The 55159-nt window shown below is 71.8% G+C and carries 56 protein-coding genes and 2 tRNA genes (2 of these 58 running past the window's edge); 41 read left to right on the top strand and 17 right to left on the bottom strand.

Going from position 1 to position 55159, the window contains the following annotated elements; all coding sequences use genetic code 11:
• Together K318_RS20450 and K318_RS25550 are read right to left on the bottom strand one after the other, a co-directional pair.
• Positions 1–468, bottom strand: the 5' portion of a protein-coding gene (locus tag K318_RS20450) for an integrase catalytic domain-containing protein (protein WP_245579820.1). 447 nt of this gene lie to the left of the window's left edge; only the first 468 of its 915 coding nucleotides appear in the window; the start codon lies at positions 466–468; its stop codon lies beyond the left edge, outside the window.
• A gap of 42 nt (positions 469–510) precedes the next feature.
• Positions 511–747 (bottom strand): hypothetical protein, encoded by a 237-nt coding sequence (locus K318_RS25550; RefSeq protein ID WP_245579821.1) that lies wholly within the window; start codon positions 745–747, stop codon positions 511–513.
• 169 nt (positions 748–916) lie between these two features.
• On the opposite strand from K318_RS25550, the gene K318_RS0108665 reads away from it, so the two are divergent.
• The 9 genes from K318_RS0108665 to K318_RS0108705 all read left to right on the top strand — a co-directional run bounded on the left by K318_RS0108665 (position 917) and on the right by K318_RS0108705 (position 7867).
• A tRNA-Gly gene (locus K318_RS0108665) sits at positions 917–989 on the top strand.
• Positions 990–1053: 64 nt separating this feature from the next.
• Positions 1054–2763, top strand: coding sequence for a bifunctional 3'-5' exonuclease/DNA polymerase (locus K318_RS0108670; protein ID WP_169721453.1), 1710 nt, complete (start codon positions 1054–1056; stop codon positions 2761–2763).
• Between the two features lie 103 nt (positions 2764–2866).
• Positions 2867–2954: transfer RNA gene (locus K318_RS0108675), tRNA-Leu, on the top strand.
• An 84-nt stretch (positions 2955–3038) separates the two neighbouring features.
• Complete coding sequence (locus tag K318_RS0108680; RefSeq protein ID WP_029089208.1) at positions 3039–3578, top strand: helix-turn-helix domain-containing protein; 540 nt, start codon at positions 3039–3041, stop codon at positions 3576–3578.
• Positions 3575–3793 (top strand): PLD nuclease N-terminal domain-containing protein, encoded by a 219-nt coding sequence (locus K318_RS0108685; RefSeq protein WP_029089209.1) that lies wholly within the window; start codon positions 3575–3577, stop codon positions 3791–3793. Before K318_RS0108680 ends, K318_RS0108685 begins: the two co-directional genes overlap by 4 nt.
• Positions 3790–4725, top strand: coding sequence for an ABC transporter ATP-binding protein (locus K318_RS0108690; RefSeq protein WP_035281157.1), 936 nt, complete (start codon positions 3790–3792; stop codon positions 4723–4725). Before K318_RS0108685 ends, K318_RS0108690 begins: the two co-directional genes overlap by 4 nt.
• Positions 4722–5483 (top strand): hypothetical protein, encoded by a 762-nt coding sequence (locus tag K318_RS20455; protein ID WP_051297728.1) that lies wholly within the window; start codon positions 4722–4724, stop codon positions 5481–5483. The genes K318_RS0108690 and K318_RS20455 overlap by 4 nt, the downstream gene beginning before the upstream one ends.
• Positions 5484–5643: 160 nt before the next feature.
• A complete protein-coding gene (locus tag K318_RS0108700) occupies positions 5644–6462 on the top strand; it encodes a hypothetical protein (RefSeq protein WP_035281159.1) in 819 nt (272 codons plus the stop codon).
• A 151-nt stretch (positions 6463–6613) separates the two neighbouring features.
• A complete protein-coding gene (locus tag K318_RS0108705) occupies positions 6614–7867 on the top strand; it encodes an ATP-binding protein (protein ID WP_029089212.1) in 1254 nt (417 codons plus the stop codon).
• A gap of 21 nt (positions 7868–7888) precedes the next feature.
• Here K318_RS0108705 and K318_RS0108710 read toward each other — a convergent pair whose 3' ends face one another.
• A complete protein-coding gene (locus K318_RS0108710) occupies positions 7889–9076 on the bottom strand; it encodes a glycosyltransferase family 4 protein (RefSeq protein ID WP_029089213.1) in 1188 nt (395 codons plus the stop codon).
• Positions 9077–9080: 4 nt separating this feature from the next.
• On the bottom strand, positions 9081–10319 hold the full coding sequence (locus K318_RS0108715) for an NAD-dependent epimerase/dehydratase family protein (RefSeq protein WP_029089214.1): 1239 nt from the start codon (positions 10317–10319) through the stop codon (positions 9081–9083).
• A 178-nt stretch (positions 10320–10497) separates the two neighbouring features.
• Between K318_RS0108715 and K318_RS0108720 the strand changes: the two genes are divergently transcribed.
• Positions 10498–11823 carry a M20/M25/M40 family metallo-hydrolase gene (locus K318_RS0108720; RefSeq protein WP_029089215.1) on the top strand — a complete coding sequence of 442 codons (1326 nt, stop codon included), beginning with the start codon at positions 10498–10500 and terminating at the stop codon, positions 11821–11823.
• Here the strand turns inward: K318_RS0108720 and K318_RS0108725 are convergent.
• Positions 11798–12745: a DMT family transporter gene (locus K318_RS0108725; protein ID WP_245579822.1), complete on the bottom strand. Its 948-nt coding sequence runs from the start codon at positions 12743–12745 to the stop codon at positions 11798–11800. The two genes, K318_RS0108720 and K318_RS0108725, sit on opposite strands and share 26 nt — an antisense overlap.
• A gap of 54 nt (positions 12746–12799) precedes the next feature.
• Here K318_RS0108725 and K318_RS20460 point away from each other — a divergent pair, with 54 nt between their 5' ends.
• A complete protein-coding gene (locus K318_RS20460; RefSeq protein ID WP_051297730.1) occupies positions 12800–13477 on the top strand; it encodes a histidine phosphatase family protein in 678 nt (225 codons plus the stop codon).
• A 29-nt stretch (positions 13478–13506) separates the two neighbouring features.
• On the opposite strand, the gene K318_RS0108735 is transcribed toward K318_RS20460, so the two are convergent.
• Positions 13507–14349: an undecaprenyl-diphosphate phosphatase gene (locus K318_RS0108735; protein WP_029089217.1), complete on the bottom strand. Its 843-nt coding sequence runs from the start codon at positions 14347–14349 to the stop codon at positions 13507–13509.
• Between the two features lie 77 nt (positions 14350–14426).
• On the opposite strand from K318_RS0108735, the gene K318_RS0108740 reads away from it, so the two are divergent.
• Positions 14427–15341, top strand: coding sequence for an aldo/keto reductase (locus K318_RS0108740; RefSeq protein WP_029089218.1), 915 nt, complete (start codon positions 14427–14429; stop codon positions 15339–15341).
• A gap of 25 nt (positions 15342–15366) precedes the next feature.
• Here K318_RS0108740 and K318_RS0108745 read toward each other — a convergent pair whose 3' ends face one another.
• Entirely contained in the window at positions 15367–15678 is a 312-nt protein-coding gene (locus K318_RS0108745) for a hypothetical protein (protein WP_029089219.1), read from the bottom strand.
• Positions 15679–15714: 36 nt separating this feature from the next.
• Here K318_RS0108745 and K318_RS0108750 point away from each other — a divergent pair, with 36 nt between their 5' ends.
• Genes K318_RS0108750 through mshC form a run of 3 tightly spaced genes read left to right on the top strand, consistent with a single transcriptional unit; the run spans position 15715 to position 18418 of the window.
• Positions 15715–16281 (top strand): DUF3090 domain-containing protein, encoded by a 567-nt coding sequence (locus K318_RS0108750; protein ID WP_029089220.1) that lies wholly within the window; start codon positions 15715–15717, stop codon positions 16279–16281.
• Positions 16282–16286: 5 nt separating this feature from the next.
• Positions 16287–17126 carry an SCO1664 family protein gene (locus K318_RS0108755; RefSeq protein ID WP_051297731.1) on the top strand — a complete coding sequence of 280 codons (840 nt, stop codon included), beginning with the start codon at positions 16287–16289 and terminating at the stop codon, positions 17124–17126.
• A gap of 50 nt (positions 17127–17176) precedes the next feature.
• The gene (gene mshC / locus K318_RS0108760) at positions 17177–18418 is read left to right on the top strand and encodes a cysteine--1-D-myo-inosityl 2-amino-2-deoxy-alpha-D-glucopyranoside ligase (RefSeq protein ID WP_029089222.1); all 1242 of its coding nucleotides are present in this window, start codon (positions 17177–17179) and stop codon (positions 18416–18418) included.
• A 38-nt stretch (positions 18419–18456) separates the two neighbouring features.
• On the opposite strand, the gene K318_RS0108765 is transcribed toward mshC, so the two are convergent.
• Positions 18457–19284, bottom strand: coding sequence for a PAC2 family protein (locus K318_RS0108765; protein WP_029089223.1), 828 nt, complete (start codon positions 19282–19284; stop codon positions 18457–18459).
• A gap of 23 nt (positions 19285–19307) precedes the next feature.
• Here K318_RS0108765 and K318_RS20465 point away from each other — a divergent pair, with 23 nt between their 5' ends.
• Positions 19308–19988 (top strand): HAD family hydrolase, encoded by a 681-nt coding sequence (locus tag K318_RS20465; RefSeq protein WP_035281161.1) that lies wholly within the window; start codon positions 19308–19310, stop codon positions 19986–19988.
• Here K318_RS20465 and K318_RS0108775 read toward each other — a convergent pair.
• Complete coding sequence (locus tag K318_RS0108775) at positions 19966–20778, bottom strand: RecB family exonuclease (protein WP_029089224.1); 813 nt, start codon at positions 20776–20778, stop codon at positions 19966–19968. The two genes, K318_RS20465 and K318_RS0108775, sit on opposite strands and share 23 nt — an antisense overlap.
• A gap of 20 nt (positions 20779–20798) precedes the next feature.
• Here K318_RS0108775 and K318_RS20470 point away from each other — a divergent pair, with 20 nt between their 5' ends.
• The 3 genes from K318_RS20470 to arc are packed head-to-tail and all read left to right on the top strand — an operon-like array spanning position 20799 to position 24602.
• Entirely contained in the window at positions 20799–21974 is a 1176-nt protein-coding gene (locus tag K318_RS20470) for a site-2 protease family protein (RefSeq protein ID WP_051297732.1), read from the top strand.
• Between the two features lie 10 nt (positions 21975–21984).
• On the top strand, positions 21985–23031 hold the full coding sequence (locus K318_RS0108785) for a tRNA (adenine-N1)-methyltransferase (protein ID WP_029089226.1): 1047 nt from the start codon (positions 21985–21987) through the stop codon (positions 23029–23031).
• Positions 23028–24602, top strand: a complete 1575-nt coding sequence (gene arc, locus K318_RS20475) for a proteasome ATPase (protein WP_035281163.1) — start codon at positions 23028–23030, stop codon at positions 24600–24602. Before K318_RS0108785 ends, arc begins: the two co-directional genes overlap by 4 nt.
• Positions 24603–24632: 30 nt before the next feature.
• Here the strand turns inward: arc and K318_RS0108795 are convergent, their stop codons facing one another.
• Complete coding sequence (locus K318_RS0108795; RefSeq protein ID WP_029089227.1) at positions 24633–25028, bottom strand: DUF3054 domain-containing protein; 396 nt, start codon at positions 25026–25028, stop codon at positions 24633–24635.
• A 3-nt stretch (positions 25029–25031) separates the two neighbouring features.
• Between K318_RS0108795 and dop the strand changes: the two genes are divergently transcribed.
• The 7 genes from dop (at position 25032) to K318_RS0108830 (ending at position 31264) form a co-directional block, all read left to right on the top strand.
• A complete protein-coding gene (dop, locus tag K318_RS0108800; RefSeq protein WP_245579823.1) occupies positions 25032–26573 on the top strand; it encodes a depupylase/deamidase Dop in 1542 nt (513 codons plus the stop codon).
• A 72-nt stretch (positions 26574–26645) separates the two neighbouring features.
• The gene (locus K318_RS0108805; protein ID WP_029089229.1) at positions 26646–26843 is read left to right on the top strand and encodes a ubiquitin-like protein Pup; all 198 of its coding nucleotides are present in this window, start codon (positions 26646–26648) and stop codon (positions 26841–26843) included.
• Positions 26840–27685: a proteasome subunit beta gene (gene prcB / locus K318_RS0108810; RefSeq protein ID WP_029089230.1), complete on the top strand. Its 846-nt coding sequence runs from the start codon at positions 26840–26842 to the stop codon at positions 27683–27685. Before K318_RS0108805 ends, prcB begins: the two co-directional genes overlap by 4 nt.
• On the top strand, positions 27682–28365 hold the full coding sequence (gene prcA / locus K318_RS0108815) for a proteasome subunit alpha (protein ID WP_029089231.1): 684 nt from the start codon (positions 27682–27684) through the stop codon (positions 28363–28365). The genes prcB and prcA overlap by 4 nt, the downstream gene beginning before the upstream one ends.
• Complete coding sequence (gene pafA / locus K318_RS0108820; RefSeq protein WP_029089232.1) at positions 28362–29840, top strand: Pup--protein ligase; 1479 nt, start codon at positions 28362–28364, stop codon at positions 29838–29840. The genes prcA and pafA overlap by 4 nt, the downstream gene beginning before the upstream one ends.
• 50 nt (positions 29841–29890) lie before the next feature.
• Positions 29891–30841, top strand: coding sequence for an FKBP-type peptidyl-prolyl cis-trans isomerase (locus K318_RS0108825; protein WP_029089233.1), 951 nt, complete (start codon positions 29891–29893; stop codon positions 30839–30841).
• A gap of 48 nt (positions 30842–30889) precedes the next feature.
• Positions 30890–31264, top strand: a complete 375-nt coding sequence (locus K318_RS0108830; protein ID WP_029089234.1) for an FKBP-type peptidyl-prolyl cis-trans isomerase — start codon at positions 30890–30892, stop codon at positions 31262–31264.
• A gap of 30 nt (positions 31265–31294) precedes the next feature.
• On the opposite strand, the gene K318_RS0108835 is transcribed toward K318_RS0108830, so the two are convergent.
• A complete protein-coding gene (locus tag K318_RS0108835) occupies positions 31295–32458 on the bottom strand; it encodes a DUF3866 family protein (protein ID WP_029089235.1) in 1164 nt (387 codons plus the stop codon).
• Between the two features lie 19 nt (positions 32459–32477).
• On the opposite strand from K318_RS0108835, the gene K318_RS20480 reads away from it, so the two are divergent.
• The 5 genes from K318_RS20480 to K318_RS0108860 are packed head-to-tail and all read left to right on the top strand — an operon-like array spanning position 32478 to position 38305.
• The gene (locus tag K318_RS20480) at positions 32478–33512 is read left to right on the top strand and encodes a helix-turn-helix transcriptional regulator (RefSeq protein WP_051297733.1); all 1035 of its coding nucleotides are present in this window, start codon (positions 32478–32480) and stop codon (positions 33510–33512) included.
• Complete coding sequence (locus K318_RS20485) at positions 33505–34461, top strand: helix-turn-helix transcriptional regulator (RefSeq protein WP_035281165.1); 957 nt, start codon at positions 33505–33507, stop codon at positions 34459–34461. Before K318_RS20480 ends, K318_RS20485 begins: the two co-directional genes overlap by 8 nt.
• Before the next feature lie 34 nt (positions 34462–34495).
• Positions 34496–34783 carry a Sec-independent protein translocase subunit TatA gene (gene tatA, locus K318_RS20490; RefSeq protein WP_035281167.1) on the top strand — a complete coding sequence of 96 codons (288 nt, stop codon included), beginning with the start codon at positions 34496–34498 and terminating at the stop codon, positions 34781–34783.
• A 23-nt stretch (positions 34784–34806) separates the two neighbouring features.
• Positions 34807–35622: a twin-arginine translocase subunit TatC gene (gene tatC / locus K318_RS0108855; RefSeq protein ID WP_342664204.1), complete on the top strand. Its 816-nt coding sequence runs from the start codon at positions 34807–34809 to the stop codon at positions 35620–35622.
• Between the two features lie 4 nt (positions 35623–35626).
• Positions 35627–38305 carry a DEAD/DEAH box helicase gene (locus K318_RS0108860; protein ID WP_029089237.1) on the top strand — a complete coding sequence of 893 codons (2679 nt, stop codon included), beginning with the start codon at positions 35627–35629 and terminating at the stop codon, positions 38303–38305.
• A gap of 271 nt (positions 38306–38576) precedes the next feature.
• On the opposite strand, the gene K318_RS20495 is transcribed toward K318_RS0108860, so the two are convergent.
• From K318_RS20495 to K318_RS0108875, 3 genes are all read right to left on the bottom strand, one after another.
• On the bottom strand, positions 38577–39149 hold the full coding sequence (locus tag K318_RS20495) for an HNH endonuclease signature motif containing protein (protein WP_169721454.1): 573 nt from the start codon (positions 39147–39149) through the stop codon (positions 38577–38579).
• A complete protein-coding gene (locus K318_RS24970) occupies positions 39127–40617 on the bottom strand; it encodes a hypothetical protein (protein ID WP_029089238.1) in 1491 nt (496 codons plus the stop codon). The genes K318_RS20495 and K318_RS24970 overlap by 23 nt, the downstream gene beginning before the upstream one ends.
• A 182-nt stretch (positions 40618–40799) precedes the next feature.
• Positions 40800–41111 carry an ArsR/SmtB family transcription factor gene (locus tag K318_RS0108875; RefSeq protein ID WP_029089239.1) on the bottom strand — a complete coding sequence of 104 codons (312 nt, stop codon included), beginning with the start codon at positions 41109–41111 and terminating at the stop codon, positions 40800–40802.
• Positions 41112–41235: 124 nt separating this feature from the next.
• Here K318_RS0108875 and K318_RS0108880 point away from each other — a divergent pair, with 124 nt between their 5' ends.
• A complete protein-coding gene (locus K318_RS0108880; RefSeq protein ID WP_029089240.1) occupies positions 41236–41712 on the top strand; it encodes an SRPBCC domain-containing protein in 477 nt (158 codons plus the stop codon).
• A 4-nt stretch (positions 41713–41716) separates the two neighbouring features.
• Here the strand turns inward: K318_RS0108880 and secA2 are convergent, their stop codons facing one another.
• Positions 41717–44005, bottom strand: coding sequence for an accessory Sec system translocase SecA2 (secA2, locus tag K318_RS0108885; protein WP_029089241.1), 2289 nt, complete (start codon positions 44003–44005; stop codon positions 41717–41719).
• A 36-nt stretch (positions 44006–44041) separates the two neighbouring features.
• Positions 44042–45736, bottom strand: coding sequence for an exonuclease domain-containing protein (locus K318_RS25820; RefSeq protein ID WP_051297735.1), 1695 nt, complete (start codon positions 45734–45736; stop codon positions 44042–44044).
• 73 nt (positions 45737–45809) lie between these two features.
• On the opposite strand from K318_RS25820, the gene K318_RS20510 reads away from it, so the two are divergent.
• Entirely contained in the window at positions 45810–46865 is a 1056-nt protein-coding gene (locus tag K318_RS20510) for a hypothetical protein (RefSeq protein WP_051297736.1), read from the top strand.
• A gap of 174 nt (positions 46866–47039) precedes the next feature.
• Positions 47040–47795 (top strand): polyprenol monophosphomannose synthase, encoded by a 756-nt coding sequence (locus K318_RS0108900; RefSeq protein ID WP_029089242.1) that lies wholly within the window; start codon positions 47040–47042, stop codon positions 47793–47795.
• A 57-nt stretch (positions 47796–47852) separates the two neighbouring features.
• Here K318_RS0108900 and K318_RS0108905 read toward each other — a convergent pair whose 3' ends face one another.
• Positions 47853–48197 carry an RNA polymerase-binding protein RbpA gene (locus K318_RS0108905; protein WP_029089243.1) on the bottom strand — a complete coding sequence of 115 codons (345 nt, stop codon included), beginning with the start codon at positions 48195–48197 and terminating at the stop codon, positions 47853–47855.
• Positions 48198–48282: 85 nt separating this feature from the next.
• Between K318_RS0108905 and K318_RS0108910 the strand changes: the two genes are divergently transcribed.
• The 7 genes from K318_RS0108910 to K318_RS20520 all read left to right on the top strand — a co-directional run.
• On the top strand, positions 48283–48636 hold the full coding sequence (locus K318_RS0108910) for a hypothetical protein (RefSeq protein WP_029089244.1): 354 nt from the start codon (positions 48283–48285) through the stop codon (positions 48634–48636).
• A 9-nt stretch (positions 48637–48645) separates the two neighbouring features.
• Positions 48646–49794, top strand: coding sequence for a DNA glycosylase AlkZ-like family protein (locus K318_RS0108915; protein WP_051297737.1), 1149 nt, complete (start codon positions 48646–48648; stop codon positions 49792–49794).
• A 59-nt stretch (positions 49795–49853) separates the two neighbouring features.
• Entirely contained in the window at positions 49854–52220 is a 2367-nt protein-coding gene (locus K318_RS0108920) for an ATP-binding cassette domain-containing protein (protein WP_029089246.1), read from the top strand.
• A gap of 200 nt (positions 52221–52420) precedes the next feature.
• Positions 52421–52867, top strand: a complete 447-nt coding sequence (locus K318_RS20515) for a transglycosylase family protein (RefSeq protein ID WP_035281173.1) — start codon at positions 52421–52423, stop codon at positions 52865–52867.
• A 190-nt stretch (positions 52868–53057) separates the two neighbouring features.
• Complete coding sequence (locus tag K318_RS0108930) at positions 53058–53426, top strand: type II toxin-antitoxin system VapC family toxin (protein WP_029089247.1); 369 nt, start codon at positions 53058–53060, stop codon at positions 53424–53426.
• Between the two features lie 203 nt (positions 53427–53629).
• Entirely contained in the window at positions 53630–54679 is a 1050-nt protein-coding gene (locus K318_RS0108935) for an NAD(P)H-dependent flavin oxidoreductase (RefSeq protein WP_035281176.1), read from the top strand.
• On the top strand, positions 54676–55159 hold the start of the coding sequence (locus K318_RS20520) for a YbfB/YjiJ family MFS transporter (RefSeq protein WP_084499891.1). Its footprint extends 755 nt past the window's final position; 484 of the gene's 1239 nt are visible here — the first part of the coding sequence; it begins with the start codon at positions 54676–54678; its stop codon lies off the right edge, out of view. Before K318_RS0108935 ends, K318_RS20520 begins: the two co-directional genes overlap by 4 nt.

The raw sequence follows: 55159 nt of genomic DNA on the forward strand, positions 1-55159 counted from the left end.
CACCGACCAGTTGAGGAACTCGCTCCCGTTGTCGAAGTCCATCCCGGCGATGGGGATCGGGGATGCCCGCCGGATCCAGTCCATCCCAGCTCTGACGTTGACGTGGGCGTTGTTGCGGATCGCGCGGATCAGCGTCCACCCGCTCACCGGATCCGTCGCGGTGAGCGTGCGCAGGTACTCGCCCTTGGTGGTGTGACCGCAGTGCGCGACGGTGTCCAGCTCGTAGAACCCCGGCCCGGGCGGCAGGGGGTCCATCGCGGTGCGGACCGGGATCGAGGAGCGCAGGATATGCGACGGTTTCGTCGTGCCCAGCGCCTGCGGGTAGCGTGCGTCGCGGTGAGGTTTCAGATACCGGTCGATCGTCGCCGCGGACATCGACCGCAGCTCATCCAGTACCGTGTCGCTGACCCGGGCGGCGACCCGGCCGAGTTCGTTGAACCGCACCAGCCGGTCGAGGGTGTCGTCCATGACCGCGGCGAGGTACTTCCCCGACGGTTGGCCCGAGAGTGTCTAGACCTCCTGCAGTACCACGAGCGCGTCGTAGGAGTACTTCCTCGGACGGGGTTTGCGCTGCTGGTCACGGGCCGCGCCCTTGCGGGCGAGCGCCTTCCGGATCGCGCGACGTGCGTAGTCGCGATGCCAGCCCGTGGTCTCCACCAGCGCGTCAAGCAACCGCCCCTTCTCGGTCCTGTCGGCTTTCTGGTACTCGCGGGCGAACCTCTTCGTGATCTCACGGCGCGACGCCATCGATAACTCCCTGCTCACACAGCCAGGGAACACGAATCGCTACGCGGACCTTTTTACGTGAGGCAAGCGCTGCCGCTCCCGGACCTTTTAGCTGAGTCAAGCCGCGGTTTTGCATCGCGGAATCGCCTGCGCTAAGCTTTCTCAGGTCTTCGGGGGTGTCCCTGAGGGTGCGGATGTGGCGCAGCTGGTAGCGCATCACCTTGCCAAGGTGAGGGTCGCGAGTTCGAATCTCGTCATCCGCTCGGAACGAAGGGCCCGCGAGGCCCTTTTTTCGTATGCCCGGCACGGCTGCGGAGGGGAGGCCCCGTGAGCACACGCTGGTGCGTGGTGGGATACGCCGCCTCCGGATCGGTCGCACTCACCGATGTGGGCGCAGATGGCACAGTGGTTCGCACGACGGACTGCTCGCCGGAAGCACTGCCCGAGGCCGTCCGCAGGCGCGAGTCCCAGGGCGGGCCGCGCTGGGTCTGGAGCGACACCTCGGCGTGGTACCCGCAGCTGCTGGCCGCGGGGGTGAGGGTCGAGCGCTGCCACGACCTGCGGCTGGCCCATGCGATCCTCGCCCGCACCGCCGCCGTCCACGCCCATGCCCGGGTGGTGGAGGACGCCCGCTGGGAGGCGGGTCCGGCCTCGGCGGCATCCGCGCACTCGCCCGAGTCCGGCGGGACCCTCTTCGACTACATGGGGCATGGAGGCGCCTCCGGGGTCGTCCCGCACGACAGCGGCTCTGCCCTGGCTGAGTTCGCGCGCCATCGCGCAGCGCTGGAGGAGGCCGCGAGCCACGGCGGCCTCCCGGCGGGCCGGCTGCGGCTCCTGCTGGCGGCCGAGTCCGCCGGCGGCCTCATCGCCGAGGAGCTGCGCTGTGCGGGGATCCCCTGGGACGCCGCCGAGCACGACCGGATCCTCGAGGCCGACCTCGGTCCGAGGCCTCCGGCGGGAGCGCATCCGGCGCGGATGCACGCGGTCGCGGAGGAAGTGAGGGCCGCGCTCGGGGACCCCCGCGCCGATCTCGACTCGCCCGTGAAGCTGCTGCGCGCGCTCAGGCGGGCAGGCATCCCGGTGTCCTCGACCTCGCAGTGGGAGCTGCGCGAACACGACCACCCTGCCGTCGAGCCCCTCCTGCGCTACAAGAAGCTGGCCCGCCTGCTCACGGCCAACGGCTGGACCTGGATGGACGCCTGGGTCCGCGAGGGGCGGTACCGGCCGGTCTACGTGCCCGGGGGAGTGGTGACCGGGCGCTGGGCCTCGACCGGCGGCGGCGCCCTGCAGATCCCGCGGCAGCTGCGTCCCGCCCTGCGCGCGGATCCCGGATGGCGGCTCGTCTCCGCCGATGTCGCCCAGCTCGAGCCGCGCGTCCTCGCCGCGATGGCCGGGGACGCGGCGATGGCACGGGCCGCCTCCGGGGCCGATCTGTACGCGGGCATCGTCGCCGCCGGTGCCGTCGCCTCGCGCGAGGAGGCCAAGATCGCGGTCCTCGGCGCGATGTACGGCGGGACGACAGGCGCCAGCGGCAGACTCGTCCCGCGTCTGCGGCGCACCTTCCCGGATGCGATGGCGATGGTGGACCGCGCCGCGGCACTGGGGGAGCGCGGGGACCGCGTGTCCACGTGGCTGGGGCGCACCTCACCGTCGGGTCGCCTGCGGCTGGAGGATGCGGAGACGGAGCGCGAGCGGCGCGAGGCCCGCGAGCAGGGGCGGTTCACGCGCAATTTCATCGTCCAGGGAACCGCGGCGGAATGGGCGCTGGCCTGGATGGCGCTCCTGCGCAGCCGGCTCGCCGCCCTCCCCGAGACGGAGGAGGCCCCCGCGGAGGCCTCGGGCCCGGTCTTCTCCCGGCGTGCGCACCTCGCCTTCTTCCTCCACGACGAGGTGATCGTGCATGCGCCCGCGGATCAGGCCGAGGCCGCCGCCGAGGCAGTCCGGGCCTGCGCGGCGGAGGCGGGGCGACTGCTGTTCGGGTCCGCACCCGTCGACTTCCCGCTGGATCTGCGCGTCGCCGAGCGGTCGGAATCATGACCGGGTGTGCGGCGGTGCCGGCAGGCGCCGGAGTGTGAGCGAGGGCACGTCCCGCCGAGTTGTCCCGCTCCCCGCGATCTGTGTATGATCTTTCCTGTTGCCCGCGCGGGTGGCGGAATAGGTAGACGCGCTAGCTTGAGGTGCTAGTGTCCAAATTATCGGACGTGGGGGTTCAAGTCCCCCCTCGCGCACAGTGTGACAGAAGGCCCCGGAGAGATCCGGGGCCTTCTTCATGCTCCAACATTATCACTCTCAATAATGATATTATTGCGCTCATGAGCGATTCCTCGGCACTCCTGCACCCCGTCCGCCTCCGCATCGTCCAGACCCTCCTGGGCGAGGAGGGTCTCACCACCCGGCAGCTTCACACGCGCCTGCCCGATACGCCCATCGCCACCCTCTACAGGCATGTCTCCCACCTCCTCCGGCATGGGCTCATCGAGGTCGCCGCCGAGCAGCAGGTCGGCGGAGCCAGCGAGAAGGCCTATCGCCTCGATCCGGACCTCGCCAATCCCGGCCCCGAGGCGCTCGAGAAGCTCAGCGCCGAGGAGATGCTCACGGTCTTCACCGTGTTCGCCTCCGGGCTCATCAGCGATTTCGACCGGTACGTCCACACCGGCGAACCTGATCTGCACGCGGACCGGGTGAGCTTCGCCCAGGCCGATCTCTGGGCGAGCGATGAGGAGGTCGACGACTTCGCCGAGACGCTCATGGCTGAGCTCCAGCGCCTGCGCCGCAACGGGCCGGGCGAGGGACGGCGCAGGCGCCGCCTCACGACGGTGCTCGTCCCCCAGGTCGAGGAGGAGGGCGCATGAGCGCCGAGATGCTCGTGCCGCTCGTCCCCGTCCTCCTCCTCGCGGTCGCGCTCATCGGATGGTCGCTCGTCGACATCGCCCGCGGCCCCGTCCAGCACCTCCCCGCGTGGGCATGGGCGCTCATCGTGGTGCTCGCGATCCCGCTCGGAGCGGTCGTCTACCTCGTGCTCGGCCGCGCTCGAGGCCGGCAGCTCCGGGACGAGGACCTGCGATGACGGCAGACCTGACGACGGCCCTGACCGCCGAGGGCCTCACTCGCATGTATCCCGGGGGCGGGGGCATCCGCGACGTCTCCTTCACCGCCGCCGACCGCGCCGTCACCGCCGTCATCGGCCCCAACGGGGCGGGGAAGACCGTCCTCTTCAGCATCATCGCGGGCCTCGTGCACGCCGAGGCCGGCATCGTCGCACCGGCCTCGCCGCACGCGCGTGTGGCGTACTGCCCCGATGTGCCCCAGTTCGAGTCCTGGCTCACCGCCCGCGAGGTCGTGGAGACCTCGCTGGAGGTCTCGCGCGGGAGTGCGGAGCGGGGACAGCGCGCTCGCAGCGCAGACCTCGCCCGCGGAGCGCTCGAGGCCTGCGGCCTCGGTGCGGTGGGGGAGCGGCGCGTCGCGGACTTCTCCCGCGGCATGCTGCAGCGCCTCGGCATCGCCGCGGCCGTCGTCACCGATCCGGACGTCCTCATCCTCGACGAGCCGAACAGCGCGCTCGATCCCCTCGGCCGCGCCGATGTGCGGGACATCATCTCCGAGCAGAAGCGCCACCGCTGCATCCTCCTCTCCAGCCACATGCTCAGCGAGGTCGAACAGCTCGCCGATCACATCGTCGTCCTCGCCGAGGGGGAGGTCATCGCCCGGGGAACGACGGCCTCGATCTTCACCGACGGCCTCGCGCCCGTGTGGACGATCCGCCTCGGCGCACCGGCACGGATCGGCACCGCCGCGCTCGCCGCGGCTGTTCCCGAGGCGCACTTCGCGTTCGAGGCGGACACGCTGTGCACGGTCCGCTTCCCCAGCTTCGAGGCTGCCGCGAACCGGCTCGTGATCGTCCTGCACCTCCTCGACTCGCCCCTTGTCGAAGTCACCCTGCGCGAGCGCGATCTCGACGCCTCCTTCGCCCGCATCGTCCAGCACCAGGAGCGCCGATGAGCCTCATCCTCACCTCGGCCCGCGTCGAGACACTCCGCCTCACCCGTTCCGGCCTGCTGGCGGGACTGCTCGCCGTCTTCCCATTCTTCGGGCTCTCCGGCCCTGCCCTCGCGCTCTTCATGCCCGAGATCCTCGCGGCGGCGACGGGCACGGAGCAGCTCACCATCGAGGCCGCCGCCCCGCGGCCGGAGGACGGGATCGTGCTGTTCAACCAGAGCGCCATGCAGCTCGGGCTCATCCTGGCCGTCGCCGTCGCGATCACCGCGCTGAGCTGGGACGCCCGGCCGGGCTCCTCGATCTTCTACCGGACGCGGGTCAGGTGCCTCGCCCGGCTCACGGTGCCCCGTCTCGCCATCGGGTGGATCGCGGTGATCGCCAGCTATGCCGTGGGCCTGCTGCTCGCCGCCGGCCTCACCGCACTGTCCCTCGGGCCGGCCGAGCCCGGGCTGGTCGCGGCGGTCGGCCTCGCCTCCGCGGCCTACCTCGTCATGGCCATGAGCATCGGACACCTCATCATGGCCCTCACCCGGCGCACCGCCGCCGCGATCGCCGCCGCCACGGTGCTGATGCTCGTGCTGCCGCTGCTGGGCGGCATCGACGCCCTCGCCGTGTGGGCGCCGACGACGCTCCTCGCTGCAGCGGGACTCGCGCCTGCGGAGCTGATGCTGCCGGTGCTCTCCGCCATCGCGGTCTCGGCCGGATGCGTCCTCGCCGCCGGTCTCGCAACGGCCCGGCACAGCCTTCGCCGTGAGGCCTGAGCCCTGGCTACAGCGGCTCTGAGGAACCCGCCCGGCGCGGCACCGTGCCAGGCAGGCGGCGGGGCAGGGCGCTCCTGGTACTCTTCCGCCATGGCCGGTGCGCACTGCCGTCCGCGGGTTCCCCTGCGGCGCGCCCAGGGCCGTCGGCGGAGGCGGGAACATGGGAACGGACGGCACTTCTGCGGCCGGGCGGAAGCGGATGCTGGGCGTCATCGCCTCCCTCTCGCTCCTCGGGGCCGGCGCGCTCGGTGCGATCGCGATCCTCGTGGGCGGAGGGGACTCCGGCCGCGCGCTCATGACGGCGTTCCTCGTCTTCGTGCTCAACGGCGTGGTCTTCATCGCCTTCGTGCACCGGCACCGCAGCGCGCGCATCGCGACCTGGGCCGCCGCCGGGCTCGCCTGCGCCACCTCGCTCCTCTTCACCTGGGTGGATGATCCGGCCTACTCCGAGGAGCATCCCCACGGCTGCGCCGATCCGATCCCGCGGGACGGGGGCGCCTGGTACGAATGCCCGCGGACCGCCTACGACTGGGCCCGGGACTTCTCCTTCGGGTTCTGGTTCGTGGTGGGCTGCCTCGTCCTCCTCGCGCTCTTCTCCCTCGCCTGGCCCTTCGTCCGCGAGCACAGGCCCCTGCGCCTCGCCTACGTCTCCGCGACCCTCCTCGGCCTCCTCGCCGCGCTGGGCTTCTGGCTCGTCGCGGGGCTGGGCGGCGGAGGCAGCCCGGGGGAGGACATGCTCCTGCGCGCCTCCGCCTCGGCGGCGATCCTCGCACTCATGGGTGCGGCGGTCGTCATCATCACCGCGGTCACGGAGCGGACGCGACGGCGGCGCCTGCCCGGCGGCATGCCCGCCCCCGAGGGGATCGAACGGCTCGTGGACGCCCGGATCGAGGCGTTCGCGCAGAGCCCCGCCTTCCGCGACGCCGTCCGTCGCGCCGTGGCCGAGGCCCGGGACGAGAGGCCGGAATCCGAGCGCTGAAGGAGGGCGGGGCATCTCCCTGGTCACCTGCCGATCCGTTCCAGATGTAGCGTAGGAGCCGTTCCAGATGTAGCGTAGGAGCCGTTCCAGATGTAGCGTAGGAGCCGTTCCAGATGTAGCGTAGGACGTCATCGCAGAGAGGAGCGCCGCCATGCCCTACCTGCCCCGAACTCTCGACACGGTGCTGGACGACCTCATGGCCTATGAGGCCGCAGTGGCGATCGACGGCCCGAAGGGCGTGGGCAAGACCGCAACCGCAGCTCGCCGGGCCGCGAAGGCCTGGCGGCTGGACAACGCAGCCGAGCGGACTGCGCTCGAGGCCGATCCGGAATTCCTCGATGCGCCTGACGGCACGCTGCTCGTCGACGAATGGCAGCGGTACCCGGACATCTGGGACTCCGTCCGCCGGCAGGTCGATGACGGTGCGTCCCCGGGCAGGTTCCTGCTCACCGGCAGCGCCACTCCCCGGCAGGGCACGGACACCCACTCCGGTGCGGGCCGGATCGCCTCGGTGCGCATGCGGCCCATGGCGCTCTACGAGCGCGCGCACCTCGCGCCCGCCGTGAGCCTGTCCGGGCTGCTGGCCGGTGAGGAGGCGCGCCCCACCGGCAGCTCGCCGCTCACCGCCGCCGGGTACTACCGGGCGATCGCGGAGAGCGGCTTCCCCGACATCTTCGGCCTGCCCGAGCGGCAGGCGGCACGCCGGCTGGAGAACTACCTGCAGAGGGTCATCGACAGGGACATGGCAGAACAGGGGTACGCAGTCCGGAAGCCGGAGACGCTGCGCCGCTGGCTGTCCGCCTACGCCGCTGCGACCTCCACGACCACTGCCTACTCCACGATGCTCGATTCGACCACCGCCGGCGACGGCGGCCAGCCCGCCCGGAGCACGACGGTGGCCTACCGCGACCATCTCAGCCAGCTCTGGCTGCTCGACCCCGTTCCCGCCTGGCAGCCGCGCCTCGACAACCCCTTCCGCTGGCTCCAGGTCGCCCCCAAGCACCAGCTCGCAGACCCCGCACTCGCCGCTCGTCTCCTCGGTCTGAGCTCAGCCGCCCTCGGCTCGGCACGCGGAGCCGTGATGGCCGGCCCGCTGTTCGAAGCGCTTGCGACGCTGAGCGTCCGGGTCGCGGCCGAGGCGGCGGATGCGAGGGTCGGGCATCTGCGGACCAAGAGCGGTGACCGCGAGATCGACCTCGTGGTCGAGGGCTTCGACGGCGAAGTCCTCGGAATCGAGGTGAAGCTGTCGGCACACGTCGACGACCGGCACGTGAAGCATCTGCTGTGGCTGCGCGAGCAGCTGGGGGAGCGCGTCACGAACCTCGTAGTCCTGTACTCGGGCGCAGAGGCCTACCGCAGGCGGGACGGAGTCGCCGTCGTCCCGCTCGCCCTGCTCGGCCCCTGAGCAGGACCCGACACCCGGACCCTACTCCGCCCGGGGCATCGGCCGCCCCAGCACCTTCGCGAGGCGTCCCGGCGCGGGCCGGTCCTCCCAGTGGCGCTCGACCGCCTCCTCGTAGGCGCCCACGAGGGCCTCCGTGGCCGCCGCCCAGGAGCTCGCCTCGGCCTCGGCCCTGCCTCCCGCGGACAGCCGGGCCGCGAGCGCGGAGTCGTCGAGCACGCGCATGATCTTCGCGGCGAGGTCCGCGGCGTCCCCCGGTTCGTGCAGGAGCCCGCCCACGCCGTCGCGCACCGCGAACGGTATGCCCCCCGCCCGCGCGCCCACCACGGGCACGCCCGAGGCCATCGACTCCAGTGCGACGAGCCCGAGCGTCTCGGTGGTCGAGGGGAAGGCGAACAGGTCCGCACTCGCGTATGCCGAGGCGAGCTCCTCGCCGCTCATGTAGCCGGTGAACACCGTCCGCGTGCCCGCGAACTCCCGCTCCAGCTCCTCGCGGAACGGTCCCGAGCCCACGAACGCGAGGCGCACGTCCTCCGGCAGGCGCGCATACGCCTCCCGGAGCAGCAGCAGGTCCTTCTCCTTCGACAGCCGCCCCACGTAGACGAGCAGCCGGTCCTCCGGGTGCCCTGCCGTCAGGCGTGCGCGCATCGCCGCACTCGCCCGGGCGGGGGAGTAGGCCCGGGTGTCCACCGCCTTGGGCCACAGCCGGACATTGCCGATCCCGGCGCCGGCCGCCCGCTGGACCATCTGCTGGGAGGTGCAGAGGTTCACCTCGGCGAGATTGTGCATCCGGGTGATCCACCGGGAGGTCGTGTCCGTGATCCACTCGAGGCCGAGCCTGCGCGTGTACGAGGGCACATCCGTGTGAAAGCTCGCGACGAGCGGCAGATGCCGTCGTCTGGCCGAGAGCGTCCCGTAGGCGGCCAGCCACACCGGGTTGACCGCATGCACCACGTGCGGGTGGAAGCGCTCCATCGTCCGTGCGATCGAGGGCGTCGGCAGGCCCACCTGCAGCTCCGGATACCAGGGCTTGAACGGCACGGAGCGCACCGGGACCACGTCGAAGCCCGCGAAGGACGCAGGCGGCGTGCCGGGGGCGAACACCACCACCTCGTGGCCCAGCTCCGCGAGCTGCTCCAGCGACCGGGTCAGCCGTGTGACGACGCCGTCGATCTTGGGCAGGAAGACCTCGGTGAAGAGCGCGATCCGCACGGGCTCAGACGTTCCGGGCGGGCGCGGCCTCGGCGAGGCTCGCGGGCACGCCCGGCGCCGTCCTGTCGTTCCACAGGCTCGTGGCGGGGATCTTCGACAGGTCGGCGCGGTGCGCCCAGCGCCGGGCCGTCTCCTCGACCTCCTTGAGCAGGCCCGCGGACAGCGTGGTGGGCTCGAGCCCGAGGTCGAGGAAGGTCTCGTTCGCCGCATACAGGTCGTTCTCCGCCGATTCCTGCCGGGGATTGGGCACCGTCTCCACGCGCGCCCCGGAGATCTCCGCGAGCAGTTCCGCGAGATCGCGCACCCGGTGCGTCTCCGTGAGCTGATTGAAGATCTTCACCCGGTCCCCGGCCGCCGGCGGATTGTCCACCGCGAGCCGGATGCAGCGGACCATGTCCTGGATGTGGATGAATGCCCGCGTCTGCCCGCCCGTGCCGTGCACCGTGAGCGGATAGCCCACGGCGGCCTGCATGAGGAAGCGGTTGAGGACGGTGCCGTAGTCGCCGTCGTAGTCGAAGCGGTTGACGAGCCGCTCGTCGAGCTCGGTCTCCTCCGTGTGCGTGCCCCAGATGATGCCCTGGTGCAGGTCCGTGATCCGCAGCCGGTCGTTCTTCGCGTAGAAGGCGAACAGGTGCTGGTCGAGCACCTTCGTCATGTGGTAGATGCTGCCCGGGTTGGACGGGTAGAGGATGGTCTGGTCGATGAGCTCGCCGGTCCGGTTGCCCGCGGCGTCCTCGGCATGCGCCTTGACGTCCAGGTAGCCCTCCGGGATGCGCATCCCGGCGGTGCCGTAGCCGTACACGCCCATCGTGCCCAGGTGCACCACGTGGACGTCCAGCCCGGACTCCACGATCGCGGCGAGCACATTGTGCGTCGCGTTCACATTGTTGTCGACGGTGTAGCGCTTGTGGCCAGGGGACTTCATCGAGTACGGCGCCGCCCGCTGCTCCGCGAAGTGGATCAGGGTGTCGGGCCGGGTCTCGCGGAGCAGGCCGAGGAAGCCCTCGTAGTCCTCTGCGAGATCGAGCTCGCGGAAGCCGATCCGCCGCCCCGTGGCCTCGTGCCAGGCCGCGAGCCGCTCCGCGGGCGTGCGGATGGGGGTGAGGGACTCTGCGCCCAGCTCCTCATCGATGCGCCTGCGCGAGAGGTTGTCCACGATCTCCACATCGTGGCCCGCCTGGGAAAGATGCAGTGCGGCGGGCCAGCCGCAGAAGCCGTCACCGCCGAGGACGAGGATCCGCACGAGTTTCTCCTTGTGTTGCCGTCAGATCACCTCACACTACTCGGAGCGTAGACTCCCGGGTGAAGGCTGACCGATGTGCAGATGAACACCGTTTCCGGACAGCCTCCTGAGAACAGAACCGGGCCCGCGGCAGGTCCGGCCGAATCGGACCGGCCGCATCGAGACAGCAGAGGACACCATGACCGACCACACCCCCGGCGACCGCTTCGACGGCGCCGTCGCAGAGACGCTCGGCATCGCCCAGTCGCTCATCCGCTTCGACACCCAGAACTGGGGCGAGGGGAAGGCGAATCCCGAGCGCGAGGCGACGGAGTGGATCGCGGAGCAGCTGAGCGAGGTGGGCCTCGACTCCGTCATCCACGACTCGGAGCCCGGCCGGGCCAACCTCGTCGCCCGCATCCCCGGCACCGATCCGGAGGCCGGGGCGCTCGTGGTCCACGGCCACACGGACGTCGTCCCGGCCGATGCCTCGGAGTGGACCGTGGACCCGTTCGAAGGCGTCGTCCGCGACGGCCTGCTGTGGGGCCGCGGCGCGGTCGACATGAAGGACATGGACGCGATGATCATCGCGAGCGTCCGCGACATGCTCCGCCGCGGTCTGCGTCCGCGCCGCGACCTCATCATCGCGTTCTTCGCGGACGAGGAGGCCGGCAGCGTCTACGGCTCCCACTACATGGTCGACAACCACCCGGAGCTCTTCGCGGGCGCCACCGAGGCGATCAGCGAGGTGGGCGGCTACTCCACCGACATCCGCGGGCAGCGCGTCTACCTCATCCAGACCGCGGAGAAGGGCATCGCCTGGCTCCGCCTCATCGCCCACGGCACCGCCGGCCACGGTTCGATGGAGAACCGCGACAACCCGATCACCCGGCTCGCGGGCGCACTCGCCCGCATCGGCGCCCACGAATGGCCCGAGGCCATGCCCCAGTCCACCCGGGACCTGCTCGCGGGCGTCTCCGAGCTCACCGGCATCGAGTTCACCGCGGAGACGACGGGCGAGCTCATCGCCGAGCTCGGCTCGATCGCGAAGTTCGTGGGCCCGACCCTGCGCAACACCTCGAACCCCACCGTCATCCAGGGCGGGTACAAGCACAACGTCATCCCCTCGACGGCCCAGGCCCTCGTCGACTGCCGCGTGCTGCCCGGACAGTTCGAGGAGGTCATGCTCACGATCAAGGAGCTCGCGGGCGAGGGCATCGACGTCGAGACCGTCGTCACCGGCGACGCGCTCGAGGCCGAGTTCTCCGGCCGCCTCGTCGACACGATGCAGGCGTGCCTGCTCGGCGAGGACCCGAACGCGATCATCCTGCCGCACGCGATGAGCGGGGGCACGGACAACAAGGCGCTGTCGAAGCTGGACATCACCGGCTACGGCTTCGCCCCGCTGCGCCTCACCGGCGACCTCGACTTCGCCGCGATGTTCCACGGCCGCGACGAGCGCGTCCCGGTCGAGGCCCTCGAGTTCGGCACCCGCGTGCTCAGCCGCTTCCTGCTGGAGGCCTGAGGGAGGCCAGCACCACCCCGGCCAGCACGACGGCCATGCCGATGCCCGTGGCCGGCGTCACCGGCGGGCTGCCCGGGAACGTGAGGTCGAGGACGAGGGAGCCCGCGAGGTTTCCGAACAGCGAGGTGAGCGAGAGCAGCAGGACGCCCAGGCGCTGCACGGTCGTCGTGGTGACGCCGATGAACACCACCCCGATCGCCCCGCCCGCGAGCATCCACGCCTCCGCGGGCAGCTGCGGGAGGGCGGCCGGGGGAGCGCCGGCCGCCCAGGCGAGCCCCGAGCACACGAGGAGGAAGGCCCCGCCCACCGCGAAGTTCACGGTCGTCGCGGTCACCGCCGAGGCCGCTACCAGCTTCACGCGCCCGTTGAGCGCCTGCTGCACCGTGGTGAGCGCCCCCGAGGCGAAGGGCACGAAGGGCGCCCACACCGGGAAGGACTCCGCGCTCCCGCCCCAGCTCGCCGTGACGACCCCGGCCATCGCGATGAGGGTGCCGAGGACGCGGCCGGGCGTGGCCGGCGTCCGGCCGCCGGGCGGGAGCGCCGTCGAGTCCACGAGGAGGGCACCTGCCAGCTGCCCGCCCACGAAGGCCGTCGTGAAGACCGAGACCCCGATGAGCGGGACCGTGAATGCCTGCGCGATGACGACGCCCACCCCGCCCAGACCGCCGAGGAGCATCCACCAGCGGAGGCGGCCGCAGCGCAGCGCCGCGGCGAGCGAGCCGAACCCGCGCCGCGCGGCCGGGCCGAACGCGACGGCGACCGCCATGATGGCGAGTCCGCCCAGGAACGACAGGGTCGCCGCGTGGACGCCGGAGCCGACCACCCCGGCGAGCGTGCCGTTGGCCCGGGACTGGAAGGCCATGAGGAGGCCGGCCAGGGCCGTCGCGGCGGCGGCGAACAGGACGGTGGGATCAGTGCGCACCAGCGCAGGCTAGCACCGGCGCAGGTCGCCGACGCGTCCGGCTACAGTTGAGCGATGGAGATCATCCTCATCCGCCACGGCGAGTCCACCGCCAACACCGCCGGCGTCCTGGCCGGCCGCAGCGACGACGTGGCCCTCACGGAGCGGGGGCGGGAGCAGGTCGCCGAGGCCAGGGCGCTCGTCCCGGAGCTGCGCGAGCCGTCCGTGCCGGTCCTCACCTCGCCGATCGCCCGGTGCGTCTCCACCGCGCGGATCCTCGCCGATGACGACGGCCGGGCCGTGGTCCTCGAGGCGCTCGCCGAGGTCGACTACGGCGACTGGACCGGCCGCAGCATCGCGGACCTCCTGCGCGAGGAACTGTGGCGGACGGTCCGCAGCGTGCCCAGCCGCGCGCGGTTCCCGGGCGGGGAGTCCCTGTCCGAGGTGTACGTGCGCGCCCGCCTCGCGCTCGCGGCCGCACGTGTGCGAGCCGAGGAGGCCGGCGCCGGGGCCGTCGTGCTGGTCTCCCACGGCGATGTCATCAAACTCGCACTCGCCCATGCCCTCGGCGTCGAACTCGACCAGTTCCAGCGCATCGCGGTCGCGCCGGCCTCGGTCTCGCGGATCCTCCTCGCACCCGCACCCCGGGACGGGGGCGAGGCCGTCCACGGACCGCCCATGACCGTGACGATGCTGGGGGCCACGGCCGCCGGCCGCACCGCCCAGGGCTCGGTGCCCGGCGGCGGGCGGTAGGGGCTCCCGTCCGGGAGGCCCACCGCACCTCAGCCCGCGCTCAGCACCCCGGTGCCCAGGAGCACGTAGAGCACGAGGCCCAGGATCACGCGGTACCACACGAAGATCGCGAACGAGCGCGTTTGGACGTACTTGAGGAACGCGACGATGACGACGTAGCCGAGTGCGAAGCTCACGACGGTCGCGAGGATCGTCGGTCCCCAGCCGAGGACCATCTCCTCACCGGCGGCGACGTCCGTGAGGGACTTGTACACGCCGTACGCGCCCGAGGCCATGACCGCGGGGATCGCGAGCAGGAACGAGTACCGGGCGGCCTCGGGGCGGGTGAAGCCCATGAAGCGGCCGGCCATGATGGTGCCGCCGGAGCGCGAGACTCCGGGGATGAGCGCGAGCGCCTGCGCGAATCCGAAGCCCAGACCCTGTTTCCAGGTCATGCTCTCGAGCGTGAGCTCGCGCCGGCCCACACGGTCGGCGACGCCGATGACGAGGCCGAACACGATGAGCATCGTCGCCGTGATCCACAGGCTGCGCAGCACCGAGTCGATCTGGTCCTCGAACAGGAGGCCCAGCACGCCGATGGGGATCGAGCCGATGATGATGAGCCAGCCGAGGCGCACGTGCGGATTGCTCCGGTCCTCCCGGCCCACGAGCGAGCGGCACCATGCGCCGATCACCGTGACGATGTCGCGCCAGAAGTAGACGAGCACGGCGGCCTCGGTGCCGATCTGGATGATCGCGGTGAAGAACGCGCCCGGGTCCTGGCCCGGCAGCATGAGCTCCCCGGCGATGCGCACGTGCGCGGACGAGGAGATGGGCAGGAACTCGGTGAGCGCCTGGACGATGCCGAGCACGGCGGCGATGAGCCAGTCCATGGGAGGGCGGGATCCTTTCGCGGGAGGCGGGGGAGCGGGGTCAAGGGTACTACCCGCGTCCGGTAGCCTTCTGAAGCATGCGCCAGTATCAGATGGGCCGGACCGGTCTGCATGTGTCAGAACTCTCGCTCGGCACGTTCGAGTGGGGACGGAGGGTGGACGAGGCGACGGCGCAGGAGCTCCTCGACGCCTATGCCGCGGCCGGCGGCACCCTCGTCGAACTGCCCTCCTTCGATGCGCCCGCGGTCGACCTCCTCGGCCGGCTGCGGCTGCCCTCCGCGCTCGCGCTCGCGGCTCGGGTGGGCGTGGGCGCGCCGGACGGTCAGCCGCGCCGCTACCGCACGGGGAGGGTGGACCTCCTCGCGGACGTGCGCGCGCTCATGTCCCGCCTGGGGCGCGACCGCATCGAGGTGCTCGTCCTCGACGCCTTCGACCCCGGCGTCCCGCTCGAGGAGACGGCATCCGCGCTCGCGGTCCTCGCACAGCGCGGGGACGTGGGATACGTCATGGTCTCGCACCACACGGCGTGGCAGCTGGCCCTGCTCACGGCTTTCCCGGGCGTGCCGATCGCAGGCGCGGTCGCGGAGTACTCGCTGCTGCTCCGCGACGCCGAGGCCGATCTGCGCCCCGCGCTCGACCACATGGGACTGGGGCTCATCGCGGGCGCCGGTCTCGGCCGCGGAGTGCTCACGGGACAGTACCTTGCCCGGCTCCCGCGCGGGAGCCGGGCCGGCGGCGATCTCGCCGACTATGTGGGCGAGCTGCTCGACGACGACTCGACCGGGATCGTGCAGGGCGCCGTCAAGGCCGCGGCCGCCTTGGGCGTGAGCGCGGTCGACATCGCCCTGGCCTGGAACCGCGAAGCGGCGTGCGCGAGCACCCTGGTCTCCCCGCGGACGCGCGAGCAGCTCGACCAGCTCCTGGCCTCGGAGCTCACGCTCGCGCCGGAGATCCGGGACGTGCTCGCACAGATCTCCGATCCCCTGAGCTGAGGCTCAGCAGAGCCCTCGCCGAGGCTCAGTAGTCCTCGTCGGCGTCCTCGTCGTAGTCGTCATCATCGTCATCGGAGTCATCGTCCGAGTCGTCGTCCTCGGGCTCGTCGTCAGAGTCGTCCCGCTCGTCCTCGACATCGTCGAAGAGCTCGAAGGGGGTGACCTCCCCGTACTCGGTGTAGAGGGCGTCCTCGTACAGCTCGAAGGCGTCCGCGAGGGCCATGTAGGCGGCCTCGACGCGGGCATCGGCGTCCGAGGTGCGGTGGGCGGAGGCCGCGAAGTGCTCGCGGACGGCGGCGAGGAAGTCCTCGAGTGCGGTACTCGGATCGGTGCTCATGGCCCCAAGGATACTCGGTTCGTATAGCCTGTGTGCATGCCCGCTCACGTCTTCGATCACCAGGCTCCGGACCGCTTCGTCGCAGGCACCGTGGGCCTTCCCGGAGAGCGCACCTTCTTCCTCCAGGCGTCCTCGGCGGGGACCGTGCACAGCGTCATGCTGGAGAAGGAGCAGGTCGAGGTGCTGGCCGAGCGGATCGACGAGCTGCTCGACCTCGTGCGGGCACGGGCCGGGGCCGACCACGGCGTGCCCCCGCACCCGCTGCCGGAGCTCGAGGACAACGCGGGCCTCGTAACCCCGGTGGACCCCGAGTTCCGGGTGGGCACCATGAGCATGGGCTGGGACACGGAGCACCATCGCCTCCTGCTCGAGTGCTTCGAGCTCACGCGCGCGGACGCGGAGTCCGGCTCCAGCTCCGAACCCGGCGACGACGGCCAGGACCGCGCGGTGCTGCGCGTCATGCTGCCGGGCCCGCAGGCGCGCGAATTCGCCCGCCGCGCGCTGCAGGTGGTCTCCGCCGGCCGCGGCGAATGCCCCCTGTGCCACCAGCCCCTCGACGCCCAGGGCCACATCTGCCCCCGTCTCAACGGAGTGGCCCGCTGAGCAGCGTGGACCCGCCCGAGGCCACGGCCCTCGGACTGCTGCGCGCCGGCGCCGTGCGCGTCCTCGGCCGGATGCCCGGCGCGAGCAACGAGACCCTGCTGACGGTCGTCGAGGGAAGCAGCGCAGGCAGGCGCCTCGCCCTGCGGGCCGTGCTCAAGACCCGCTCCGGTGAGCGCGCGCTGCCCGACTTCCCGCCCGGCACGCTCTCGCACCGGGAGGTCGCGGCCTATGAGCTCTCCCGGCGGCTGGGCCTCGACGTCGTCCCGCCGACGGTCTGGCGGCCGGACCTCGACGGCTCGCTGCAGGCCTACGTCGAGACGGACCCCGAGTCCGATCCCGCCGTCGTGCTCTCCCCTCCCGGAGGGCTCCCGCGCACGCTCGCACCCGTGCTCCGGGCACAGCTGGAGAACGGCGCCGAGGTGGTGCTCGCGCACTCCCTGTCCCCGGCGGTGCGCCGGCTCGCCCTCTTCGACGTCCTCATCGACAACGCGGACCGCAAGGGCGGACACATCCTCACGGGGGCGTGGCTGTGCGGACCGGAGCTGCCCGCCGCGAGCCGCGTGTGGGGCATCGACAACGGGCTGTCCTTCAACACCGCGCCCACCCTGCGCACGGTTCTGTGGGGCTTCGCAGGCTCCGCCCTCACCGAGGAGGAGCGGGCGGCCGTCTCCGCTGCGGCGGCGCTCGCGGGAGGGGAGTCCGAGGCCGGGGGAGCTGAGCTCGCGGGGCACCTCTCGGCGCCGGAGCTCGCCTCGCTCCGCGCCCGTGCCGAGGCGCTCCTGCGGGCCGGGCACCTGCCCCTGCCGCCCGCGGACCGCCGCGCGGTGCCCTGGCCGCCTCTGTAGAGGCTGAGTCCGCTGTGACAATATCCGTGGAAGATGCCATGCTGGTCTGCGTGAAATCCTGGTCAGCCCCTGAGATCCCCAGCCTTCCCGCCCGCGGGAAGCGGCCCACCGTCTTCTGCTCCTCGCACCGCGGGCCGGCGGGAACGTGCAGCAAGAAGAAGGAAGCGCGCCTCTACGTCTGCGGGATCACCCCGTACGACGCCACCCATCTGGGGCATGCCGCCACCTATGTCGCATTCGACGTGCTGCAGCGGCTGTGGCTCGATGCCGGAATCGACGTCACATACGTCCAGAACATCACCGATGTCGACGATCCCCTCCTCGAGCGCGCCGCGGCCACGGGAGCGGACTGGCGCGAACTCGCGACGAGCCAGATCGACCTCTTCCGCTCGGACATGGAGCACCTCCGGGTCATCCCGCCGGCCAGCTACATCGGTGCGGTCGAGTCGATCCCGGAGATCGTCGAGGCCGTCACGGCCCTCGTCGACGCCGGTGCGACCTACACGCTCGAGAACGGCGACGTGTACTACCGCGTGCGGACCGCGGTGGAGCCGCCCTTCGGCTCCGTCTCCCACCTCACACGGGAGGAGATGCTCGAGCTCTTCGCCGAGCGCGGCGGCGATCCTAAGACCCCGGGGAAGGAAGACCCCCTCGACGCCCTGCTGTGGCGCGCGGCCCGCCCGGGAGAGCCTGAATGGGACGGCGGGCGGCTGGGCCCCGGGCGTCCCGGCTGGCACATCGAGTGCGCCGTCATCGCCCGGGCCCATGCCGGCCTGCCGCTCACGGTGCAGGGAGGCGGCTCGGACCTCGCCTTCCCCCACCACGAGATGGGCGCGGCGCATGCTGAGGCGCTCACCGGCGAGCCCTTCGCGGGCGCCTACATGCATGTGGGCATGGTGGGCTACGAGGGCGAGAAGATGTCGAAGTCGAAGGGCAATCTCGTCCTCGTCTCGCGGCTCGTCGCCGGGGGCGCCGATCCCATGGCCATCCGGGCCGTGATCCTCTCGCACCACTACCGCAGCGACTGGGAGTACGTCGACGGGCTGCTCGCCGATGCCACCGCCCGTCTCGAGTCATGGCGCGCGGCCGCGCGCGCGGGCACGGACAAGGACGAGGCCGAGGAGCTGGTCGCGGAACTCCGCGCCGTCCTCGCCGACGACATCGACACCCCGGCCGCACTCGACCTCCTCGACGACTGGGCCGATGAGGCCGATGACGGCGACTCCGATCCCGAGGGCACGGCCCTCGTCATCGACGCCGTGGACGCGCTCCTCGGCATCGACCTGCGCTGAGCCGACCTCCGCCGGGCCGGGACCGCGCTGAGCGGGAGCTACTGGTCCCGGCGGTGGAGGTAGCGCTCGAACTCCCGCGCGATCGCCTCGCCGCTGGCCTCGGGCAGGTCCGCGGCATCGGTCATCGACTCCAGCCGGCGGACGAAGTCGGCGAGGTCCTCATCGGCCTCGACGGCCGCCTCGGCCTCGGCCTCCCAGGCGCGTGCGCGCTCGACGAGATCGCCCTGTTCGAGCACGAGGCCCGTGAGCTCCTCGAACGCGGTCATGAGCGAGAGCTGCGCCTTGGGCGAGTGGCCGCCGGCGGCATAGCCGGGCACTGCCGCCCACAGCGACACCGCAGTCAGTCCGACCGCCGCGAGCTCGTGCTCGATGACCCCGAGGATGCCGGTCGGGCCCTCGTACTCGCTGCGGACGGCATCGGCGCCGGGCACCTCCTCGGGCCGCTCGCTCGTGACGGTGACCGGGATGGGCCGCGAGTGCACGGTGTCGGCCAGCAGCGCGCCCGCGAGCACGACGGCGTCCCCGGGCTCCGCGCGCTCGGCGACGAGGGCGGCGAAGCGCTGCCAGAGGAAGGCCGGCTCCTGCCCGATGATCACCTCGACGCGCAGGCCGGCGCCGGGCACCGTGCCTGTGCTGATCTCGGTGCGCGGCCAGTCGATCCGCGACTCACCGCCGGGCCCGCGCCTGAGCGAGGGGCGGTGCGTCTGGAAGTCGTAGAACTCCTCGCCGCCCAGCGTGCCGGTGAGGTCGAGGCCCATCTGGTCGATGATCGCCCGCACGAACGAGGAGGCGGCGTCCGCGGCGTCGTTCCATCCCTCGAAGGCGATGACGATGAGCTTCGATCCGGGCTGAGGCAGGTACTCCATGCCTCCCAGACTACGCTGGTGCCATGACTATGCTGCCCTTCCGGGGATCGCTGTGGGACATGGACGGGACCCTCGTGGACACCGAGCCCTACTGGATGCGTGCGGAGACGGAGCTCATGCGCGCGCACGGCCTTCACTGGGACGAGCAGCTCGGCGAGCTCATGGTGGGCAATCCGCTCCTCACGAGTGCGCAGATCCTCCGCGAGCACGGCCTCGACCTGCTGGCCGGGGAGATCGTCGACCGGCTGCTGGCCCGCGTCGTCGAGCAGGTGCGCGGCCACGTGCCCTTCCGGCCCGGGGCCCGCGAGCTGCTCGCCGAGCTGCGCGCGGCCGGGCTGCCCTGCGCGCTCGTGACGATGTCCTACCGCGTGCTCGCCGAGGCCGTGGTCGCGGCCTGCCCCGAGGGCACCTTCGCGGCCCTCGTCACGGGCGATGAGGTGGAGCACGGCAAGCCGCATCCCGAGCCCTACCTCGCGGGCGCGTCCGCCCTGGGCCTCGATCCCGCGGAGTGCCTCGCGTTCGAGGACTCGCTGCCCGGCCTCCGCTCGGCGCTCGCGGCCGGGACGCAGGCGGTCGCGATCCCGCACATCGTGGAGCTGCCGACGCTCCCCGGCGCGCGGTACCTGCCCTCCCTCGCCGGGGTGACGGTCGCCGAACTCGCCGCGCTCGGCGCGGACGCGCTCAGCGGCCCGCGATCGCGGTGATCTCCGGGGTCGGCGGGGGAGTGCCGCCCCAGGCGGGGCAGAGCGGCTTGAACTGGCACCACCCGCACAGGGGCGACTTCCGCGGCCGCCAGCGGTCGGTCTCCGCGGCACGCGCGATCTCCTCCCACAGCGCGAGGATCTCGTGCTCCGTCCGCTCCACGTCAGCGGCGGTGGGGCGCTTGGCGACCGTCGTGCGGCTGCCGAGGTAGAAGAGCTGGAGGGTGTGGACGAGCTCGCGCCGCGAGCGCCAGTGGACGAGGGCGTAGAAGCGCATCTGGAAGTCCGCCTCGCGCGCGTACTGCGGCTTGGGCTGCTTCCCGGTCTTGTAGTCGACCAGTCGCACCTGCCCGGCGGGCGCGATGTCGGTCCGGTCGACGAAGCCGCGCAGGCGCAGGCCGTCGTCGAGCTCGGCCTGCACGAACTGCTCGCGCGCGGCCGGCTCCACCTTCTCCGGCAGCTCGAGCGTGAAGTACCCCTCGAGCAGTCCGCGGGCCTGCTCCCGGAGGCGGTCCAGATCGGCCGCGGCGGGGAACAGCTCTGCGACGGTCTCCGGATCCTTCTCGCGGAGGGCCTCGAGCGCGGGGCCGATCCCGCTCACCGCCTGCTCGACGGTGCGCTCGGGCGCGGGCACGTCGAACAGGTGCTCGAGCACCGCGTGGACGAGCGTGCCCCGGAAGGCGGCCTCCGAGGGCGGCTCCGGCAGCCTGTCGATCGAGCGGAGGCGGAACTTCAGCGGGCACTGCACGAAGTCGTTGGCGCGGGAGGGGGAGAGGGCGAGCAGTTCGGCCATGCGCCAACCGTACCCGTAGGATGGCCTGCGTGCCCGAACAGACCAGCTCCACCCCAGCCCCTGCGGACGCCCCCGGCGCCTCGCGCGGCCTGCGTCTGGGCAGCGTCCTCGGTGCGCCCGTGCTGCTCGCCTGGTCGTGGTTCATCGCCGCCGGCGTCATCGCCGTCCTCATCAGCCCCTGGGTCGCGCGCGTGCGCCCGGACCTCGGCTGGATGTCCTGGGCGGTTGGGGTCCTCTTCTCCGTCGTCCTCTTCGGCTCCGTCTTCCTCCACGAGCTCGCCCACGGGGTGACCGGCCGCCTGTTCGGCTACCGCGTCGCGGCCATCGAGCTCAACGTGTGGGGCGGCTTCACCCGGTTCGAGCCGCGGACGGAGCCGGACTCCCCGCGCGCGGCCTGGGTGAGCTTCACGATCTCCGTCATCGGCCCCGTCGTGAATCTCGTCCTCGGCGGCCTGGGCTGGCTCGCGATGGACGCGGCCGTCCGGGGCTCGGTGCCGTGGCTGCTGCTGTTCGGCTTCACCTTCGCCAATCTCGTCCTCGGTGCGATCAACCTCCTCCCCGGCATCCCGCTCGACGGCGGCTGGGCGCTCCAGGCGGTGTTCTGGCGCGTGACCGGCAGTCCCTATGCAGGCACCATCGCCGCCGCTTGGTTCGGCCGGATCATCGCGGTGGGCTTCGTCGTGGGCAGCCTCCTCCTGCCGCTCGCGCAGGGACAGCGGCCGGACCTTATCACGGTGGGCTGGACGGCGGTCATCGCGACGATGGTGTGGTTCTCCGCCTCGGACGCGGCCAAGCACGCCACCCAGGCGCGCCGGGTCGAGACCTACGAGATGTCCCGGGTCATCCAGCCCGCCGTCGCGGCCTCCTGGGACGCCCCGCTCGCCACCGCGCTCGAGTACGCGGATCCGGGCACGGGGCGCAGGCCGCTCCTCGTCGTCCTCGACCGGCAGGGCCTGCCGTGCGGGCTCGTCGACCGCACGGCGGCCGGCCGGGCCACCGGCGCGGACCACCGGGTGCACGAGTTCATCCGCCCGCTGGGGCCGTGGATCGGCGCGCCCGCGGACATCACCGCACCCCATCTGCTCGAATCGCTCACCCATCGTCCCAAGGCCGCGTTCTGCCTCATCATGGAGGGCGAGACGCTCGTGGGCTTCATCGACCTCCAGGAGTTCTTCGACGAGCTGCTCGCCCACTAAGGTGGGGGGAATGAATGAGACTGCGATCGGCGCCGACCTGCGCCGCGGCGTGTTCCGGCCCGGCGACAAGGTGCAGCTGAGCGACCCGCGCGGCCGCCTGCACACCATCGTGCTGAGCCCCGGCGAGCAGTTCCACACGCACCGCGGCTGGATCGAGCACGATCACCTCCTGGGCTCGCCGGCCGGGGTGATCGTGGAGAGCACGAGCGGGGTCGAGTACCAGGCGATGCGCCCCAGCTACGAGGACTTCGTCCTGTCGATGCCGCGCGGCGCGGCCGTCGTCTACCCCAAGGACGCCGCCCTCATCACGACCCTCGGGGACGTGTTCCCCGGGGCCCGGGTGATCGAGGCCGGCGTGGGCTCGGGAGCCCTCACGATCGCGCTGCTGCGGGCCGTGGGCGACACCGGCTCCGTGCACTCCTTCGAGCGGCGCGAGGAGTTCGCGACGATCGCGGCCGGCAATGTCGCGGACTTCTTCGGCGGCGCGCATCCGGCCTGGGAGTGCACCGTCGGCGATCTCGTCGAGTCCCTGCCGCAGGCGGCCGCACCGGGCTCGGCGGACCGCGTGGTGCTCGACATGCTCGCGCCCTGGGAGTGCGTGCCCGCCGTCGCCGAGGCGCTGACCCCCGGCGGCACCCTCATCTGCTATGTCGCGACCGCCTCCCAGCTCTCGCGGACCGCCGAGGCCGTCCGCGCCTCGGGCCTGTTCGCCGAGCCGAGGGCGCTCGAGTCGATGGTGCGCGACTGGCATCTCGAGGGTCTCGCGGTGCGGCCCGAGCACCGGATGATCGGCCACACGGGCTTCCTCCTCTTCGCCCGCCGCATGGCGCCCGCCGTTCCGCCGCTCGAGCGCTCCCGCCGCCCGCAGGGCACCGCGCCCAGCGCGGAGGACCGGGAGGCGTGGTTCGGGCCGGAGATCACCGAGCACGCGATCGGCCAGCGCACGGCCACCCCCAAGAAGCTCCGCCGTCTCATACGGCAGACGGGAACGCGCGCGCGGATCGAGGCGGAGCAGTCTGGGGAGATCGCAGACCCCGCGGGAGGAGAGCAGGAATGACCCAGGAGACGGTCGACGAGGCGGCACGGCTGCGCCGCGAGAACTCGATGATGCGCCAGCAGCTCATGGCCGCCGGCAAGCGCAACGAGACGCTGACGAAGACCCTCCGTGGCGCCCGCGAGGAGCTCACCCGCATCAAGGCCGAGGTCGCCGCGCTCTCCGAGCCGCCCAACACCTTCGGCACCGTGCTCACGGCTGTCGCCGGCACCGGCGAGGCCCGGACGGTCGAGGTGCTGGCCTCCGGCCGGCGGATGCGGCTGGCGGTGGCCCCCGAGGTCTCCGACACCGCGCTCGTCCCGGGTGCCGAGGTGCGCCTCTCGGAGGGCCTCGTCGTCATCGCCGCCGCGGCCGGTCGCGGGGTGGGCGATGTCGCCCCGGTCCGCGAGCTCCTCCCCGACGGCGAGCGGGTGCTCGTGGGCGGACCCAACGACGAGGAGCTCGTCTACCGGCTGAGCGAGGGCCTGCGCGCGCACGGGGTCCGGGTGGGCGATGCCGTCCTCGTGGACCGCCGCACGCAGTTCGCCTCCGAGGTCGTGGACAAGCCCGAGGTCCAGACCCTCCTGCTCGAGGAGGTGCCCTCGATCTCCTATGCCGACATCGGCGGCCTGGCCCCGCAGATCGGGCAGATCAAGGACGCGGTGGAGATGCCCTTCGAGCATCCCGAGCTGTTCACCGAGCACGGCCTCAAGCCGCCCAAGGGGATCCTGCTCTACGGCCCCCCGGGGTGCGGCAAGACCCTCATCGCGAAGGCGGTTGCGCACTCGCTGTCCTCGCGGCGCAAGGACCCTCGCGCCAAGAGCTACTTCATCAACGTCAAGGGCCCCGAGCTGCTCGACAAGTACGTCGGCGAGACCGAGCGGCAGCTGCGCATCATCTTCTCGCGCGCCCGGGAGAAGGCGACCGCGGGCAGTCCCGTCGTCGTGTTCTTCGACGAGATGGAGTCGCTGTTCCGCACCCGCGGCACGGGCAAGTCCTCGGACGTGGAGACGACGATCGTGCCGCAGCTGCTCGCGGAGATCGACGGCGTGGAGAAGCTCGAGAACGTCATCGTCATCGGCGCCTCCAACCGGGAGGACCTCATCGACCCCGCGATCCTGCGGCCCGGCCGCCTCGATGTGAAGATCCGGATCGAGCGGCCGGACCCCGCGGGTGCCGTGGACATCTGCTCGAAGTACGTCACGGACGCCCTGCCGTTCCGCGCGGACCTGCGGGCCGAGGGGCTGCCGGCGCTCATCGCACGGATCGTGGACCGGATGTACGCGCGTACGGAGCGCAACGCCTTCGTGCGCGCCACGTACGCCGACGGCACGACCGAGACCCTCCACTTCGCCGATTTCGCCTCCGGCGCGATGATCAGCAACATCGTGGACCGGGCCAAGAAGCACGCGATCAAGGACTTCCTCGCGAGCGGCGTCAAGGGCCTGGCCTGGGAGCACTTCGATCTGGCCGTCGCGGAGGAGTTCGCCGAGCACGAGGACCTGCCGAACACCAGCAATCCGGACGAGTGGGCGCGCATCTCCGGGCGCAAGGGCGCCCGCATCGTCGAGCTCGAGACGCTGCAGGGGACCTGAGTCCGGCGAGGGCTCCGCCCTCCGCCCGGCTCAGCGCTTGGCGCGGCCGGACCGCGCGCGGCCCGCTGCGATGCTCGCGATGAGCCGCCAGCCCACGAGGGTGGCGAAGTTGAGTGCGGTGGCGACGACGAGGAACGGCTCGGCGACGCCGGAACCGGTGCAGAGGAAGCGGATGACCATGCCGAGGAGGACGGTGACCGCCCACACCCCGGTGCCGGTGGCGAGCGGGGACAGCGGCTGGTCCCAGACGCGGACGAGCAGCCAGGCCGCGACGAGGCTCAGCAGGAAGGGCCAGGCCGTCTGCAGCAGCCCGGCGGGGTCGAAGCTGCGATAGTGCTGGTAGTGGCCCACGACGACGAACGCCGCGACCAGCAGCGCGTCGACGACGAGGGCGAGGACGAGATGAGAGGGCTTAGTGGAGGTCACACGATGATTGTAGAGAGCACGCCCGTCACCGTACGCCGGGTCATGGGCACGGAATCGGAGTTCGGCATCAGCCAGCCGGGCCGGCCGCACGCCAATCCGATGCGCGATTCCGCGCGTGTCGTGGACGCCTATGCCGCACCGCTGGGGCTGAAGTCGGCCCAGGCCTTCTGGGACTTCGCCTCCGAGTCCCCGCTCGCGGATGCGCGCGGCTTCCTCATGAGCGAGGCGCACGCCGATCTCACCCAGCTCACGCACCTGCCCGAGATGCAGCCGGATGCGCAGTACCTCGCCAATGTCGTGCTGCCCAACGGCGCCCGCTACTACGTCGACCACGCGCACCCGGAGTACTCCTCGCCGGAGGTCATGACGCCGCGCGAGGCGATCGTGTGGGACCGCGCCGGCGACCGCATCGCGGAGGCGAGCGTGCGCGCGCTGTCAGGCACCCGCGAGCCGGTGAGCCTGTACAAGAACAACACGGATTCGAAGGGCGCCTCCTACGGCACGCACGAGAACTACATCGTCAGCCGTGAGACCGACTTCGACGACATCGCCGCGGGCCTGCTGCCGTTCTTCGCCACCCGCCAGGTGCTGTGCGGGGCCGGCCGGGTGGGGATCGGCCGCAGCGCGGAGGCCGCGGGCTATCAGATCTCCTCGCGCGCGGACTTCTTCGAGGAGCAGGTGGGCCTCGAGACGACGCTGCGCCGGCCCATCGTCAACACCCGCGATGAGCCGCACGCGGATGCGCACCGCTGGCGCCGGCTCCACGTCATCATCGGCGATGCGACGCTGGCCGAACCGGCCATGCTCGTGAAGATGGGCACGACCTCGCTCGTCCTCGGGCTCATCGAGTCCGGCCGCTGCCCCCGCCTCGAACTCGCCGACCCCGTCGCAGCGCTGCAGACCGTCAGCCACGACCTCACGCTCTCGGCGCGGCTGCCGCTGGCCGACGGCGGCAGCCTCACCGCGCTCGAGATCCAGCGTCTCTACCTCGACGCCGCGCGCGAGGCCGCGGGGGAGTCCCCGGACGCGGACACCGCCGAGGTGCTCGCTGAGTGGGAGCGCTTCCTCACGGGCCTCGAGACGGATCCCATGAGCCTCGCCGCCGACATCGACTGGGTCGCGAAGCTCGCCCTCCTCGAGGGCTTCCGCGCCCGGGGGCTCGACTGGGACGATCCGAAGCTGCACCTCATCGACGTCCAGTACTCGGATGTGCGGCGGGAGAAGGGGCTCTTCCACAAGCTCGAGTCCGCCGGCCGCATCCGCCGGCTCACGAGCGATGCGGAGGTCGACGCCGCCGTGGAGCGCGCCCCGGAGTCGACTCGCGCACATGTGCGCGGGGGCGCCGCCCGCCGCTTCCCCACGCAGGTCGCGGCGGCCTCGTGGGACTCGGTCGTGCTCGAGCGGGGCGACGGGCGCCTCGTGCGCATCCCCCTGCGCAGCCCGCACGTGCTCACGCGAGAGGCGGTGGGCGACATCGTGGACGCAGCCGCGACGGCGGACGAGTTCGCGGACCGCCTCGCGGAGCTGGCCGGGCGGGGCGACTAGACTTGAACAGCGCATGAGCCAGAACCGACCGGCGGCACGACCCGTCGGCGAGGACGAATCACGAGGTGGATGATGAGCGGCAGCGGACAGACCAGCAAGGACCGGAGCGAGCGCCCCGACCTGCCCGAGGACGAGGGGCCGCTCGCGCCGCAGGCGCAGACCCAGGTGGAGACGAGCGCGGTCGACTCGATCCTCGACGACATCGACGCCGTCCTCGAGTCCAATGCGGAGGAGTTCGTGCGCAACTTCGTCCAGAAGGGCGGACAGTGAGCGGATTCGAACCCGCTTTCCTCTCCGCGACCTCCTCCTCGTTCTTCGACCTGGTCTCCGGCCTCCGCCCGGACGCCCTGCCGACCCCGGGGCACGCGGGCGCCGGCGTGCCAGAGGGCACCACGGTGCTCGCACTCACGACCGCCGAGGGCGTGCTCATGGCCGGTGACCGGCGTGCGACCGCCGGGCATCAGATCGCCCACCGCCGCATCGAGAAGGTGCACCGGGCAGACGCGGAGTCGGTCATAGGGATCGCGGGCACGGCCGGGCTCTCGCTCGAACTCATCCGCCTGTTCCAGCTCGAGCTCGAGCACTACGAGAAGATCGAGGGCACTCCGCTCTCGCTCGAGGGCAAGGCCAACCGCCTCGCCGCGATGCTGAGGACCAATCTGGGCCTCGCGCTGCAGGGACTCGCCGTCGTGCCACTGTTCGCGGGGGCCGAGCTCGCCGGGGCGGACAGTCCGGGCGCGGAGCCCACGGCACGCGCCCCGCGGGGCAGGATCTTCAGCTTCGACGTCACCGGGGGCAAGTACGAGGAGGTCAGCTGGCACGCGATCGGCTCGGGCTCGGGTCCTGCGCGCTCGGCGCTCAAGCGCCTGTGGGCCCCCGCGCTGGAGACCGAGGCCGCCGCGATCGCCGCGCTCGAGGCCCTCGCCGATGCGGCCGAGGACGATGCCGGGACGGGAGGGGCCGATCTCGTGCACGGCATCGCCCCCGTGATCCGGACGGTGGGCCCCGAGGGGGAGCGGCGCCTCGACGAGGCGTACGTGCTCGACCTCGCCGCCGCCGTCGTCGAGCGCCGCAGGGCCGGTGCCGCGAACAGGGGGGAGGCCGCGCGATGACCGTCCCGTTCTACGTCTCGCCCGAGCAGCTCATGAAGGACCGCGCGGACTTCGCCCGCAAGGGCATCGCCCGCGGGCGCTCCGTCCTCGTGCTCGGCTGCGCGGACGGCATCCTGCTGCTCGCGGAGAACGCCTCCCCGAGCCTCAACAAGCTCGCGGAGATCTACGACCGGATCGGCTTCGCCGCGGTCGGCAAGTACAACGAGTTCGAGGGCCTGCGCCAGGCCGGAGTGCGGTATGCGGACCTGCGCGGATACTCCTATGAACGCTCGGACGTCACCGCCCGGGGGCTCGCGAACGCCTATGCGCAGACGCTCGCCGGCGTGTTCACGAATGCGCAGAAGCCCTATGAGGTCGAGCTCGTCGTCGCGGAGCTCGGCACGGCACCGGCGGCCGACCGCCTCTTCCGGGTCTCCTATGACGGCTCGATCGCCGACGAGCGCTCGCACGTGGCCCTCGGCGGCGGGGCCGAGGCGATCACCGCGCGCCTCGACGCGGGCCCCGGGGACCTCGCCGGCCTCGGCCTGCGCGAGGCGCTCGCGGCCGGACGGGAGGCGATGGGGCTCACGGCGGACTCCGCGCACCTCGAGGCCGCGCTGCTGGACCGCACCCGGCTGGGCGCGAGCGCCGCGCAGAGCCGCCGCACGTTCCGGAGACTCACGGAGGAGGAGCTCGCATGAAGAGGATCTTCGGACTCGAGACCGAGTACGGGATCGCCTACACCGCAGGCCGGGAGCGGCGCCTGGGGCCGGAGGAGGTGGCCCGGTACCTGTTCCGGCCGGTCGTGGAGTGGGGGCGCTCGTCCAATGTGTTCCTGCCCAACGGCTCCCGCCTCTACCTCGACGTGGGCTCGCATCCCGAGTACGCGACGGCCGAATGCGATGCGCTCCCGGACCTCATCGCGCAGGATGCGGCGGGCAACCGGATACTGGCCGACCTCCTCTCGCGCGCGCAGACCGCGCTCGAGGCCGACGGCCACGACGGCACCGCCCACCTCGTGAAGAACAACACCGATTCCGCGGGCAACTCCTACGGGAGCCACGAGAACTTCCTCATCCGCCGTTCGATGGACTTCTCCCGGCTCGCCACGACGCTCCTGCCCTTCCTCGTGACCCGGCAGCTCATCGCCGGCGCCGGCGCGCTCATCCCCGCCTCGCCCACGCTCACAGCGCCCTCCCCGAACGCCGCGCCCGGCACGCAGGCCTCGCAGCGCACGGCTCCGACCGGGCCGGGCGGGACGGTCTTCGGCCTCTCCGCGCGCTCCGATGTGATGTGGGAGGGCGTGTCCTCGGCGACCACCCGCTCGCGGCCCATCATCAATGCCCGGGACGAACCCCATGCGGACGCGGAGCAGTACCGCCGGCTGCACGTGATCGTGGGCGACTCCTCGATGCTGCAGCCCACCACGGAGCTCAAGGTGGGCACGGCAGGGCTCGTCCTCGACCTCATCGAGACCGGCGTGCCGGTCCGGGACCTCAGCCTGCGCCATCCCATCCGCGACATCCGCCTCATCGCCCGCGACCTCACGGGCTCCACGGAGCTCGAGGGCGCGGACGGGGGCGCCCGGACCGCGCTGCAGCTGCAGGGCGTCTACCTCGAGCACGCCGCGGCCCTCGTGCAGCGCGGCGACCACTCGCTCGGCGACGATGCGACGGCCGCCCGGGTGATCGACCGGTGGTCGCGCATGCTCGCAGCGCTCGAGAGCGGCGATCCCTCCGTCATGGCCGAGGAGATCGACTGGGTCGCGAAGAAGGCGCTCATGGACCGCTACCTCGAGCGCAGCGGGGCGGACTTCTCCGATCCCCGGCTGGCCCGCCTCGACGTCGCCTTCCACGACATCACCCCCGGCGCGGGCCTGCTGTCCTCGCTCGAGGCCGCGGGCCGGGTCCGGACGGTCGCAGGCCGGGACGCGATCGCCCGGGCGGAGGAGACGCCCCCGGAGAGCACCCGCGCCCGCCTGCGCGGGCGCTTCGTCGCCGCCGCGCACGCCGCGCGCCGCGATTTCACCGTCGACTGGGTCCACCTGCGGGTCAACGACCACGCCCACCGGGCAGTGGTGCTCAAGGACCCGTTCGCACCGGAGAACGAGCGCGCCGAGGCCCTCATCGCGGCACTCGCCGCTGAGGCCGATCCCCAGGCGGCTGTGAGACCCTGAGCACCGTGAGAAGCCAATTCCCATCGCACCACCGTCAGAAGGGACCATCTGTGAGAAAGACCGTGCTCAGCGCCGCTGTGACCGCGGTGCTCGTCCTCTCCGCGTGCAGCGCGGACGAGGCCGAGCCGGCCCAGTCGCCCGCGGCCGAGGAGGTCGAGGCGCAGTCCACGGCGCTCGACGACGTCACCGTGAGCGGTGAGGCCGGCAGCGAACCGGAGGTCGAGTTCGAGGCCCCGCTCGTCATCGAGGAGCCCGATTCCACCGTGGTCTCCGAGGGCGAGGGCGAGACCGTCGAGGAGGGGGTGCAGGTGACCGCCCATATGACGCTCGTCTCCGGCGCCTCGGGAGAGGTCATCGAGTCCTCGTACGAGAGCGAGGCCCCCTCGGGCTTCCCCACGGACACCGCGCAGATCAACCAGGGCCTGTTCGACGCCGTCGTGGGCCAGCGGGTGGGCTCGCGCGTGCTGCTCGCCCTCAACGGGCCCGCGCAGTCGGGCTCCCAACCGGAGACGCTGCTCTACGTCGTCGACATCGAGGGGGTCGAGGACATCCCCGAGCCGCTGGAGCGGGCCGAGGGCCAGGAGCAGGAGCTGCCGGAGGGCTTCCCCGCCGTCACCCGCGGCGAGAACGGCGCACCGGCACTCGAGCAGCCCAGCGGCGAACCGCCGGCCGAGCTCGAGACGGCCTACACGATCGAGGGCACGGGCCCCGAGGTCGAGGAGGGGCAGAACGTCACCGTCCACTACACGGGCTGGCTGTGGGACGACGCCTCCGAGCCCTTCGACTCCTCCTGGGAGCGCGGCGAGCCCTATCCCGTGCAGAACGTGGGGCAGGCGCCCGTCATCGACGCCTGGAACGAGGGCCTCGTGGGCCAGAAGGTGGGCTCGCAGATCGTCCTCGTCGTGCCCCCGGACAAGGGGTACGGGGCGCAGGGCCAGGGAGAGATCCCCGGCGACGCCACCCTCGTCTTCGTCATCGACATCCTCGCCGCCGTCGGCTGACGCCGCGGCGCAGCCCTGAGACGCACACACCCGAGACAAGGAGCAGATATGAGCAAGCAGAAGCCCGTCGTCGACTTCCCCGGCGAGTCCGCGCCCACCGAACTCGAGATCGTCGAGGAGACCGAGGGCACCGGCGAGGAGGCGAAGCCCGGTGACACCGTCGCCGTCCACTATGTGGGTGTGGCCTTCTCCACGGGCGAGGAGTTCGACGCCTCCTACAACCGCGGCGCGCCGCTGCAGTTCAAGCTCGGGGTGGGCATGGTCATCCCCGGCTGGGACCAGGGCGTGACCGGCATGAAGGTGGGCGGACGTCGCACGCTGCGCATTCCGCCCCACCTCGCCTACGGCCCCTCGGGCGTCCCCGGTGCGATCGCTCCGAACGAGAGCCTCATCTTCGTCTGCGATCTGGAGAAGATCGGCTGAGCTCTCCCTGAGCGGGATGCGCCGGAGCCCTCAGATCCTCGCCGCCGCGGCCCGGCCCGCGGCGGCGGCGGCGAGGAAGGCCGCGAGATCCCGGTCGAGGCCGCGCCCCATCGTCGACATGCGGACGGGTGCGGCCTCGAGCGCGTCGAGGAGACCGGCGAGTCCGATCTCCTCGCGCACGTGCCCTGCGGCGGTGAGCACTGCGAGCTGCTCCTCGAGTCGCGCCGGCAGCGCGGCGCCGTCATCGGCCCAGGCCTGCTCCTGCCCCCACGCACGGGCGCGGGCCGCCTCTGCGGGCGTGAGCGAGCCCAGCACGGGGGCGGGCACGAGAACTCCCGGCCGGGCGACCCGGCCCACCGCGGTGAGCGTGTGGTGCGAGACGCCGAGGTGGCGGTCCCGGGCATCGGCCTGGGACATGCGCAGGGCAGCGATCGCGGTGCCGCCGAGCAGGGCCGCGGCATTGAGGTGGTCGCCCACCACGAGACCGGAGAAGCCGTAGGGTGTGCCGGTGCCCAGATTGCCCGGACCCTGCGCGACGATGACGGCGTCGGCGTCCGCGATGTGCACGGCGCTCAGCAGGCCCGTGTGGACCGTCACGGCCTCGTGATCGCCCCCGTGAGCCTGGCCGACCGTGACCGTCGCGCTCAGGACGCCCGCTTCCCGGAGCGTGCTCACGGCGCGGGAGAACTGCAGGGGCAGGGCGGCGCCGTCGGTCATGACATACGCGATCCGCGCCTCGGGCCGGTCTGCGCGGATGCCCGCGGCGATGGCCGGCACGGCGGAATGCAGGTCTGCGACGACCACGGGGCGGCCTGCGAGCGAGTCCGCCGTGCGCAGCGTCTCGTGGTGCGGAGACTCCTGATCGTCGACCCCGAGCACCATCGTCTGCAGCGGGGAGTACCGGTCCTTGACGAGGTGCCCCGGGCCGGGCGGAGGATCGGCGGGCAGGCTCTCGGGCAGTGCGATCACGAGGGCGAAGCCGCCGGTGCCGAGCCCGCGCGCGAGCGCGGAGACGTTGAGGAGCACGGCGTCGCCGGGCTCGGGGGAGCCCACGAGGTCCGTGTAGGCCAGCGCGCGCACCTCCGCGGCGGAGTCGTCGCCGGGCAGGGGGGTGTCGAGCTGCGCGCTCACCTCCCGCGCTCCCGGCCGGTCGTGGAGGACTGTGCGGACTGTCGCGCGGCGCCAATGGATCATGGTGAGTACTGTAGGGGACGTGTCACGAGTACGTCGTCAGACCGAGCGGCTGCTGAACCTGCTCATCGCCCTCCGCGCGGCCCAGGGGTGGGTCGACCGCGAATTCCTGCGCCGCGCCATCCAGGACTACGCGGATCTCGACGATGCCGCCTTCGACCGCCAGTTCAGCCGCGACAAGCAGGCGCTTGCCGAGCTGGGCATCCGCATCAGCGTGAGCGACTGGGACGACCCGGTCACGGGCGGCACCGGCTACGGGTACCGCATCGAGGACTCCGACTACGCGCTCACCGAGATCGGCTTCACGCCGGAGGAGGCGGCACTCGTCTCCGTGAGCCGGACGCTCCTGGACGACACCGCATTCGCCGCCGGGGCCGGGACCGCGCTGAGCAAGCTCCGCGGTCTCGGCGACGGCTTCGACGCCGGCAGCGGGGACAGCACCGCCGCCGAGGTGTCCGCCCGGCTGCCGGGCTCGCTCGCAGGCACGGCCTTCGCGGATCTGCTGCATGCCCTCGAGGCCCGGCGCGCGGTCTCGTTCGACTACCGCAGGCCCGGTGGGGAATCGGCCACGCGGCGGCTCGAGCCCTATGCGCTGCTGACCAGGGGCGCGCGCTCCTATGTCATGGGCCGCGATCTCGACCGCGGTGCGGTGCGCTCCTTCCGCCTCAGCAGGATCTCCGGCCGCATCGCGAAGGTGCCGCGCCGCCGCGACGGCGACTATGCGATCCCGGAGGACTTCCGGGCCGCCGAGCAGTTCGCCCCCGAACCGGCCGCCGAGCCGGCGGAGATGCCGGTACGCTGCCTGCTGGCCCTGGCCCCGGGACGTGCGCTGCCGCTCAGGGAGGAGGGCGCGCCCGCAGTGCTGCCGGCGGAGGCGGCCGCGCCCGCGGGCTGGGAGGGCTGCGAGGTGCCGCTCGACGATCCCGCCCGGTTCGCCGAGCGCCTGCTGGAGTTCACCCCCTCCGTGGCCGTCGTCGCCCCGGCCTCGCTGCGCGGTCTGCACCGCGAGCTGCTCGCCGCCACCGCCCAGGCGCTGGAGGTCGCCGGCCGTGGCTGAGCGCGCGGCGGACCGGCTCGCCCGCCTGCTGGGCCTCGTGCCCTATCTCACCCGCAGGCCCGGGACCACCCTCGATGAGCTCGCGGCCCATTTCCAGGTCGATGCCGCGCAGATCGTCGACGATCTCGAGCTGCTCTTCGTCACGGGCCGGCCCGGCCATCTGCCCGATGACCTCATCGAGGCCGAATGGGAGGACGGCAGGGTCTACGTGGGCAATGCGGAGGAGGTCTCCGTGCCCGTGCGGCTGAGCCCCTACGAGGCGGCGGGCCTGCTGCTCGCCGTCGAGCATCTCGCGGCATCCGGGGCTGCTCCGGCCGAGACCGTGGCGGCGGTGCGCGAGAAGCTGGCGCGCACCGCCGGCGGCGCCGCAGGCGTGCTCGACGTGGCGCCTCCCACCATCGCCCCGGACCTCGCCGCACGGATCCGGAGTGCGCTGCGTGAGGACCGGGCGCTCCGCCTCGAGTACTACGTCCCGAGCCGTGACGAGCTCACCGTGAGAACCGTCACACCGCACCAGCTCCGCCTCGGCCGGACGTGGTATCTGGACGCGCACTGCCACACATCGGGCGGAGAGCGCAGCTTCGCCGTCGAGCGGATCCGCAGCGCCGTGGTGACGGACCGCCCCGCAGCGGATCCTCCGGACGCCGCGCCCGCGGAGACCGGGAGCACGGCCGGTTCGCGGCTGCGCCTCGTACTCGCACCGGAGGCGGCCTGGCTCGCCGATGAGCTCGCGGCTTCGGCCCCGGGATGCGAGCTCGTCCACGATGCGGCCGGACCGGGCACCGTCGCCGTAACCGTCCCGCGGGCGGGCCGCGACTGGGCCAGGCGGCTCCTGGCCGCGCACGGTCGGGGCGTGCTCGAGGTCGAGCCCGCCTCCCTGGCCCGGGAGGCGGCCGCACTCGTACGCGCCGGACTGGACCTGTGCGCAGACGCTCCCGCCCGCCACTAGACTTGACCCGAGTACTGCCGTCCAAGGAGCCCGAATGCGACCCCAGCCTGTTCACTTCATCATCCTCATCGTCGTCGTCCTGCTGATCTTCGGAGCTCCCAAGCTGCCGAGCATCGCCAGGAGCATCGGCAAGTCCATGAAGGTCTTCAAGTCCGAGGTCGAGGACCTCCGCGGCGACCGCAAGGACGAGTTCGACGAGGACGAGCGCCCCGCCAAGCGGATCGACCGCACGTCCTCGGCACCCACCGTCGACGACGTGACCGGTGCCTCGGAACGCGCTGCTGAGCCGCGCACCGAGGACGAGACTCGCAAGGACCGGTGAGCACGAGCGAAGTCTGACAGGTGGTGAAGAAGGACAGAACGGGCGGGCGACGCTCGAACCCGGAGAAGAGGATGTCCCTGGGCGGACATCTCATCGAGCTGCGCAACCGCGTTTTCGCCTCGGTGATCGTCGTCGCGCTCGCGGCGGTCGCGGGCTGGTTCCTCTACGATCCGGTGCTGCAGATCCTGCAGTCGCCCGTCGAGCAGATCGCGTCTCAGGAGGGGCGCATCGCGGAGCTCAACTACGCCGGCATCGCCTCGCCCTTCGACATGAAGATCAAGGTGTCGCTGTTCATCGGCATCATGCTCGCCGCCCCTTTCTGGCTCTACCAGGTGTGGGCCTTCGTCATGCCCGGCCTCACCAAGAAGGAGAAGTGGTACAGCCTGGGCTTCATGTCCACGGCGATCCCGCTCTTCATCGTGGGCGCCTCGCTGGCCTTCTTCGCCATGCCCAATGCCGTCAAGGCGCTGTCCTCCTTCACCCCCACCGGCGCCACCAACATCATCCCAGCCCAGGACTATCTCACATTCGTCATGATCATCACGGTGGTCTTCGGCTGTGCGTTCGTGCTGCCGGTCCTCATGGTGGGGCTCAACATGGTGGGCGTGCTGAGCGCCGGCCGCATCCGGAAGTCCTGGCGGATCGTGGTGCTCATCGTGTTCGTGTTCGCCGCGATCGCGACCCCCGCACCCGATGCCATGTCCATGTTCTTCCTCGCGGTCCCCATGCTCCTGCTGTTCTTCCTCGCCTGGGTCATCTGCCTCCTGGGCGACCGCCGGCGGAAGCGGAAGCTCATCGCGGAAGGGCTGTGGGTCGACGAGGACGACGAGGAGGAGTGAGACCATGACCGTCCTCAGGGACTTCCGGACTGCCCTGGGCTTCGAGCTCGATGCCTTCCAGGTGGAGGCGTGCGGCAGTCTCGAGGCGGGCCGCTCCGTCCTCGTGTGCGCGCCCACGGGGGCGGGGAAGACCGTTGTCGCACAGTTCGCGGTGGCGCTCGCGCGCGCCCGGGGGGTCAAGGTCTTCTACACCGCTCCCATCAAGGCGCTGAGCAACCAGAAGTACCAGGATCTCGCAGCCGAGTACGGCCCCGCGCAGGTGGGCCTGCTCACCGGGGACACGACCATCAACCGCGAGGCCCCGATCGTCGTCATGACGACCGAGGTCCTGCGCAACATGCTCTACTCCGGCGAGCCGCTCGCGGACCTCGGCTTCGTGGTGCTCGACGAGGTGCACTACCTGGGCGACCGCTTCCGCGGGCCCGTCTGGGAAGAGGTCATCATCCATCTGCCCGCGCACGTGCGGATCGTGGGCCTGTCCGCGACGGTGTCCAATGCCGAGGAGTTCGGCGCCTGGCTGCGCGAGGTCCGCGGGCATCTCGACGTCGTCGTCACCGAGCACCGTCCGGTGCCGCTGCACAGCCACGTCATGGTCGACGGGGACATCCACCGCCTGTTCCGGGCCGGGAACGGCTCCGCCGGGAGCGGCGGCGCGAACGGCAGCCTGGACCCGGACCTCGTGCGTGCGATCCGGCAGCTGGAGCGCGCTGCCGGAGGCGGGGGCCGCCGGGGCCGCGGGAGGGGCGGTGCACCCGGCCGCCTGCGCATGCGGCGAACCTCGCGGCTGGAGATCCTGCGTGAGCTCGGCTCGCAGTCGCTGCTGCCCGCCATCTTCTTCATCTTCTCGCGGAACGGCTGCGACGAAGCGGTCGAGCAGATGCTTGCCGCGGGAATCGACCTCACGAGCGAGGAGGAGAAGCGGCGGATCCACGCCCGGCTCGACGCGCTGCTCGACCAGATGCCGCGGGAGGACCTCGGCGTGCTGGGCTACGGCAGCTTCTCGACGGGTCTCCTGCACGGCTTCGCCGCGCATCACGCGGGGATGATCCCTCAGTTCAAGGAGGTCGTCGAGGACCTCTTCGCGGACGGCTGCCTGCGTGCGGTGTTCGCCACGGAGACGCTCGCGCTGGGGGTGAACATGCCCGCGCGCACCGTCGTGCTCGAGAAGCTCACGAAGTTCAACGGCGAGGCGCACGTGCAGGTCACGCCGGGGGAGTACACGCAGCTCACGGGCCGCGCCGGGCGCCGGGGGATCGACACGGAGGGCCATGCGCTCGTGGTGTGGCATCCCTCGATCGACGTCGCGGACATCGCCGCCCTGGCCTCGAAGCGCACCTACGCCCTGCGCAGCCGCTTCACGCCCACATACAACATGGCGGCCAACCTGCTCGCCCGGATGAGCCGCGAGGACGCCGGCCGGGTGCTGGAGACGTCGTTCGCGCAGTTCCAGGCGGATCAGGGGGTCGTCGGACTCGCCCGCAAGCTCAGGAAGAACGAGGGCGCCATCGCGGGCTATCGGGAGTCGATGCGATGCGAGCGCGGTGACTTCGCGGAGTACCACGGTCTGCGCCGGGCGGTGTCGGCGGAGGAGAAGAGGGCCCGGCGGACCCGAACCCGTGCGAAGCAGCGGGAGGTGATCGAATCGCTCGGCCTGCTGCGGGTCGGAGATGTGATCGTCCTGCCCTCCAAGCGGTCGCTGGGCGCCGGCGTCGTCATCTCTCCCATGCAGAACCGGGACGCGGAGACGCGCCTGCCGAGCATCCTCACCGAATCGGGCCGTGTGTGGCACCTGCGCCCGCACGAGGTGACGGAGGCTGCGGTGAAGCTGGGGCGCATCCGCTTCCCCAAGAAGTTCAATCACCGGGTGGTGCAGCAGCGGCGGCAGCTCGGGGACGCGCTCATCGAAGCGATCGAGGAGGGCCGGCTCGACGATCCGACGGAGGCGATGGCGAGGGCGCGGTCCGCGTCGAAGGGCCCGCGCCAGGACAGCGCCCGGGTCGACGAGCTGCAGGCCGCGATCCGTGCGCACCCCTGCCACAGCTGCCCGGACCGCGAGGACCACGCGCGGTGGGCCGAGCGCGCGGACAGGCTGGAGGCCGAGACCGCCGCGCTGCGAGCGAAGATCGAGGGCCGCACGGCGTCCATCGCGAAGGTCTTCGAGCGCGTGTGCGATGTGCTCACCTCGCTGGGCTTCCTCCCCGACAGCCGGGTGCTGCGCCGCATCTACGGCGAACGCGATCTCGTGACTGCGCTGGCCGTCCGCGGCGGGGTGATGGACGGGCTCACGGAGCCGGAGCTCGCAGCCCTGGCCTCCGGCCTCGTGTACACGGCACGTCAGGACGGCACCTTCGGCCTGCCGCGCATGCCCACTGCGGCCCTCGACGCCGCGGTGCTCGAAGTGCACGGGCTCTGGCGGACCGTGACGGAGCTCGAGACGCAGGCCAGGCTGGCCGAGACCCCGGAGCCGGACTTCGGCATCGCGCGCTGCGTCTTCGCATGGACGGAGGGGGCCTCGCTCGACACCGCGCTGCGCGGCTCGGGGATCGCCGCAGGCGATTTCGTGCGCTGGGCGAAGCAGACCCTTGACGTCCTCGGCCAGATCGCGGACGTCGCGAAGCCGGAGACCGCCGCCCGCGTCCGCCGTGCCGCCGCCGCGATCCGCCGCGGCGTCGTCGCTGACTGAGCCTGGGTTGACTGAACCGTCGCGGTTTGAGGCGGGGCGAGCGGGCTTGTGCTGACCTGGCTTGCGAGGAGCGGGGGAGAGCGGCTGTCCCCATCAGAGCGGGGGCGCCTCCGCCTGTGACCAGGCGCGGGGTCCGTTCGTCGTTCCGGTGGCTGCGGGCTGTTCGGAAGCCCGGCCCCACGCTCCCGCTCGTGCTGCGTTCACGGCGGCACGAGCCATCGGACTCGGCCGAGTCCTCAGGCGCTCCGGCCGGAGGCCTCCCCTCTGCCGCCTACGCCTCGCTCACGCGTGCGGCCAGCCGGTGTGCGGCTTCGACCTCGATGATGTTCGGGTCCGCCAGGGTGACCGCCTCGCGCCCCAGCGGCGCGTTCCATAGGAAGGTGCCGCCGGCATCCCTCCTGACGGTCAGGATGCCCAGGGTCTTAAGCTGATGACAGGTGCGGCACAGCGGCTGGATGTTCTCCGGCACCGTGAGCCCGCCGCGCTCCGGCAGCAGGTGGTCGAAGGTGACGATGTGATCCGCTTCGCACCTCGCAGCGTTGCGAGTGCACCCGGGAGCGGCGCACTGCTTGTGCTTGGCGGCGACCGTTCGGCGGATCCCGCCGGGCACCCGATACGTCCGTGCAGCCTCGTCGATGACGGTGCCGGTCACGGGATCGGTGAGCAGCCGGCAGAGCACCGACTGCGTCGAGGCGATGAGCCGCGCCGCGGCCGCGGGCAGGGGAGCGGTGCCCGCGAGGTCGGCGGGGAGGTCCGCGCTCGGATCGAGCAGGTCGAGGATCGGCACCGTCACCGCGACGGAGGCCTGCTGCGCCAGCCAGTCACCCTCCGTGGGGCACTGCACGCGCAGGAGGGGCGGCGGCGGTGCACTGTCGTCCGTCTCGCAGGACGGCACGGGCGCATCCAGCGCAGGCGCACCCGATGCCGATGCGCTCAGTGCTGATGTGCTCGGCGCTGGTGCGCTCAGTGCTGATGCGTTCAGCGCCGCAGCGCCGAACGCCGTGCGCCCCCGCGAGCTGCGGTGGGGCTCGCCGGCGGTCCCCGTCCGCGACCACCGCATCGTCCGCGGTCGGAGTTCCCGCTCTCACCCGGTGTCCGGCCAGCGGGATGCTGACCGTGGCGAGCGTCTCGATGGGGGCGCCGCCTGTGGGATCGGGCAGACGGAATCTGCGCTTCTCCAGTGCGAAGTGGGACGGGCCGGTGCTTGCGGCACAGGCATCGCTCGCGGCAGGCCGGCTGCTCGCCGGGCGTGCATCCACCGGCGCTGCCACCGCGTTCGGGGATCCCAGCGGGACATGTGTGGCTGGGGCCGCAAGGGCGGCCAGGTCGAACATGAGCTGGTCGAGGGTGCGCTCATCGACGATGACAGCCTCGGTGCTGTCGGCACCGCTCGAACCCGCTCCCTCGCCCGTGCGCGGCACGAGGGCCGCGACGGCACCTGACCGCACCGCGCGTGCCGTCGCCTGCAGCCGCATGTGATAGGGCTCCAGCACCGGCGCCGGTCCCTCCAGTGTGAGGAATGCCCTCCCCGAGCTCATACGCTCATACGTGACGCGCCGCAGCGCATGGACGGACTTCGCACGTACGTCCTCCGGTGCGCAGCGCTCCGTCTGCCTGCGCACGTGCCGGACGAAGGTCTCCTGGGACGCATCGAGCATGCGATGCCCGTTCCCGGCGCGCTCTGCGGTGTCCCGGTCGAGCCAGCGCGCCTCGGTGAGCCGGCGGTGCGCCTGCCCTTTCGTGAGATCCTCGTCGACGATGACGGCCCTGACGACGGCGGCGGGCAGGTGCGTCCTGATGATCTCCTTCGCGGAGTGCGTCCCGTGGGAGGTCAGCAGCGCTTCGAGTGCCTCGGGGCCCTCTTCGGCGACGAGGACGGCGAGGGCCGTCTCAGCCAGGCAGATGAGGTGCAGGGCGCCGAGGCGGTCGAGCGCATGCGCGGTCTCCTGCATCGCAGCGGAGACGGCGCGCGGATCGATCGCCGTCGCTGAGTGTGCCGTCGCCGCTCCGCTCTGCCGCTCCTCGACCATTCGCCAGGTGTCTCCCGTCGGCAGCTCACCGGGCTGACGCCCGAACAGCGGGAGCCGTGCCGGCCGGTCGTGCTCTCCTGCGGGACTATGGCTGCTGCCGCGGGCCAGGTATTCGCAGACGTCATGGGCGGTCACCAGCGCGACGGTCTCGAACTCCTCGCAGCCGCCGAGCCGCATCTCGCGCTCCGCTGCCTCACGGCGTGCCGCGGCATGCTCGCGATGAGCCCGCGTTCCCCGCCGCGGCCGCAGCGTGTCCGCACCGCCGCATCCTGAGCTCTCCATCGTGCTCACCCCCTCACACCCGCGCTTCGCAGAAAGGAGTTCTTCCGCGCTTCGCGAAAGCGGCTCTTCCGTGCTCTGCAAAGACGAAGGTCATCCCCGAATCCTCATCATTGAGCTATGTAGGCCGAATCTACCGTGGAGCACGGACACAACTTCGACGCGAGCGGACTGAGCCGGGGTGACTACTCCGCGCCGAGGTCGTCGAGCAGGCCCACGGCCGCACCCATGTACGCACTGATCCAGCGGTCGTGGATGCGCCTGATCGGCAGCGGAGCGAGCGCGAGGTGCCGCTCGCGCCCGATCTTCCGCCCGGTCACGAGCCCTGCGCGCTCGAGCACCCGCAGGTGCTGGAGGACCGTGGTGCGATCGACCTCAGGCAGCCGGGCGCACAGGGCTCCCGTCGTGAGAGAGCTCTCCCGCAGGGCGTCGAGCATCCGTCTGCGGAGGGGTGAGGCCAGCGCCTTGAACACCAGGTCGTCATCGTCCTCGGCCATGCCCGTCCCGCTGCCTCCTTCCGGTCCGCGGCACTCCCGCGCGGCACTCCCGCGCGGCACTCCCGCGCGGCACTTCTGCGCAGAAGCCCTTGTGCTCCGGGAAATCATGTTGTAAAAATATAACATGAATGCGGAAACCCCTCTCACCGAACTGTCCTTCACCGTCTCCGGACGGATCGCCAAGCCGTGCGCCCAGGTCTTCGAGGCCGTGGCGGACCCGGAGCAGCTCTCGCGCTATTTCACGACCGGCGGGGCGCGGGGACGCCTCGAACCCGGAGGCGAGGTCACGTGGGACTTCGCCGATTTCCCCGGACGTTTTCCCGTCGCGGTGCTCGAGGCACAGCCGCCCCACCGTCTCGTCATCGCCTGGGAGGGCGAGGAGACGGCGGGGGAGGGCGCCGACACGCGCGTGGTCTTCGAGTTCGAGCCGCTCGAGGACGACGCACGCACTCTCGTCACCATCACGGAGACCTCGTGGCAGGCCACCGAGGCCGGAGCGCGAGCGGCCTTCGGCAACTGCGAGGGCTGGACGGGGATGCTCGCCGCGCTCAAGACATGGCTGGAGCACGGCATCAACCTGCGCGAGGGCTTCTACCGCTGACGCCTCATGCCCTCCGGCGGACCCGCTTCACGACGTTCTCGATGTCGGAGCCGAACACGTTCTCGGTCGTGAGGTAGGTCCACGTCGAGGACGGCCGCTTGAGCCCGTGCGCGGGCAGGTCCACGCCATCGGCCGTGAACTCCGCCTCCTCCAGCACATCGCTGGCGGCGGCGAGCACATCGTCCCAGAACGTGGCGAAGGCCTCGATGGACTCGGTGTTGAAGGCCTCGTGCGGCTTCTCCCTCGCGAGTGTGCGGAGGTGGATGCCCTCGCGCAGGTCGTTGAGGAAGGCCAGGTGCTCCACCCAGCGCTCGTCGATGCGGAACAGCAGGACGTCGCGGATCGCCTCATCGAGCACCTCGGGCGAATGCGCCTCCTCGATCTCCCCGACGCGCTCGGCTCCGAGCATCTCGCGCAGCTCCTCGACCCCGCGGGCACCCGTGCGGATCTCCTCGCGGCGCGCGAGCACGAGCTGGCGCTGTTTGGCCATGAGCTCGTTGAACCTCCACGTGTCGCGGTGGACCGCGGTGTTCTCGCCCTCGGCGACCCGCTGCGCGTGCTCCACGAGCGCAGCCGCGCGCTTGGATGTGATGAGGCCGGTCTCATCGCCCTCCTCGACGAAGCGCTGGGCCTCGGGCACACGGGTCATGAGGTCGTCCTCGAGGCTCGTGAAGAACACCGAGGTGCCGGGGTCGCCCTGCCGGCCGGCGCGCCCGCGCAGCTGATCGTCCAGCCGCGAGGACTCGTAGCGGCCCGCTCCGATCACCAGCAGGCCCCCGGTCTCAGCGACGACGGCCGCTCCCTCGTCGTCGTCCGCGCCGAGCCGGATGTCCGTGCCCCGGCCGGCCATCTGGGTGGACACCGTCACGGCACGGGCCTGACCGGCCCGCGCGATGATCTCCGCCTCGCGGCTGTCGTCCTTGGCGTTGAGCACTTCGCACTCGATCCCGCGCTCGCGCAGGCGCGCGGCGAGCGATTCGCTCTCCGCGACGGAGCGCGTGCCCACGAGCACCGGGCGGTCATCGGCGTGCGCGGCGGCGACCTCCTCGACGATCGCCCGCTCCTTGGACTCCTGGAAGGTGTAGAGGCGATCCGGCTCGTCCACGCGGATCACCGGCTCGTGCGGATCCACCGGCACGATCTCCAGGCCGTAGAACTCCCGCAGGTCGTCGCCCACCGCCAGCGCCGTGCCGGTCATACCGCAGACCCGTTCGTAGGAGTGGACGAGCTCCTCGACGGTCATCTGATCGAGGATCTCGCCGCTCACGGAGGTCTCGAGGCTCTCCTTGGCCTCGACTGCGGCCTGCAGGCCGTCGGGCCAGCGCTGCAGCTCGGCGATCCGTCCGCGCGCCGCGTCGATGAGCTTCACCGCACCGTCGACCACGATGTAGTCCACGTCGCGGTGGACGAGCGTGCGCGCGTAGAGGGCGATGTTCACGGCGGCGAGCGTCTGTGCGTCCTCACCGTAGAGATCGGCCCCCAGCACCTCCTCGACCCGATCGATCCCGGCCGATGTCAGCGACACGGAGCGGCGGTCCTCGGCGATCTCGATGTGCTCCTCGGGGTCCAGCTCGGCCACGAGGCGGGCGATCGCGCGATCGGCATCCTCCTTCTCCGTGGAGCCGGCGAGCACGAGGGGCACACGGGCCTCGTCGATGAGCACGGAATCCGCCTCGTCGACGATGAGGACATCGCGCTCGGGGATCCGCATCTCCTCGCCGGGCAGCCGGAAGCGGTCACGGAGGACGTCGAAGCCGATCTCCGAGACCGAGCCGTAGACCACCTCGGCCTCATAGGCCCGCCGCCGCTCCTCCTCGGGATCGGAGCCGGACACCGAGGCCGCGCTCACGCCCAGCAGCTCGAACACCGGGGCCATCCAGTCCCGGTCGCGGACGGCGAGGTAGTCGTTGACGCTCACGACGTGCACCCGGCGGCCCTGCAGCGCGTAGCCGGCCGCCGCCAGTGCACCCACGAGGGTCTTGCCCTCACCCGTGAGCATCTGCACGACCGTGCCGTCGAGCAGACCCGCGAGGCCCGTGAGCTGCGTGTCGTAGGGGCGTTCGCCCAGACCCCGCTCGGCGGCCTCCCGCGCGAGCGCGGCATAGCGCAGGAGCTGTTCGTCCGCGCTCCCGGAGGCGAAGGCCTCGCGGGCGCGCGCGGTGAGCTCCGCGCCATCGAGCTCCGCGCACTCCTCGGCCAGTCTCTCCAGCTCCGCGCCGGAGCGGGTGAACCGCCCTACGCGCCTGTCCGCCTGCGAGCCGGGTCGGTTGAGGAGTCGTGTGAGAATTCCCATGGGGTGCAGTCTATGCAGGACCGCCCGCGTGCGCGCTCACCGCGCTTCCAGCGGCCAGTCGCCGGAGACCACCGCGTCCGGGCGCTTCCGCCGCAGCCACTCCTGCAGGCCTGCCGACTGCTCCCGCTTCCAGTCGATCTGCCGTGCGTGCAGGGCTTCCGCCGGTGTCCCCGCCAGCTCGGCCGAGGCACCGGCGAGTGCGAGCGCGATGAGACCGGCCGCACGGGCATCGGCACGGGCGTCGTGCGCCTCGGTGAGTGCGATCCCGTAGTGCTCGCACAGCGCCGTGAGCGTGCGCGGTCCGCGCCGGAAGCGCTCGTGCTGCTTGTCGAGCACGAGCGTGTCGAGGACCGGCGGCAGGAGGTCGAGGAGTGCACCGGGGGAGGGGAGCATCCCCAGCCGGACGGCCTCGGCGGCGAGGACGGTGAGGTCGTAGACGATGTTGTGCCCCACGAGCGGCGTCCCCGACTGCCCCAGGGAGCGGATCGCGGCCAGCAGCTCCGGCACGGCGCGCACCGTCGGCACCCCGTCCGCGCGCACGCGCTCGGTCGTGATGCCGTGGACCCGCTGAGCCGCCTCGGGTATCTCGACGCCGGGATCGACGAGCCAGTCGTGCGAGGCCTGCTCGCGCCCCTCGGCGAAGGGCACGAGGGAGGCCGAGACGATCCGGGCGGAGTGCGGATCCACACCGGTCGTCTCGAGGTCGAAGGCGACGAAGCGGGAGGCCCAACCGGGAGGCGCCGGGGGCACGGGAGCGGGAGCCGCCCCATCTTCCGGGGGAGCGGCGCGGACGTCCGGGGCTGAGCGCGGAGCGCTCTCTCCCCTGAGAGCGGCCAGGACGCGCGCCATCGAGCGCTCGAGCCCCTGCTCGGTCGCGAGGCGTGCGGCCCGTTCGGCGTCGGGCGCGGCTCCGGCACCGGCGACGAACTCCCCGACCGGCAGGTCGTGCAGACCCTCCATGACGCGGTGCCCGGCGCGGATCGCCTCGGCGTGTTCGACGAGCGCCTCGCGCCGCTTGGGGGAGAGCCCGTGGTCCTTCTCGCCCCGCGCCGCGGCGGCGAGGACCTCCTCGAGTCCGCCCCAGCCGGCGATGAGCTTGGCGGCGGTCTTGTCCCCGATCCCGGGCGCCCCCGGGATGCCGTCTGAAGGGTCGCCGCGCAGGGCGGCCAGCGCGCGGTACTCCGTGCCCGTCGAGACCTGGAAGAGCCCGGGCAGGTCCGCGGCCGAGGTCGTCTCCCAGAGCCCGCCGTTGCGCGGACGGTGGATCCGCACCCGCCGGTCCGGACGCAGCAGGGCCAGCAGATCGCGGTCGGAGCTCACCACGACGATGTCCTCGTGCGCGCACTGGTGGACGATGGAGGCGATCACATCGTCGGCCTCCGTCCCGGGAACCTCGGCGATGGGGATGCCGAGGGCGGCGAGTGCGTCGAAGATCACGGGCAGCTGGATCTCGAGGTCCGGCGGGGTCTCCGTGCCCCGCGCCTCATCCGTGACCCGGTGGGCTTTGTAGGAGGGCAGCAGCCCGGTGCGGAAGTCCGGCCGCCAGTCCGCGTCCATGACAGCGACGATCCGTCGCGAGGCCCACTGCTCCGTGAGCTGCGTGAGCGCATCGAGCAGACCCTTGGCGGCGTGCACCGGCCGGCCGTGCGGCGAGCGGATGGTGTCCGGCAGACCGTGGTAGGCCCGGTAGTACAGCGTGGGGGTGTCGAGCACCAGAAGCGGAGTGGTCACCCCAGGAGCCTATCTCGCCCGTCCTGCGAGCGCCCCGGCCCGCTGCGCACCACCCGCATGGGACAATTCCGGGATGACCGATTCCACTGCTGTCTTCCATGGGGGAGACGTCTACTCCAGCGTCGATCCCTTCGCCACCGCCATCGCCTTCGCGGGCCCGCTCGTCTCCTGGGTGGGCGAGGACGAGGCCGCCGCGACCATGCCCGGCGAGCAGGTCGACCTCGCCGGCGATTTCCTCACTCCCGGCTTCGTCCACGCCGGTCTGCTGCTGGGGGCCGGCGCCGCCTCTCCCGCTCCGGCCGCGCTCCTGGCCGCCGGTGTCACCACCGTCCATGTGCTGGGCCCCGCCGGGGATCTCGCCGCCTTCCGGGAGGATGCGCCCGGAGCTCTCACGGTCCTCTCCTACCCGTTCACGGGGCCGGGCCGGGCCGCGGGCGGAGACGAGCAGGACGCAGAGGGTGCGGGGCGCGCCGGAACCGCGGTGCGCGCCCCAGAACTCACGCCGGACCTCCTCGCACACAGCGGCTCCCTGTTCATCGTCGTCGAGGACGTCGCAGAGCTCGACTCCGTGTGCGCAGCGCTCACCGAACCCGAGGTCCGCACGCGGGCGCAGCGCGGCCTGTGGCGGATCCTCGTCCGATGCGCGGTGGAGGAGCGCCACATCGCGGGCCTGGCCGCGGCCGGGGTGGGCATCACACTCGATCCGGCCGCCCGCTCCCAGCCGCTCGCAGCCCTCATGAGCGCCGGAGCGCAGCTGAGCTTCGCCCTCGACCCCGCTGCGGGGACGGAGGCCGTGCGACCCTGGGAGACGCTGGGCGCGGCGGTGTTCCGCACCGAGTCCGGCATCTCCGCCCGCGCGGCCTTCAACGCCGCCACGAGGTTCGCCTTCCGCGCCGTCGGCAGCTTCGAGGGCGGGGTGCTCGCACCCGGCGCGCGAGCGACCGCGGTCCGCTGGCAGGCGGGCGAGCTCGTGGTACAGGTCGCCGATGAGCGCCTCGCCGCCTGGAGCACGGACCCCCGTTCCGGAACCGCCGGCCTGCCCGACCTGTCCGGGGCCTCCCCCCTGCCGGTGCCCCGCGAGGTCTGGGCGGACGGCGAGCGGTTGCCCTCCGCCCTTACGGCTCGGTAGATTCGTTCCGCGCCTCGTACTCCGGGGCCCGGTTCCGGCGGCGGGGCCATTAGACAACGCATGGCACTGGCACAGTGCTGACACCGGCATACTGCTGGCCCTGTGCGGCCCGAAGGCCCCGCCGCCGACTGCTTCCGCCCGGCGCGGTGGGCGATTTCGGCTAGAGTGACCGCGATGAAGACACTGGTCGTGATCCCCACGTACAACGAGATCGAATCGCTCCCGCGCACGCTGGACCGGCTGTTCGAATGGACGCCGGAGGCCCATGTCCTCGTCGTGGACGACGGCTCGCCGGACGGCACGGGGGAGTACGCCGACGCCCGGGCAGCGGAGGATCCCCGGATCCATGTGCTCCACAACGAGGAGAAGGGCGGGCTGGGCGCGGCCTATCTGGCCGGATTCGCCTGGGCGCTCGACGGCGATTGGGAGGTCATCTGCGAGATGGACGCGGACGGCTCGCACCGCGGACGCGACCTCCCGCTCCTGCTGCGCGCGGTGGAGGAGGGGGCCGACCTCGCGATCGGCTCGCGCTGGATCCCGGGCGGGGCCATCGTCAACTGGCCGCTGCGCCGCCACCTGCTCTCCCGGGCCGCGAACGCCTACGCCAATGCCGTCATCGGCCTGGGCGTCGCGGACGCGACGGCGGGATTCCGCGCCTTCCGCCGCGGAACGCTCGAGGCCCTCGACCTCAGCGGCGTGCAGTCGGCCGGCTACTGCTTCCAGATCGACATGACGCGCCGGGTGCTCGCCTCGGGGCGCACGATCGTCGAGGTGCCGACCGCATTCATCGAGCGCGAGCTCGGCCATTCCAAGATGGACGGCGACATCATCGTCGAGGCGCTCGCGCGCGTGGCGCGCTGGGGAGCCGAGCGCCGCGGCCGGCAGCTGCGCTCCCTGCTGCCCGGCACCCGGGCCCGAGACGCCGCCTGAGAACGACGCACGCCCCGCACAGTGGCGGGGCGTGCGCGGGCTGCGGGCGCGGGCCGCTCAGTGGCCCTTCGTCATCCCCCCGGAGCGGCGGAACTCGAGCCGCTCGTCGAGGAGGACCTGGAGCTCCTCGAAGGAGCGGCGCTCGAGCAGCATGTCCCAGTGGGTGCGGACGGGCTTGGCCTCTTCCTCCTCGGTCTCTCCGCCGTCCACGCGGGTGCCGATCCCGTGGGTGCCGGAGTCCCACTGGCTCGGCACATCCGCCTCGACGGAGAACGGGACGGTGAACCTGTGGCCGTCCTCGCACTTGTACTCGATCAGCTGGCGGGGAGCCGGCTCGACACCCTGCTCGGACTCGAGGCTGCGGGAGCCCAGCTGCGTGCCGCGGAGGCTGCGTTCGCTCATCTGTCACTCATCTCTTCAGGTTGGGGAGAGTCCTACACCGAACACAACAGTGTACCCCCGCACGACATTCCCCTAGCATGGAGCCATGACCAGCGCACGCGAGCCCATCGAGCCCGACGACGTCTACGAGAAGGTCGAGTGGACCACGGGCAGGCGGCTGCGCAGGGCCGCGCAGTCGGCCGGCCGCACGGCCTCCACCGCCGGACGCACTGCGAGGCTGGTCGCCGGCGCCGCAGCGCAGAGCGCGCGCACCGGAGCACGGAGAGCGGCGGCGCCCGGCGGTGCGGTCGACCGGGCCGAGGAGCGCCTCGACGATCTGCTCGGCGCCGCGGGGGAGAGGGTCCCCCGCCGCAGCGAGCGGACGGACCGTGCGGTGGCCACCGCACGGGCGACGGTGCACGCGGGCGCCCGCGGAGCGCGGCGCCTGCTCCGCTCCTGAGCGCGGGACGTGAGCGCACTCGATGTGAGCACCGCCGCGCGTCTGCGCATCCGTGCCCAGGGGCTGCTGCGCACAGCGCCGGACCGCCCCGTCGCCGAGGTCGCCCAGGCCTTCGGGGCGCACCAGGCACAGGACCTGCCGGGGGTGATGGCCTCCCTCGCGCTGCGAGCCCGGCCCCGTGACCCCGCGGCCGGGCTCGCCGAGGTCGCGGAGGCCTTCTCCTCCGGCGCCCTCGTGCGCGGATACCCCATGCGCGGCACCGTCTTCGCCGTCGCCGCCGAGGATCTGCGGTGGATGACCGAGCTGTGCTCCGCGGGGCCCGTACGCGCCGCGCGGAAGCGCAGGCCGCAGCTGGGGCTCGAGGAGCAACATGTGACCTGCGCGCGCGAGGCCTTCGAGCGGATCGCGACGCCGGCCTCGGCACCGGGGAGCGGACGGGGAGTGCTGCGTGCGGAGGTGTTCGCGGAATGGGAGCGGGCGGGCCTGGACACGGGCGGCGGGCGAGGCTATCACCTGCTCACGCACCTCATCTCGACCGGTGCGGCGGCGTACGGGCCGTGGCGTGAGGAGGAGACCGCCCTCGTCCACGCCGAGAGCTGGCTGCCTGCGGGATCGAGCCTCGGGGAGCGCTTCGGCGGCGATCCCACGGCGGCGACGGCAGAGCTGCTCCGCCGCTACCTCGTCTCGCACGGCCCTGCGACGCTGCGGGACTTCGCCTGGTGGACGAAGCTTCCCCTGGGGCAGGTCAGGAAGGCCCTGCCGCTCATCGCGGACGATCTCGAGACCGCAGAGCCCGCCGCCTGCGGACTGCCGGGGGAGGAGCCCGCGCTGCTGCGGCCCGGACTCCTCGAGGAGCATGCGGCGGCACCGCGACAGGCTCTCGCGGAGCTCCTTCTCCCGGGCTTCGACGAGCTGGTCCTCGGCTATCCCGACCGGCTCTTCCTCATGACCGCCGAACAGCACACGGCGCTCGTGCCGGGCAACAACGGGGTGTTCAAGCGCGGCGCCTTCCGCGGTGCCCGGCTGGTCGGCACCTGGACGCGCACCGGAGCCGCCGGACGGCGGAAGCTCGTGCTCGACGCACTCGCACCTCTCACGCCCGCGCAGCGCGCGCGGTTCGAGAGGCTGTTCGCGGCATTCCCCTACACTCGTCCCTGACCCGCGCGCCGTGCCCGGCCGGCAGCGCCCGCTCCCGCACCTGCCCCAGGAGGACCCTCGTGCACCCTGCCGACACGCATTCGACCATCAGCGTCCGGGGGGCGCGGGAGAACAACCTCAGGGAGGTGGACATCGACCTGCCGAAGCGGCGGCTGACGGTGTTCACCGGCCTCTCCGGCTCCGGCAAGAGCTCGCTCGTGTTCGACACCATCGCCGCCGAGTCGCGGCGACTCGTCAACGAGACCTACAGCTCGTTCGTCCAGGGCTTCATGCCGTCCCCGCAGCGGCCGGATGTGGACCTCCTCGAGGGACTCACGACCGCGATCGTCGTGGATCAGGAGCGGATGGGCTCCAACCCGCGCTCCACGGTCGGCACCGCGACGGATGCGAACGCGATGCTGCGCATCCTGTTCTCGAAGGCAGGCAGCCCCCACGTGGGCCCGGCGAACGCGTTCTCCTTCAACCTCGCCTCCGTCTCCGGCGCCGGCGCCGTCACGCTCGAGCAGGCCGACGGGAGCACGAAGAAGGAGCGGCGGGAGTTCAGCGCGCAGGGCGGCATGTGCGTGCGCTGCGAGGGGCTCGGCGTCATCCACGATGCGGACCCTGCTCAGTTCTACGACGAGACGAAATCGCTCGAGGAGGGCGCGATCACGGTGCCGGGGTACAAGCCCGGCGGCTGGTCGGTGCGAGCCTATTCGGAATCGGGCTTCTACCCGGGAGACAGGCCGGTCGCGGAGTTCACGGAGCAGCAGCTCCACGACTTCCTCCACCGGGACCCGGTGAGGGTGAAGTTCAACGGGATCAACACGACGTACGAGGGTCTCATCCCGCGCCTGCGGAAGTCGCTGCTCACGAAGGACCGCGAATCGATGCAGCCGCACATCCGCGCCTTCGTCGACCGCGCGTTCACCTATGTGCAGTGCCCGTCGTGCGGCGGGACCCGGCTGAACGAAGCGGCACGCTCCTCGCTCATCGACGGGATCTCGATCGCGGACGCGTGCGCCATGCAGATCAGCGATCTCGCCGAGTGGGTCCGCGGCCTCGACCTGCCCGCCTATGCGCCCCTGCTCGCGGGGCTCGGCCATCTCCTCGACGCGCTCACGAACCTGGGTCTGGGCTACCTGTCCCTCGAGCGGTCCTCGGGTTCGCTCTCGGGCGGCGAGGCGCAGCGGATCAAGATGGTGCGGCACCTGGGCTCGCCGCTCACGGACGTCACCTACGTCTTCGACGAGCCGACCACGGGCCTCCACCCCCATGACATCGACCGGATGAATGCGCTCCTGCTGAGCCTCCGGGACAAGGGAAACACCGTCCTCGTGGTCGAGCACAAGCCGGAGACCATCGCGATCGCGGATCTCGTGGTGGATCTGGGCCCGGGGCCCGGCTCCGCCGGCGGTGAGATCGTCTTCACCGGCTCCGTGGAGGATCTGGCGCAGGCGGACTCGCCCACGGGCCGGCACCTCCACGACCGGGTGCGGCTCAAGCCCGAGGTGCGGGAGCGCAGCGGGGCGCTGGAGATCCGCGGGGCGAACCTGCACAACCTCCGGGACGTCGATGTCGACGTTCCGACCGGCACGCTCACGGTCGTCACCGGCGTGGCCGGCTCCGGCAAGAGCTCGCTGGTGCACGGCTCGCTGGCCGGACGGGAGGGCGTGGTCGTCGTCGATCAGACCGCGATCCGCGGCTCCCGCCGTTCCAACCCCGCGACCTACACCGGTCTGCTCGAACCCGTCAGGAAGGCCTTCGCGAAGGCCAACGGCGTCAAGCCGGCTCTGTTCAGCCCCAATTCCGAGGGGGCGTGCCCGATCTGCAAGGGCGCCGGAGTCATCTACTCCGATGTGCCGACGATGGCAGGGGTCGCCGTCGTCTGCGAGGTGTGCGAGGGCCGTCGGTTCCAGGCGGAGGTGCTCGAGTACCGGCTGGGGGAGAAGGACATCTCCGAGGTGCTGCTCATGCCGGCGGCCGAGGCTCTGGAGTTCTTCTCCGCAGACGGCTCGAAGGTGCCGGCCGCCGCGAAGATCCTGCGCCGTCTCGTCGATGTGGGTCTCGGCTACATCGCGCTCGGACAGCCGCTCACGACACTCTCCGGCGGCGAGCGCCAGCGGCTCAAACTGGCCGTGCAGATGGCCGGCGAGGGCGAGGTCTACGTGCTCGACGAGCCGACGACGGGGCTGCACCTGGCCGATGTCGAGGCGATGCTCGCAATGCTCGACCGGCTCGTGGACGGCGGACGGACGGTCATCGCGATCGAACACCACCAGGCGGTCATGGCCCATGCGGACTGGCTCATCGACGTGGGACCCGGCGCCGGGCACGACGGCGGGTCGGTCGTGTTCGAGGGGACGCCCGCGCAGCTCGTGGAGCAGGCCCGGGCAGGGGAGTCGACGCTGACCGGACGGCACCTCGCGGAGTACGTGGGCGCCTGAGCGGTCTCGCACGAACTGCGGCAGGTTCGAGCGCCGTCCGGTCAGGGCGTGCGGAGGATGCTCGCCGGGAACGCACACGGCTGCGGGCGCGAAATCGCTTTCGCGCCCGCAGCCGTCTTCGCTAGCGTGCATAACGGCTTGGTAACGGCCAGGCCGCAGCCCGCAACCGGAGATGCACCCGCATCGGGGAGGACGACCGGATGAAGACCCTCACGAACGGAATCCGCACGCTCGCGCTCATGGGAGGGGCCGGCGCCGTGGCGGCGACCGCGCTGCTCGGCACGGCGGGGCCGGCCCAGGCCGAGTCCGGCTCGGTCTGGGACCGCGTGGCCGAATGCGAGTCCGGCGGGGACTGGCACATCAACACCGGCAACGGCTACTACGGGGGACTCCAGTTCTCGCAGCAGACCTGGGAGGCCTTCGGCGGCGAGGGGATGCCCCATGAGGCCAGCCGGACCGAGCAGATCCGGATCGCGCAGAACACGCTCGAGGAGCAGGGCCCCGGAGCATGGCCCACCTGCGGGGAGGAGGCCGGCCTGACCAAGGAGAACGGCGCCGCCGATGACGGCAGCGGCTCGGGTGACTCCGGAGACGATTCCAAGGACGACTCCGCGGATGAGGGCAAGCCCCGCCTCGGCGCCAGCTGAGCCCTCGTATGACCGGACAGCCTTCTTTTTGAACACGTTCAAAAAGAAGGCTGTCCTCGTTCCTCCTACTATCGCTTCGAATCCAAGGAGGCCTTCGTCCAGGAGCTCTACGCTCGCGTGCAGGCCGAGCACCGCGCACTCGCACTGCCGCGCCTGAGGCAGGGCGCGGGACTGGGGGAGAACCTCGGCGCTGAGTGCGATCATCTTCGCCGAGCCGGAGGCCGAGCTGTTCACCGGCTTCCTCGGCGAATGCAGGGCGGAACTCTGCATCAGCACGCCGACGTGGGTCGAGGCGATGATCGTCGCCGAGAGGAAGGCCGGCATCGACGGTCGCCGCGATCTGCAGCTGCTCCTCGCCGAACTCTCAGTCCAGCCGGTTCCGCTGACCCCGACGATGGCCGAGCGCGCACACCGGGCCTGGCGGCGCTACGGCAAGGGCCGGCGCCGGACGCGGCTCAACCTCGGCGACTGCTTCTCCTATGCCGCCGCCCAGCATCTCGGAGCGCCGCTGCTGCACAAGGGCGAGGACTTCGCACACACGGACATCGCATCGGACTGAATGCGTCCAGGAGCTCGACTTCTGGCACCCCTGAGCGCCACAGTGCTATACGCCGATAATCTACATTATGTTAACTGAGTGTCTGCGTGACCGTCCGCCCCCGCTCCCTCGCGCTGTCCCACCGACATTCAGGACGTAGGCTCGTCCTCGGGACGCACAGCACTCCTCAGGAGACACAGCACGCAGCGACGAGAGGACCGCGCATGCCGCACATCGCAGGAATCGACTTCGAGGCCCCCATCGTGCTCGCCCCGATGGCCGGCGGGCCGTCCACACCGGAGCTCTGCGCGGCGGTGTGCGAGGCCGGCGGTCTCGGATTCCTCGCCGCCGGTTACCTCAGTCCCGAGCAGCTCTCCGCCGACATCGCCCGCACGGCCGAGCTGACCGACCGCCCCTTCGGTGTCAACGTCTTCGCCGCCGCACCGTCGCCGGACACCCCGGAGACGCGCGCGCAGTGGCGGGAGTACCGTGCGCGCCTGCTCGCGGCCGGACACCCGGCCGAGTTCCTCCCCGACGAGCCGCTGGCCACGGACGACGCCTATGCGCAGAAGCTCGATCCGCTCGCCTCCTCCCCCGTCGCAGCGGTCTCCTTCACCTTCGGCCACCCGAGTGCTGCCGATATCGAACGGCTGCACGAGGCGGGCAAGGCCGTCATCCTCTATGCCACCTCGAAGGCGGGCATCCGCGCCGTCGCGGAGTCCGGGGCCGATGCCATCGGCGTCCAGGGCATTCATGCGGGAGGTCATCGCGCCACTGTCGACGGTGTGGATGATCCCGACCCCGAGGGCGACGAACAGGCGCCAGATGCCCAGCAACTCATCCGGCTTGCGAAGGCTCTCACTCAGCTGCCGATCATCGCCGGCGGCGGCATCGCGAGCGCCGAGGACGTGCGCGCACTCCTCGACGCGGGCGCGACCGCCGTCCAGGTGGGAACCCGCTTCCTCACGGCGTCCGAGGCAGGTACGCGCAAGACCCACAGGGCCGCCCTGCTCGAACTCCGGGATCGCGAGACGGTCCTGACCGCGGCGTTCTCCGGCCGGCCTGCGCGCACCGTGCGCAATGCCTTCGCCTCGGCGCACTCGACGTCCGCACCCCGGCTCTACCCGCAGCTGCACTTCCTCACCGCGGGACTGCGGAAGGAGGCGAACGCCGCCGGTGACGCCGAGAACCTCAACCTGTGGGCCGGCACGGGCTTCGCGGCCTGCACGGAGGCACCGGCCGCGGCCATCCTCGCGGAGCTCGCCGCCCGATGACGACCTCCCCGGGGGCCGGCGCGCGCTTCCGCGCCGCCGGTGCCCACCCCGTCACCATCGCCCTCGGCCTCGCGGCCGCGATGGGTGTGGGCCGCTTCGTCTTCACCCCGCTCCTGCCGATCATGATCGGGCAGACCGGCATGACCGAGCAGACCGGCGCCCTCATCGCGACGGCCAACTACATCGGCTACCTCCTGGGCGCTCTCGCGCTCGCGGGCCGGAACGCCGTCCGCTCGCGCCTCTTCGTCGCGCTGAATGCGGTCCTGCTCATCGCCTCCGAGGCACTCATGCTCGGGACCACGAGCATCCTCGGGTGGTCCGCGCTGCGGCTCGCGGCGGGCTTCTCGAGCGCCGTCCTCTTCATCGCGTGCACCAGCAGGATCCAGGCGATTCTGAGCGATCCCGCGGTGCCGGCGGCCGAGGCGGCACGCACCCGGGGCCTCGGCTTCGGCGGGGTGGGCCTCGGCATCGCGCTCACCG

Source organism: Brevibacterium album DSM 18261, assembly GCF_000426445.1.
Taxonomy (GTDB): Bacteria; Actinomycetota; Actinomycetes; order Actinomycetales; family Brevibacteriaceae; genus Brevibacterium; species Brevibacterium album.

Coding starts and splice junctions, on each gene's coding strand:
- K318_RS0108900 (WP_029089242.1), top strand. CDS start 47,040: ATGAAGACACTGGTCGTGATCCCCACGTACAACGAGATCGAATCGCTC.
- K318_RS0108860 (WP_029089237.1), top strand. CDS start 35,627: ATGACCGTCCTCAGGGACTTCCGGACTGCCCTGGGCTTCGAGCTCGAT.
- K318_RS0108805 (WP_029089229.1), top strand. CDS start 26,646: ATGAGCGGCAGCGGACAGACCAGCAAGGACCGGAGCGAGCGCCCCGAC.
- K318_RS0108720 (WP_029089215.1), top strand. CDS start 10,498: ATGACCGACCACACCCCCGGCGACCGCTTCGACGGCGCCGTCGCAGAG.
- dop (WP_245579823.1), top strand. CDS start 25,032: ATGATTGTAGAGAGCACGCCCGTCACCGTACGCCGGGTCATGGGCACG.
- K318_RS0108910 (WP_029089244.1), top strand. CDS start 48,283: ATGACCAGCGCACGCGAGCCCATCGAGCCCGACGACGTCTACGAGAAG.
- K318_RS0108690 (WP_035281157.1), top strand. CDS start 3,790: ATGACGGCAGACCTGACGACGGCCCTGACCGCCGAGGGCCTCACTCGC.
- prcA (WP_029089231.1), top strand. CDS start 27,682: ATGACCGTCCCGTTCTACGTCTCGCCCGAGCAGCTCATGAAGGACCGC.
- K318_RS0108905 (WP_029089243.1), bottom strand. CDS start 48,197: ATGAGCGAACGCAGCCTCCGCGGCACGCAGCTGGGCTCCCGCAGCCTC.
- K318_RS20455 (WP_051297728.1), top strand. CDS start 4,722: ATGAGCCTCATCCTCACCTCGGCCCGCGTCGAGACACTCCGCCTCACC.
- K318_RS0108700 (WP_035281159.1), top strand. CDS start 5,644: ATGGGAACGGACGGCACTTCTGCGGCCGGGCGGAAGCGGATGCTGGGC.
- K318_RS24970 (WP_029089238.1), bottom strand. CDS start 40,617: ATGGAGAGCTCAGGATGCGGCGGTGCGGACACGCTGCGGCCGCGGCGG.
- tatA (WP_035281167.1), top strand. CDS start 34,496: ATGCGACCCCAGCCTGTTCACTTCATCATCCTCATCGTCGTCGTCCTG.
- K318_RS0108935 (WP_035281176.1), top strand. CDS start 53,630: ATGCCGCACATCGCAGGAATCGACTTCGAGGCCCCCATCGTGCTCGCC.
- K318_RS0108785 (WP_029089226.1), top strand. CDS start 21,985: ATGAATGAGACTGCGATCGGCGCCGACCTGCGCCGCGGCGTGTTCCGG.
- K318_RS0108750 (WP_029089220.1), top strand. CDS start 15,715: ATGCCCGCTCACGTCTTCGATCACCAGGCTCCGGACCGCTTCGTCGCA.
- K318_RS20460 (WP_051297730.1), top strand. CDS start 12,800: ATGGAGATCATCCTCATCCGCCACGGCGAGTCCACCGCCAACACCGCC.
- K318_RS0108835 (WP_029089235.1), bottom strand. CDS start 32,458: ATGATCCATTGGCGCCGCGCGACAGTCCGCACAGTCCTCCACGACCGG.
- K318_RS0108875 (WP_029089239.1), bottom strand. CDS start 41,111: ATGGCCGAGGACGATGACGACCTGGTGTTCAAGGCGCTGGCCTCACCC.
- K318_RS0108745 (WP_029089219.1), bottom strand. CDS start 15,678: ATGAGCACCGATCCGAGTACCGCACTCGAGGACTTCCTCGCCGCCGTC.
- arc (WP_035281163.1), top strand. CDS start 23,028: ATGACCCAGGAGACGGTCGACGAGGCGGCACGGCTGCGCCGCGAGAAC.
- K318_RS0108685 (WP_029089209.1), top strand. CDS start 3,575: ATGAGCGCCGAGATGCTCGTGCCGCTCGTCCCCGTCCTCCTCCTCGCG.
- K318_RS0108880 (WP_029089240.1), top strand. CDS start 41,236: ATGAATGCGGAAACCCCTCTCACCGAACTGTCCTTCACCGTCTCCGGA.
- K318_RS20465 (WP_035281161.1), top strand. CDS start 19,308: ATGACTATGCTGCCCTTCCGGGGATCGCTGTGGGACATGGACGGGACC.
- K318_RS0108740 (WP_029089218.1), top strand. CDS start 14,427: ATGCGCCAGTATCAGATGGGCCGGACCGGTCTGCATGTGTCAGAACTC.
- secA2 (WP_029089241.1), bottom strand. CDS start 44,005: ATGGGAATTCTCACACGACTCCTCAACCGACCCGGCTCGCAGGCGGAC.
- K318_RS0108775 (WP_029089224.1), bottom strand. CDS start 20,778: ATGGCCGAACTGCTCGCCCTCTCCCCCTCCCGCGCCAACGACTTCGTG.
- K318_RS0108830 (WP_029089234.1), top strand. CDS start 30,890: ATGAGCAAGCAGAAGCCCGTCGTCGACTTCCCCGGCGAGTCCGCGCCC.
- K318_RS20470 (WP_051297732.1), top strand. CDS start 20,799: ATGGCCTGCGTGCCCGAACAGACCAGCTCCACCCCAGCCCCTGCGGAC.
- pafA (WP_029089232.1), top strand. CDS start 28,362: ATGAAGAGGATCTTCGGACTCGAGACCGAGTACGGGATCGCCTACACC.
- K318_RS20510 (WP_051297736.1), top strand. CDS start 45,810: ATGACCGATTCCACTGCTGTCTTCCATGGGGGAGACGTCTACTCCAGC.
- K318_RS20515 (WP_035281173.1), top strand. CDS start 52,421: ATGAAGACCCTCACGAACGGAATCCGCACGCTCGCGCTCATGGGAGGG.
- K318_RS25550 (WP_245579821.1), bottom strand. CDS start 747: ATGGCGTCGCGCCGTGAGATCACGAAGAGGTTCGCCCGCGAGTACCAG.
- K318_RS0108680 (WP_029089208.1), top strand. CDS start 3,039: ATGAGCGATTCCTCGGCACTCCTGCACCCCGTCCGCCTCCGCATCGTC.
- K318_RS0108765 (WP_029089223.1), bottom strand. CDS start 19,284: ATGGAGTACCTGCCTCAGCCCGGATCGAAGCTCATCGTCATCGCCTTC.
- K318_RS0108705 (WP_029089212.1), top strand. CDS start 6,614: ATGCCCTACCTGCCCCGAACTCTCGACACGGTGCTGGACGACCTCATG.
- K318_RS0108735 (WP_029089217.1), bottom strand. CDS start 14,349: ATGGACTGGCTCATCGCCGCCGTGCTCGGCATCGTCCAGGCGCTCACC.